The 54,631-nt window shown below is 66.2% G+C and carries 58 protein-coding genes and 1 pseudogene (1 of these 59 cut by a window edge); 35 read left to right on the top strand and 24 right to left on the bottom strand.

What is annotated here, in order from left to right:
* Window positions 1-99: 99 nt before the first annotated feature.
* A complete protein-coding gene (locus ACFE64_RS02470) occupies window positions 100-825 on the top strand; it encodes a haloacid dehalogenase type II (protein WP_375390869.1) in 726 nt (241 codons plus the stop codon).
* Here the strand turns inward: ACFE64_RS02470 and ACFE64_RS02475 are convergent.
* A complete protein-coding gene (locus tag ACFE64_RS02475; RefSeq protein WP_375390870.1) occupies window positions 820-1,674 on the bottom strand; it encodes an MBL fold metallo-hydrolase in 855 nt (284 codons plus the stop codon). The two genes, ACFE64_RS02470 and ACFE64_RS02475, sit on opposite strands and share 6 nt — an antisense overlap.
* Before the next feature lie 195 nt (window positions 1,675-1,869).
* On the opposite strand from ACFE64_RS02475, the gene ACFE64_RS02480 reads away from it, so the two are divergent.
* From ACFE64_RS02480 to ACFE64_RS02495, 4 genes are all read left to right on the top strand, one after another.
* On the top strand, window positions 1,870-2,331 hold the full coding sequence (locus ACFE64_RS02480; RefSeq protein WP_375390871.1) for a DUF1003 domain-containing protein: 462 nt from the start codon (window positions 1,870-1,872) through the stop codon (window positions 2,329-2,331).
* Window positions 2,332-2,716: 385 nt separating this feature from the next.
* Window positions 2,717-4,651, top strand: coding sequence for a ribonucleoside-diphosphate reductase subunit alpha (locus ACFE64_RS02485; RefSeq protein WP_375390872.1), 1,935 nt, complete (start codon window positions 2,717-2,719; stop codon window positions 4,649-4,651).
* A 39-nt stretch (window positions 4,652-4,690) separates the two neighbouring features.
* A complete protein-coding gene (locus ACFE64_RS02490; RefSeq protein ID WP_375390873.1) occupies window positions 4,691-5,062 on the top strand; it encodes a hypothetical protein in 372 nt (123 codons plus the stop codon).
* On the top strand, window positions 5,059-5,265 hold the full coding sequence (locus ACFE64_RS02495; RefSeq protein WP_375390874.1) for a hypothetical protein: 207 nt from the start codon (window positions 5,059-5,061) through the stop codon (window positions 5,263-5,265). Before ACFE64_RS02490 ends, ACFE64_RS02495 begins: the two co-directional genes overlap by 4 nt.
* 35 nt (window positions 5,266-5,300) lie before the next feature.
* On the opposite strand, the gene ACFE64_RS02500 is transcribed toward ACFE64_RS02495, so the two are convergent.
* The gene (locus tag ACFE64_RS02500; RefSeq protein WP_375390875.1) at window positions 5,301-5,549 is read right to left on the bottom strand and encodes a DUF2171 domain-containing protein; all 249 of its coding nucleotides are present in this window, start codon (window positions 5,547-5,549) and stop codon (window positions 5,301-5,303) included.
* 56 nt (window positions 5,550-5,605) lie between these two features.
* Here ACFE64_RS02500 and ACFE64_RS02505 point away from each other — a divergent pair, with 56 nt between their 5' ends.
* Genes ACFE64_RS02505 through ACFE64_RS02515 form a run of 3 tightly spaced genes read left to right on the top strand, consistent with a single transcriptional unit; the run spans window position 5,606 to window position 7,271 of the window.
* The gene (locus ACFE64_RS02505) at window positions 5,606-5,806 is read left to right on the top strand and encodes a hypothetical protein (protein ID WP_375390876.1); all 201 of its coding nucleotides are present in this window, start codon (window positions 5,606-5,608) and stop codon (window positions 5,804-5,806) included.
* A complete protein-coding gene (locus ACFE64_RS02510) occupies window positions 5,803-6,204 on the top strand; it encodes a hypothetical protein (RefSeq protein ID WP_375390877.1) in 402 nt (133 codons plus the stop codon). The genes ACFE64_RS02505 and ACFE64_RS02510 overlap by 4 nt, the downstream gene beginning before the upstream one ends.
* An 11-nt stretch (window positions 6,205-6,215) precedes the next feature.
* Window positions 6,216-7,271, top strand: a complete 1,056-nt coding sequence (locus tag ACFE64_RS02515) for a ribonucleotide-diphosphate reductase subunit beta (protein WP_375390878.1) — start codon at window positions 6,216-6,218, stop codon at window positions 7,269-7,271.
* Between the two features lie 80 nt (window positions 7,272-7,351).
* On the opposite strand, the gene ACFE64_RS02520 is transcribed toward ACFE64_RS02515, so the two are convergent.
* Window positions 7,352-7,669 carry a 2Fe-2S iron-sulfur cluster-binding protein gene (locus ACFE64_RS02520; protein ID WP_375390879.1) on the bottom strand — a complete coding sequence of 106 codons (318 nt, stop codon included), beginning with the start codon at window positions 7,667-7,669 and terminating at the stop codon, window positions 7,352-7,354.
* A 54-nt stretch (window positions 7,670-7,723) separates the two neighbouring features.
* Here ACFE64_RS02520 and ACFE64_RS02525 point away from each other — a divergent pair, with 54 nt between their 5' ends.
* Window positions 7,724-8,347 carry a DNA-3-methyladenine glycosylase family protein gene (locus ACFE64_RS02525; protein ID WP_375390880.1) on the top strand — a complete coding sequence of 208 codons (624 nt, stop codon included), beginning with the start codon at window positions 7,724-7,726 and terminating at the stop codon, window positions 8,345-8,347.
* A 1,136-nt stretch (window positions 8,348-9,483) separates the two neighbouring features.
* On the opposite strand, the gene ACFE64_RS02530 is transcribed toward ACFE64_RS02525, so the two are convergent.
* Window positions 9,484-9,765, bottom strand: coding sequence for a hypothetical protein (locus tag ACFE64_RS02530; RefSeq protein ID WP_375390881.1), 282 nt, complete (start codon window positions 9,763-9,765; stop codon window positions 9,484-9,486).
* 157 nt (window positions 9,766-9,922) lie between these two features.
* Here ACFE64_RS02530 and ACFE64_RS02535 point away from each other — a divergent pair, with 157 nt between their 5' ends.
* On the top strand, window positions 9,923-10,309 hold the full coding sequence (locus tag ACFE64_RS02535; protein WP_375390882.1) for a hypothetical protein: 387 nt from the start codon (window positions 9,923-9,925) through the stop codon (window positions 10,307-10,309).
* 21 nt (window positions 10,310-10,330) lie between these two features.
* Here ACFE64_RS02535 and ACFE64_RS02540 read toward each other — a convergent pair whose 3' ends face one another.
* The 6 genes from ACFE64_RS02540 to ACFE64_RS02565 all read right to left on the bottom strand — a co-directional run bounded on the left by ACFE64_RS02540 (window position 10,331) and on the right by ACFE64_RS02565 (window position 15,589).
* A complete protein-coding gene (locus ACFE64_RS02540; RefSeq protein ID WP_375390883.1) occupies window positions 10,331-10,603 on the bottom strand; it encodes an integrin alpha in 273 nt (90 codons plus the stop codon).
* Window positions 10,560-10,763 (bottom strand): integrin alpha, encoded by a 204-nt coding sequence (locus ACFE64_RS02545; RefSeq protein ID WP_375390940.1) that lies wholly within the window; start codon window positions 10,761-10,763, stop codon window positions 10,560-10,562. The genes ACFE64_RS02540 and ACFE64_RS02545 overlap by 44 nt, the downstream gene beginning before the upstream one ends.
* A 48-nt stretch (window positions 10,764-10,811) precedes the next feature.
* Complete coding sequence (locus ACFE64_RS02550; RefSeq protein WP_375390884.1) at window positions 10,812-11,078, bottom strand: integrin alpha; 267 nt, start codon at window positions 11,076-11,078, stop codon at window positions 10,812-10,814.
* A gap of 403 nt (window positions 11,079-11,481) precedes the next feature.
* Window positions 11,482-12,654 carry a tetratricopeptide repeat protein gene (locus tag ACFE64_RS02555; protein ID WP_375390885.1) on the bottom strand — a complete coding sequence of 391 codons (1,173 nt, stop codon included), beginning with the start codon at window positions 12,652-12,654 and terminating at the stop codon, window positions 11,482-11,484.
* A 77-nt stretch (window positions 12,655-12,731) separates the two neighbouring features.
* A complete protein-coding gene (locus ACFE64_RS02560) occupies window positions 12,732-14,858 on the bottom strand; it encodes a GumC family protein (RefSeq protein WP_375390886.1) in 2,127 nt (708 codons plus the stop codon).
* Between the two features lie 110 nt (window positions 14,859-14,968).
* Window positions 14,969-15,589: a polysaccharide biosynthesis/export family protein gene (locus ACFE64_RS02565; protein WP_375390941.1), complete on the bottom strand. Its 621-nt coding sequence runs from the start codon at window positions 15,587-15,589 to the stop codon at window positions 14,969-14,971.
* 407 nt (window positions 15,590-15,996) lie between these two features.
* On the opposite strand from ACFE64_RS02565, the gene ACFE64_RS02570 reads away from it, so the two are divergent.
* A complete protein-coding gene (locus ACFE64_RS02570; protein WP_375390887.1) occupies window positions 15,997-16,851 on the top strand; it encodes a class I SAM-dependent methyltransferase in 855 nt (284 codons plus the stop codon).
* A 22-nt stretch (window positions 16,852-16,873) separates the two neighbouring features.
* Here the strand turns inward: ACFE64_RS02570 and ACFE64_RS02575 are convergent, their stop codons facing one another.
* Window positions 16,874-18,172, bottom strand: a complete 1,299-nt coding sequence (locus ACFE64_RS02575; protein WP_375390888.1) for an O-antigen ligase family protein — start codon at window positions 18,170-18,172, stop codon at window positions 16,874-16,876.
* 232 nt (window positions 18,173-18,404) lie between these two features.
* Between ACFE64_RS02575 and ACFE64_RS02580 the strand changes: the two genes are divergently transcribed.
* From ACFE64_RS02580 to ACFE64_RS02625, 10 genes are read left to right on the top strand one after another with little or no spacing between them, the layout of a single operon-like run.
* The gene (locus ACFE64_RS02580) at window positions 18,405-19,460 is read left to right on the top strand and encodes a Gfo/Idh/MocA family protein (protein ID WP_375390889.1); all 1,056 of its coding nucleotides are present in this window, start codon (window positions 18,405-18,407) and stop codon (window positions 19,458-19,460) included.
* 15 nt (window positions 19,461-19,475) lie between these two features.
* Complete coding sequence (locus ACFE64_RS02585; protein ID WP_375390890.1) at window positions 19,476-19,943, top strand: acyltransferase; 468 nt, start codon at window positions 19,476-19,478, stop codon at window positions 19,941-19,943.
* 18 nt (window positions 19,944-19,961) lie between these two features.
* Window positions 19,962-21,074, top strand: a complete 1,113-nt coding sequence (locus tag ACFE64_RS02590) for a DegT/DnrJ/EryC1/StrS family aminotransferase (protein WP_375390891.1) — start codon at window positions 19,962-19,964, stop codon at window positions 21,072-21,074.
* On the top strand, window positions 21,071-21,982 hold the full coding sequence (locus tag ACFE64_RS02595; protein ID WP_375390892.1) for a hypothetical protein: 912 nt from the start codon (window positions 21,071-21,073) through the stop codon (window positions 21,980-21,982). The genes ACFE64_RS02590 and ACFE64_RS02595 overlap by 4 nt, the downstream gene beginning before the upstream one ends.
* Window positions 21,979-23,274 carry an oligosaccharide flippase family protein gene (locus tag ACFE64_RS02600; RefSeq protein ID WP_375390893.1) on the top strand — a complete coding sequence of 432 codons (1,296 nt, stop codon included), beginning with the start codon at window positions 21,979-21,981 and terminating at the stop codon, window positions 23,272-23,274. The genes ACFE64_RS02595 and ACFE64_RS02600 overlap by 4 nt, the downstream gene beginning before the upstream one ends.
* On the top strand, window positions 23,271-24,029 hold the full coding sequence (locus ACFE64_RS02605; protein ID WP_375390894.1) for an FkbM family methyltransferase: 759 nt from the start codon (window positions 23,271-23,273) through the stop codon (window positions 24,027-24,029). Before ACFE64_RS02600 ends, ACFE64_RS02605 begins: the two co-directional genes overlap by 4 nt.
* Window positions 24,026-24,637 carry an imidazole glycerol phosphate synthase subunit HisH gene (gene hisH / locus ACFE64_RS02610; RefSeq protein WP_375390895.1) on the top strand — a complete coding sequence of 204 codons (612 nt, stop codon included), beginning with the start codon at window positions 24,026-24,028 and terminating at the stop codon, window positions 24,635-24,637. Before ACFE64_RS02605 ends, hisH begins: the two co-directional genes overlap by 4 nt.
* The gene (locus tag ACFE64_RS02615; RefSeq protein ID WP_375390896.1) at window positions 24,634-25,353 is read left to right on the top strand and encodes a HisA/HisF-related TIM barrel protein; all 720 of its coding nucleotides are present in this window, start codon (window positions 24,634-24,636) and stop codon (window positions 25,351-25,353) included. The genes hisH and ACFE64_RS02615 overlap by 4 nt, the downstream gene beginning before the upstream one ends.
* Window positions 25,354-25,366: 13 nt before the next feature.
* The gene (locus ACFE64_RS02620) at window positions 25,367-26,497 is read left to right on the top strand and encodes an N-acetyl sugar amidotransferase (protein WP_375390942.1); all 1,131 of its coding nucleotides are present in this window, start codon (window positions 25,367-25,369) and stop codon (window positions 26,495-26,497) included.
* Window positions 26,494-27,867: a hypothetical protein gene (locus ACFE64_RS02625; protein ID WP_375390897.1), complete on the top strand. Its 1,374-nt coding sequence runs from the start codon at window positions 26,494-26,496 to the stop codon at window positions 27,865-27,867. Before ACFE64_RS02620 ends, ACFE64_RS02625 begins: the two co-directional genes overlap by 4 nt.
* A 39-nt stretch (window positions 27,868-27,906) precedes the next feature.
* On the opposite strand, the gene ACFE64_RS02630 is transcribed toward ACFE64_RS02625, so the two are convergent.
* Complete coding sequence (locus tag ACFE64_RS02630; RefSeq protein WP_375390898.1) at window positions 27,907-28,590, bottom strand: FkbM family methyltransferase; 684 nt, start codon at window positions 28,588-28,590, stop codon at window positions 27,907-27,909.
* Between the two features lie 109 nt (window positions 28,591-28,699).
* Here ACFE64_RS02630 and ACFE64_RS02635 point away from each other — a divergent pair, with 109 nt between their 5' ends.
* From ACFE64_RS02635 to ACFE64_RS02650, 4 genes are all read left to right on the top strand, one after another.
* On the top strand, window positions 28,700-29,779 hold the full coding sequence (locus tag ACFE64_RS02635; RefSeq protein WP_375390899.1) for a glycosyltransferase: 1,080 nt from the start codon (window positions 28,700-28,702) through the stop codon (window positions 29,777-29,779).
* Between the two features lie 19 nt (window positions 29,780-29,798).
* On the top strand, window positions 29,799-31,019 hold the full coding sequence (locus ACFE64_RS02640) for a glycosyltransferase (protein ID WP_375390943.1): 1,221 nt from the start codon (window positions 29,799-29,801) through the stop codon (window positions 31,017-31,019).
* Window positions 31,020-31,076: 57 nt separating this feature from the next.
* Window positions 31,077-31,841 carry a class I SAM-dependent methyltransferase gene (locus tag ACFE64_RS02645; protein ID WP_375390900.1) on the top strand — a complete coding sequence of 255 codons (765 nt, stop codon included), beginning with the start codon at window positions 31,077-31,079 and terminating at the stop codon, window positions 31,839-31,841.
* A 96-nt stretch (window positions 31,842-31,937) separates the two neighbouring features.
* Window positions 31,938-32,144, top strand: coding sequence for a hypothetical protein (locus tag ACFE64_RS02650; protein ID WP_375390901.1), 207 nt, complete (start codon window positions 31,938-31,940; stop codon window positions 32,142-32,144).
* Here ACFE64_RS02650 and ACFE64_RS02655 read toward each other — a convergent pair.
* The 3 genes from ACFE64_RS02655 to ACFE64_RS02665 are packed head-to-tail and all read right to left on the bottom strand — an operon-like array spanning window position 32,141 to window position 36,141.
* The gene (locus ACFE64_RS02655; protein ID WP_375390902.1) at window positions 32,141-33,958 is read right to left on the bottom strand and encodes a hypothetical protein; all 1,818 of its coding nucleotides are present in this window, start codon (window positions 33,956-33,958) and stop codon (window positions 32,141-32,143) included. The genes ACFE64_RS02650 and ACFE64_RS02655 overlap by 4 nt on opposite strands.
* 52 nt (window positions 33,959-34,010) lie before the next feature.
* Window positions 34,011-35,378 carry a glycosyltransferase family 4 protein gene (locus ACFE64_RS02660; protein ID WP_375390903.1) on the bottom strand — a complete coding sequence of 456 codons (1,368 nt, stop codon included), beginning with the start codon at window positions 35,376-35,378 and terminating at the stop codon, window positions 34,011-34,013.
* The gene (locus tag ACFE64_RS02665) at window positions 35,266-36,141 is read right to left on the bottom strand and encodes an NAD-dependent epimerase/dehydratase family protein (RefSeq protein ID WP_375390904.1); all 876 of its coding nucleotides are present in this window, start codon (window positions 36,139-36,141) and stop codon (window positions 35,266-35,268) included. Before ACFE64_RS02665 ends, ACFE64_RS02660 begins: the two co-directional genes overlap by 113 nt.
* A 114-nt stretch (window positions 36,142-36,255) precedes the next feature.
* Here ACFE64_RS02665 and ACFE64_RS02670 point away from each other — a divergent pair, with 114 nt between their 5' ends.
* From ACFE64_RS02670 to ACFE64_RS02685, 4 genes are all read left to right on the top strand, one after another.
* Window positions 36,256-36,804 (top strand): sugar transferase, encoded by a 549-nt coding sequence (locus tag ACFE64_RS02670; RefSeq protein ID WP_375390905.1) that lies wholly within the window; start codon window positions 36,256-36,258, stop codon window positions 36,802-36,804.
* 122 nt (window positions 36,805-36,926) lie between these two features.
* Window positions 36,927-38,849, top strand: a complete 1,923-nt coding sequence (locus ACFE64_RS02675; protein ID WP_375390906.1) for a polysaccharide biosynthesis protein — start codon at window positions 36,927-36,929, stop codon at window positions 38,847-38,849.
* Between the two features lie 27 nt (window positions 38,850-38,876).
* Window positions 38,877-39,938: a GDP-mannose 4,6-dehydratase gene (gene gmd, locus ACFE64_RS02680; RefSeq protein ID WP_375390907.1), complete on the top strand. Its 1,062-nt coding sequence runs from the start codon at window positions 38,877-38,879 to the stop codon at window positions 39,936-39,938.
* Window positions 39,938-40,888, top strand: coding sequence for a GDP-L-fucose synthase family protein (locus ACFE64_RS02685; RefSeq protein ID WP_375390908.1), 951 nt, complete (start codon window positions 39,938-39,940; stop codon window positions 40,886-40,888). The genes gmd and ACFE64_RS02685 overlap by 1 nt, the downstream gene beginning before the upstream one ends.
* Here the strand turns inward: ACFE64_RS02685 and ACFE64_RS02690 are convergent.
* Window positions 40,858-41,010 (bottom strand): ribbon-helix-helix domain-containing protein, encoded by a 153-nt coding sequence (locus ACFE64_RS02690; RefSeq protein ID WP_375390909.1) that lies wholly within the window; start codon window positions 41,008-41,010, stop codon window positions 40,858-40,860. The genes ACFE64_RS02685 and ACFE64_RS02690 overlap by 31 nt on opposite strands.
* 129 nt (window positions 41,011-41,139) lie before the next feature.
* On the opposite strand from ACFE64_RS02690, the pseudogene ACFE64_RS02695 reads away from it, so the two are divergent.
* A pseudogene (locus ACFE64_RS02695) lies at window positions 41,140-41,358 on the top strand (DNA-3-methyladenine glycosylase 2 family protein); the annotation flags it as partial.
* A 157-nt stretch (window positions 41,359-41,515) separates the two neighbouring features.
* Window positions 41,516-42,826, top strand: a complete 1,311-nt coding sequence (locus ACFE64_RS02700) for an Nramp family divalent metal transporter (protein ID WP_375390910.1) — start codon at window positions 41,516-41,518, stop codon at window positions 42,824-42,826.
* On the opposite strand, the gene ACFE64_RS02705 is transcribed toward ACFE64_RS02700, so the two are convergent.
* Window positions 42,809-44,374: an acyl-CoA synthetase gene (locus ACFE64_RS02705; RefSeq protein ID WP_375390911.1), complete on the bottom strand. Its 1,566-nt coding sequence runs from the start codon at window positions 44,372-44,374 to the stop codon at window positions 42,809-42,811. The two genes, ACFE64_RS02700 and ACFE64_RS02705, sit on opposite strands and share 18 nt — an antisense overlap.
* A gap of 52 nt (window positions 44,375-44,426) precedes the next feature.
* Here ACFE64_RS02705 and ACFE64_RS02710 point away from each other — a divergent pair, with 52 nt between their 5' ends.
* From ACFE64_RS02710 to ACFE64_RS02720, 3 genes are read left to right on the top strand one after another with little or no spacing between them, the layout of a single operon-like run.
* A complete protein-coding gene (locus tag ACFE64_RS02710) occupies window positions 44,427-45,005 on the top strand; it encodes a TetR/AcrR family transcriptional regulator (protein WP_375390912.1) in 579 nt (192 codons plus the stop codon).
* Complete coding sequence (locus ACFE64_RS02715; protein WP_375390913.1) at window positions 45,002-45,982, top strand: NADPH:quinone oxidoreductase family protein; 981 nt, start codon at window positions 45,002-45,004, stop codon at window positions 45,980-45,982. Before ACFE64_RS02710 ends, ACFE64_RS02715 begins: the two co-directional genes overlap by 4 nt.
* 15 nt (window positions 45,983-45,997) lie before the next feature.
* Window positions 45,998-47,632 carry a choline dehydrogenase gene (locus ACFE64_RS02720; protein WP_375390914.1) on the top strand — a complete coding sequence of 545 codons (1,635 nt, stop codon included), beginning with the start codon at window positions 45,998-46,000 and terminating at the stop codon, window positions 47,630-47,632.
* Window positions 47,633-47,641: 9 nt separating this feature from the next.
* Here ACFE64_RS02720 and cyoD read toward each other — a convergent pair whose 3' ends face one another.
* From cyoD to cyoA, 4 genes are read right to left on the bottom strand one after another with little or no spacing between them, the layout of a single operon-like run.
* On the bottom strand, window positions 47,642-48,043 hold the full coding sequence (gene cyoD, locus ACFE64_RS02725) for a cytochrome o ubiquinol oxidase subunit IV (RefSeq protein ID WP_375390915.1): 402 nt from the start codon (window positions 48,041-48,043) through the stop codon (window positions 47,642-47,644).
* Window positions 48,040-48,675: a cytochrome (ubi)quinol oxidase subunit III gene (locus ACFE64_RS02730; protein WP_375390916.1), complete on the bottom strand. Its 636-nt coding sequence runs from the start codon at window positions 48,673-48,675 to the stop codon at window positions 48,040-48,042. Before ACFE64_RS02730 ends, cyoD begins: the two co-directional genes overlap by 4 nt.
* Entirely contained in the window at window positions 48,672-50,669 is a 1,998-nt protein-coding gene (gene cyoB / locus ACFE64_RS02735) for a cytochrome o ubiquinol oxidase subunit I (RefSeq protein WP_375390917.1), read from the bottom strand. The genes ACFE64_RS02730 and cyoB overlap by 4 nt, the downstream gene beginning before the upstream one ends.
* Entirely contained in the window at window positions 50,670-51,527 is an 858-nt protein-coding gene (cyoA, locus tag ACFE64_RS02740; protein ID WP_375390918.1) for a ubiquinol oxidase subunit II, read from the bottom strand. It lies immediately after the preceding gene.
* A gap of 153 nt (window positions 51,528-51,680) precedes the next feature.
* On the opposite strand from cyoA, the gene ACFE64_RS02745 reads away from it, so the two are divergent.
* On the top strand, window positions 51,681-52,526 hold the full coding sequence (locus ACFE64_RS02745; protein WP_375390919.1) for an HpcH/HpaI aldolase/citrate lyase family protein: 846 nt from the start codon (window positions 51,681-51,683) through the stop codon (window positions 52,524-52,526).
* 319 nt (window positions 52,527-52,845) lie between these two features.
* On the opposite strand, the gene ACFE64_RS02750 is transcribed toward ACFE64_RS02745, so the two are convergent.
* The 3 genes in view from ACFE64_RS02750 to ACFE64_RS02760 are tightly spaced (at most 13 nt apart) and all read right to left on the bottom strand, a layout consistent with a single transcriptional unit that may run on beyond the window.
* A complete protein-coding gene (locus tag ACFE64_RS02750; RefSeq protein ID WP_375390920.1) occupies window positions 52,846-53,325 on the bottom strand; it encodes a DUF4142 domain-containing protein in 480 nt (159 codons plus the stop codon).
* Window positions 53,326-53,338: 13 nt separating this feature from the next.
* Entirely contained in the window at window positions 53,339-54,118 is a 780-nt protein-coding gene (locus ACFE64_RS02755) for an SDR family NAD(P)-dependent oxidoreductase (protein WP_375390921.1), read from the bottom strand.
* Between the two features lie 13 nt (window positions 54,119-54,131).
* Window positions 54,132-54,631, bottom strand: partial view of a zinc-dependent alcohol dehydrogenase gene (locus ACFE64_RS02760; RefSeq protein ID WP_375390922.1) — the 3' portion only. Its footprint extends 688 nt past the window's final position; only the last 500 of its 1,188 coding nucleotides appear in the window; its start codon lies off the right edge, out of view — the gene reads right to left on this strand; its stop codon occupies window positions 54,132-54,134.

The following is a 54,631-nucleotide window of genomic DNA, read 5'->3' on the forward strand; positions in this document are numbered from 1 at the left end:
CCTGGAACGGCTCAACCAGTCCGGGCATCGCGCCATTCGCCGCATCGCCAGCTGAGGCGGCGCTTGCCCGCACCACCGCCCGCCGCCTAGATCACCGCCATGCTGCCCAAGGCCTTCGCCTTCGACGTGTTCGGCACCGTGGTCGACTGGCGCGGCGGCATCGCGCGCGAGTCGGCGCCGTTCCTGGCCGCGATCGGGCGCGCGGAGATCGACGGCCATGCCTTTGCCGACGCCTGGCGCGCGCGCTACCAGCCGGCAATGGCGGCGGTGCGCGAGGGCCGGCGGGACTGGGTGATCCTCGACCTGCTCCACCGCGAGATGCTGGAGGAGACGCTACGCCGATCCGGCATCGACCCGGCCCGGCTCGGCGAGACGGCGCTCGCCGAGTGGACGCGCGCCTGGCACCGCCTCGCTCCCTGGCCCGACGCCGTCGCCGGGCTGGCGCGGCTGCGGGCGCGGTTCCCGGTCGTCACTCTTTCCAACGGCAATGTCGCCTTGCAGGTGAACCTGGCCCGCCATGCCGGCCTGACCTGGGACGCGATCTGCGGCGCCGAGCTCGCGCGCGCCTACAAGCCCGATCCCCAGGCCTATCTGGCCACCGCCGCCGCGCTCGGCCTGGCCCCGGGTCAGCTCTGCCTCGTCGCCGCCCATCACAGCGATCTCGCTGCCGCCCGCGCCTGCGGGCTGCTGACCGCCTATGTCGACCGCCCGCAGGAATATGGCGGCCGCCCCGCCCCCGACGCGCATCTGGCGCAGGACTGGGACTGGCGGGCGGACGATTTCACGGGCCTGGCCGATCGGCTCGGCTGCCGAGCCGATCTATAGCGGCGTTCCCGCCTGACACCGTTCGAGTTCGACCGGATCGTGGGTGCAGGTGACCGTCACCGCATCCCGCCGCTCCACCGACAGCGCGCGGAGTCGCTCCTGGTTCGTCAGGCGGCTGCGCGCGTCGACCTCCATCAGCCGCTGGTAGGCGCGCAAGCCCGGCGTGCAGCGCCGCCGTGCGTGCCGCATCTCGCCGCGATAGAAATAGGCGTCGCCGGCGTGGAGTAGCCACCGCCCGCCGTCCTGCCGGATCGCGACCCCCGCATGGCCCCAGCTGTGGCCGGGCAGCGGCACCATCAGCAGCTCCGGCGGCAGCCCGTCGAGATCCCGCACCGCTTCGAACCCGAACCAGGGCTCGCCGCGGGCGGAATAGGTTCGCCAGGAGCGCACATCGTTCAGTTGGGCGGGCCGCCAGCGGTTGCGTGCGACGACACCGGCGCGCGGCCCCGTCGCGTCGTCATATTCGCGGCGCATCACATGCACCTGCGCACCGGGAAAATCTTCCAGCCCGCCGGCATGATCGAAATCGAGATGGGTGGCGATGATGTGCCGCACGTCCTCGCGCCGAAAACCCAGCGCCTCCACCTGCCGCGCCGCCGTCTCATGCTCGCGGAGCCGGACATTGAGCATGAGGCGCCACGGCCGCGTGATGCGCGGCTGCGGATGCCGGTGGGGGTGCGCCACGTCGCGCAGGCCATAGCCGGTGTCGACCAGCACCAGCCCGTGCGCGTCCGTCTCGATCAGCAGGCAGTGGCACACGATCCGACCGAGCGGCCCCAGGCTGCGACCGTCGAACAGCGCGCCGCCCAGCGGGCAATCGGTGCCGCAATTGAGATGATGGATGCGCATGGACCGTTCCCCGTGCCCGATCGGGCGGGATCGCGGTCGACCCCGCCATGGCGACGAGCATGCCCGTTCTAGACGAGCGGTCGGATTCGCGCTCCAACCCAGGTAAACGCCACGGACCGATGCGGCCGGCCAGAGCGTTCGTCCGCCATGAGCAGCGATACCACCCGGCCCACCGACCGCCATGTCGAGCAGACGGTGGAGCAGCTCGCGCAGCTTTACGAGGACCATCATCGCGGCACGTCGCGCGCTCAGCGCGCCGCCAACCGGCTCACCCTCGCGCTCGCGCGGCCCGCCGCGCTGATCGGCATCGTCGGCGCGCTGATCGGCTGGACGGCCGGTAACGTCGTCGCTCCGCGCATCGGCGCGGCGGCGCTGGAGGAGTTCCCGTTCCCGGACCTGGGCTTCCTCGTGACGGTCGCGGCGTTGCTGGTCGCCTTGCTGATCCTCACCACGCAGCGCCATGAAGACGAACTTGCGGAAAAACGGGCCCGGCTGACCCTCCAGATCGCCGCCTTGAGCGAGAAGAAGATCGCCAAGCTGATCGAGCTGGTCGAGGAGCAGCGGCGGGATAATCCGCTCCTGCCGGAACGCATCGATCACGTCGCGGCGGAAATGGCGAAGCCGGTCGACGCCAGCAACGAATTGGCGCCACGTTGAGTACGTCGCTCGGCTAGAACGATGGTCATCGACGCCGGAAAATAATTTTCGGACTTTATCTGTTCTCTTGCGCTTCGTGGAGACGGCGGAAGTCCACGCGTCGCGTCCCGTCCATGCCCACGAGACGATCGTGCACACCACGAACCGTTGATCTCGCCGCCACACCGTCCCCTTGCGTCCGTCGGCCGCTTGGCACAATCTGTTGCGGTGGAATTGGGGGTCAGGCCCAAAGGCTGGTAGGACGTCACCGCCGGCGATGGGTGACAGGGGAGCTTTGCGCATGTTCCACAGGCGCTAGGGCCCTGTTTTGTTCTTCGCCGGGAGGTGTAGGATGGGTGTTCGCCCCCCGAGTCGAACAGGTGTGGAACGCGTGGGAGCGGATGCGATGGATTTCAGGGATGCAGGCGTGATGGCGACCGACACGATGGAAGCCTCCCCGGCGGGTGCCGCGCAGGCCGAAGCCACCCATGCCAGCGCGACGCGGGCACCCGCCGCCGGCGACGCCGGCGCGCGGCCCTTCCCCGTCGAGGTCGATCACGGGCGCGACGCGCTGCTCACCGAGTTCGGCAAGGAGACGCTGAAGGACCGCTACCTGCTGCCCGGCGAGGGCATCCAGGACCTGTTCGTCCGCGTCGCCTCCGCCTACGCCGACGACGCCGCGCACGCGCAGCGGCTCTACGACTATGTGTCGCGGCTGTGGTTCATGCCGGCGACGCCCGTGCTCTCCAACGGCGGTACCGGCCGCGGCCTGCCGATCAGCTGCTTCCTGAATCAGGTGCCCGACAGCCTGAACGGCATCGTCGACACCTGGAACGAGAATGTCTGGCTGGCGTCGCGCGGCGGCGGCATCGGCACCTATTGGGGCGCGGTGCGCGGCATCGGCGAGCCGGTCGGGCTGAACGGCAAGACCAGCGGGATCATCCCTTTCGTGCGGGTGATGGACAGCCTGACGCTCGCGATCAGCCAGGGCTCGCTGCGCCGCGGCTCGGCCGCCTGCTATCTCGACATCTCGCACCCGGAGATCGAGGAGTTCCTGGAGATCCGCAAACCTTCGGGCGACTTCAACCGCAAGGCGCTCAACCTCCATCACGGCGTGCTGATCCCCGACGCGTTCATGGCGGCGGTGCGCGAGGGCGCGGAATGGGTGCTGCGGTCGCCCAAGGACGGCTCGGCGCGCGCCACCGTCGATGCCCGCGCGCTGTTCCAGAAGCTGGTCGAGACCCGGCTCGCGACCGGCGAGCCCTACATCATCTTCGCCGATCACGTGAACAAGGCGATGCCCCGGCACCATCGCGAGCTGGGGCTGAAGGTCTCGACCTCCAACCTGTGCAGCGAGATCACGCTGCCGACGGGCAAGGACCATCTGGGCGCGGACCGCACCGCGGTGTGCTGCCTGTCCTCGCTCAACCTAGAGACATGGGACGCGTGGAAGGACGACGCGCGGTTCATCGAGGACGTGATGCGCTTCCTCGACAACGTGCTGTCCGATTTCATCGCGCGCGCCGAGCCGGGGATGGAGCGCGCCGCCTATTCCGCCGCGCGCGAGCGCTCGGTCGGGCTGGGCGTGATGGGCTTCCACTCCTTCCTCCAGGCGCGCGGCCTGCCGTTCGAGGGCGCGCTGGCGAAGAGCTGGAACCTGCGCATCTTCAAGCACATCAAGGCGCAGGCGGACGCGGCGTCGATGGCGCTGGCGGCCGAGCGTGGCCCCTGCCCCGACGCGCATGATCGCGGCGTGATGGAACGCTTCAGCTGCAAGATGGCGATCGCGCCGACCGCGTCGATCTCGATCATCTGCGGCGGCACCAGCGCGTGCATCGAGCCGATCCCGGCCAACATCTACACCCACAAGACACTGTCGGGCAGCTTCTCGGTCAAGAACCCGTATCTGGAAAAGCTGCTGGCCGCGAAGAGCAAGAACGCCGACGCGGTGTGGAACTCGATCCTGGAGCGCGGCGGCTCCGTCCAGCACCTCGACTTCCTCAGCGCGGACGAGAAGGACTGCTACAAGACCAGCTTCGAGATCGACCAGCGCTGGCTGCTGGAGCTCGCCGCCGATCGCACGCCGTTCATCGATCAGTCCGCGTCGCTCAACCTGTTCATCCCGGCGGATGTTGAGAAGTGGGATCTGCTGATGCTGCACTTCCGCGCCTGGGAGCTGGGCATCAAGTCGCTCTACTATCTGCGCTCCAAGTCCGTGCAGCGCGCCGGCTTCGCCGGCCAGGAAGGCTCGGGCGGCGTGGAGGCCGACAACACGCTCCGGGCGCCGCGCTTCGAGATTGGCGAGACGACGGACTATGACGAATGCCTTGCCTGCCAGTAGGACATGAACATATACATGTCTATGTTATGGAGGTGAGCCATGAAATCGGAGCGCATGGTGCTGCTGGTCACGCCGGAGGAAAAAGCGCGGATCGCTGCGGGCGCCGAGAAACTTGGCGTGAGCGCGAGCGAGTATGTGCGTCAATTGGTGAACGCCTTTGAGCCGGGTGATCTGGCCGCACTGGCCGAGCTGGAGGCGTTCTGGCCCGAAGTCACCGCCGCAATGGATGGCATGCACGCCTCCCTCGATCGTGCGGTCGCCACGCTCGAAGCCGGCGAGGCGCGCCGGGCGCACCTCACCAGTGACGAGTACCGGGAGCAGGTCCGGCGCGAGCTGCTCGAGTCCGGCATCGATTGGGAAGCCGCGCGCAGGCGCTTTCTCGGACGCGCAGTGGATCAGGAGGCAGCGTGAGCTGGGCCGAGCGCATGATGCAGCGCGGCCGCGACATGCTGCTGCTGTCGGACAAGGTCGGAAGGCTGGACCATAGCGTCCAGCGGCTTGATGCGCTTGCCGACGATCACGAGGCGAGGATCGTTCGTCTGGAGACGACCGTACAGCTACTCGGCGGCATCACGCTGCCGCCGATCGCCACGCCGCGCCTGCCGCGCCAATGAGGCGGGAAGCGATTGATGCCCTTCCCGCCCGCTCGTCACTCCGTCTCTTCGAAGGTGGTCGCGTTGGCGCCGGTGGCGGACAGGCGGACCTTGTCGTCCTCCACCTCGGCGACGAGGCCGAGCGAGATATAATGATGCTTCGCGCCCTCGCCGTCCGGTCCCTGCGGGCTGTCCTGCCTGGTCAGCTTGATGCGGTCGCCGTCGACCTTGTCGACGGTGCCGACATGGACGCCGTCGGCGCCGATGACTTCCATATGCTCCTCGATCTGCGATGCGTCTGCCATGGCCATTCTCCTGTGATGGTTTCGGTGGCGCAACGCGCGGCGCCCGAGTTGGTCGCATGAGCTGGCAGGTCCTCATCATGTACGCCGTCGCCGCGGTCCTCTCGCTGGCGGGCGCGTGGCTGCTGCTGCTGCTCACCCGGCCGCAGGGGCCGGCCGCGGTCTATGTCTATCGCATGGCCGGGATCATGGCGCTCGCCGCGGGGGTGGTACTCGCCTTTTCGGCGACCGCGATGTGGCGCTGGAGCACGACGCCGTGAACGTCGCCTTCAAGCCCGCCGCCACCCCCGACGCGACCGATCCCGCGCCGCCGCCCGCCGGGGCGGACCGGTTCGCGATGCTCGACGGCTGGCGCGCGGCGAGCATCCTGCTGGTGCTCGCCGGGCTCGGCCCGGCGGCGTGGGTGCTCCAGCGCCTGTTCACCAACCGCGTCGCCGCCTATATCGCCACCGTCTCCTACGCGCTCTACATCCTCCACGGCGCGCTGGTGGATACGTGGCTGGGCAGCGGCGGCAAGCTCGTCAAATACGCCAAGCGCCCGCTGCTGCTCGCGCTCACCTTCGGCCTCGCGCACCTCTCGACCTTCCGTTTCGAGCAGCCCTGCGTCCAGCTCGCCACGCGCTGGACGCGCGGCCTCACCGTCAAGACGCCCGCCTGAAAGGACATCCCATGTCGCTCCTCAAAGCCTCCAAGCAGTACAAGCCGTTCGAATATCCCTGGGCGTTCGAGTTCTGGAAGCGCCAGCAGCAGCTCCACTGGCTTCCCGAGGAGGTGCCGCTGGGCGAGGATTGCCGCGACTGGGCGCAGAAGCTCAGCGATCACGAGCGCAACCTGCTGACGCAGATCTTCCGCTTCTTCACCCAGGCCGATGTCGAGGTGCAGGACTGCTATCACGAGAAATACGGCCGCGTGTTCAAGCCGACCGAGATCAAGATGATGCTGACCGCGTTCAGCAACATGGAGACGGTCCACATCGCCGCCTACAGCCACCTGCTCGACACGATCGGCATGCCCGAGAGCGAATATGGCGCCTTCCTCGAATATGCCGAGCTGAAGGACAAGCACGACTACATGCAGAAGTTCACCGTCGATAACGACGAGGATATCGCGCGCACGCTCGCCATGTTCGGCGGCTTCACCGAGGGCGTGCAGCTGTTCGCCAGCTTCGCGATGCTGATGAACTTCCCGCGCTTCAACAAGATGAAGGGCATGGGCCAGATCGTCACCTGGTCGGTGCGCGACGAGAGCCTGCATTGCGAAGGCATCATCAAGATGTTCCACACCTTCGTCGCCGAGCGCCAGTGCCTGACCAAGGCGGTGAAGGACGACATCGCCGATGTCTGCCAGACGACGATCCGGCTGGAGGACAATTTCATCGACTTGGCCTTCGAGATGGGGCCGGTGAACGGCATGACGCCCAAGGAGATCAAGAAGTATATCCGCTTCATCGCCGACTGGCGGCTGAACCAACTCGGGCTGAAGCCGATCTACATGATCGACGAGCATCCCCTCCCCTGGCTCGCGCCGATGCTGAACGGCGTGGAGCACGCCAACTTCTTCGAGACCCGCGCGACGGAATATTCGAAGGCCGCGACCAAGGGCCAGTGGACCGAGGTGTGGGACTCGTTCGACAAGCGCCAGAAGGCCAAGGCCGGGCCGGCGGCGAACGAGGATGCGGGGGATGGCGAGGACATGTTCTCGCGTGCGGGCGTGGCGGCGGAGTAGTGCGGCCGGCCGCTCATGCGTAAGCACGAGCAGGCCTCGCAGATGAGATTTTGAGCAAGAATTCCTGGGTTATGCTCGCGTCAATCCTCCGCGGCGATCGTCACGCGCAACCCGTCCAGCTCCGGGCCGAACAGGATCTGGCAGGACAGGCGGGAAAACTCGTCCCGGTCGCTGGTGGAATCGAGCAGGTCGTCCTCGTCCGGGCTCATCGGCTTCAGCCTGGCCATGAACGCCGGGTCGACATGCACGTGACAGGTGGCACATGAGCAATTGCCGCCGCACAGCGCCAGGATCTCGTCGATGCCGCCGTCGCGGATGGCCTCCATCACCGACAGGCCGATCTCGCCATCGAGCGCGCGTTCTTCCCCCTCGCGGGTGACGACGATAAGCTGGGGCATGATGAACTCCGCTGAAAACCGCTCCGCTCATGCCGTGCGCGGCGGGCGCGTTCAATGGGGCTGAGCGCGGCGGCGCTGCGTGCGTCGCTCGATGCGCTGGCGGCGCGTGAGCCCGCGTTCGCGGCGGCGCTCGCGCGCGTCGGCCATCCCGGACCCCGCATCCGGGAGCGCGGCTACCCGACGCTGCTGCGCACCATCGTCGGCCAGCAGGTTAGCGTCGCCTCGGCGGACGCGGTGTGGCGCAATCTGCAGGCGATCCTGGGCGACGCCACCGACCCGCACGCGGTCGCCGCCGCCACGGACGAGCAGCTGCGCGCGGCGGGCCTGTCGCGCCAGAAGGCGGGCTATGCGCGCAGCCTCGCCGACGAGGTGACGAGCGGTCGGCTGCCGCTCGCGGCGCTTCCCGCCGACGACGAGGAAGCGATCGCGGCGCTGGTCCGGGTCAAGGGCATCGGCCGCTGGTCGGCGGAGATCTACCTGCTGTTCGCGGAGGGGCGGCCGGACATCTGGCCCGCGGGCGACCTGGCCGTGCAGATCGAGGTCGGCCGCATCCTCGGCCATCCCGAGCGCCCGAGCGAGAAGCGGACGCGCGCGCTGGCCGAAGCCTGGCGCCCGCATCGCGGCGCCGCGGCGATCTTCGCCTGGCACCACTATAACTCCGACATGGCGGTGATCTGATCCCTCTCCCTCCAGGGGAGAGGGCGGCCGAGCCGAAGGCGAGGTCGGGAGAGCGCGCGGTGCGCAGCAGCCGTCGCACTCGCCCCGGGCCGGCACCGCGAAGAAATGGTCCTCGAAGGTCCACGCCTCGATGCTGTCGCGCAGCACCGGCTGGCCGGTGCGATGCGCGGCACCCGACCGCGCCGACCGCGGGCGTGCGCCGGGAGCGCCCGACCGCATCCCCGGGCGCGTCGCCGTCCGCACGCGGCCCAGCGCCATCACCGTCGCTTCCCCCAGGGTAAACGCCGTCATCTTTCCCTTCTTAGGGGCCGGGACCGAGATGACGACGCTCACCGGACTGGCCCTGCGTCCACGTCCCCTCCCGACCGCTGGACCGAAGTTCCCGCCGGTCTCGACCAGTTCCACGTCATCGTCCGGGATCGTGTCCGTACCGGCGATCTGCCGGAGCGCGACCCGGAATTGGCGAGCGGGTTATGGTAGCCGATCTGGCGGCGGAAGGCGGCCAGGTCGACCTCGAGCCGCCCGTCCTCCGAGATGACGCGCGCGACCTCGCTGTCGAGCTGGAACAGGTCCGCTGCGAGGCTTTGGGGCGCGCGTTGGCAGCGGTATTGCGACCCTTCTCGGGGCGGACGGGAGTGGTCGATCGGGCCATCGGCACTTCCTACTCGAAAGCACGAAGTGTGCGGGTGTCGAAGTGTACCGGCAGCGCAGGGGCCGGGCACAACGTCTGCGAGTATGAACGCGCGAACGCGCCCGCACGCCGCGGACCGGGCCTGTCGATGTGTCTACAGGCATACGTCGACGCTCATATGCTCGAACCGTTCGCAAAATGCGATTGCTGCCGTCATTGCCGTAGATGAGATTGGCGTAGGCATTGCCGGTGAGGCACAGCGTTGCCGTGCCCAGAATGTCATAGGCTTCCAGCCGCTCGACGCTCAAGCCATCGGAAGGCATAATCGACCAGGGTACGAACGGTGTCGTTGCCCCCTGCGATTTCCTCAATGCGATCGGTCGTTCGACGAACGATGTACGTGTCGTTGCCTTCCAGTCCACGCATATCATCCCCGCCGCCCAAGCCGTCGATGACATGGCGCCCGCGTTGCCGATGATGATGATGTTTGGAATCTTGTTGCCGGTCAGGTTGATGCCCGTGGTTGTGGTAGGATGATCGTGTCCGCCGCATGCCCCGTCAGGTTCTGCGCAACGAACCCGTCCGGGTCGTAGCTTGGCAGGACCTCCACCATGGCCCCTGCGGTCAGGACGTAGTCGCCGATAGCATAGACGGTGTCGTAACCGCCGCCTTGGGTCTCGATTACGGCGTCGCCCGTGAACACGAGGTAGGCGTCATCGCCGCCCCGGCCTTGCAGAACGTCGTTGCCGCCGTGGGTTATCAGGGTGTTGACGCCGGCATTCCCCACGCACAAAATTATCGAACTCGTTGCCGTAGAGGCGGAGCGGAGTTGATCTCGCCAGATCAGCGGCCTCCAAGGCCTCGATCTCGGATCCGCCCTCCAGCGTATAATCCATGCTCGTCCGAACCGTGTCGGCGCCTGCGCCGATCGCCTCGACCGCGACATGGTTCTGGCTGGTGACCAAGTAGAGATCGTCGCCACCCAGACCGAGAAGGTGGACCGGATTCAGGCCGGCAACCAGCGTATCGTTGCCGTTCGTGCCATAGACTGGATCTTCCCCGCCCGCCGGGACGATGGAAGCCGCGATATTAATGGCAACGGGCGCGACCGCGGACGTATCCTGTCCGCCTGCGACGATACCGCCGTCATCGCGGACACGAAAAGTGAAGTTGGCCTGATCGGCGGCGCCGAGGCGGGACTCGGCCAGAAAGACACGGAGATTCCAGCCTCGTCGCTCGTCGCCACGCCCTGCAGCTTGAAGCCGTTGGTGCCGTCGAGATCGGCCAAGTCAAGCGACGCGCCGGCGCTCGTGGTGCCGAACACGACGTAAGCGGCACCGGATGCCGAACCGCTACCGTGCTGTCCCGGCGCGCCGATTAGGATGTCGCCGAGCCCATTGCCGTTGAGCCGAAACCGGGGCCTGCTGCGCCAATCTGGGCGCGCCAACAAGGAGGTCTGCAAAGCCGTCGCCATTGATGTCTCCCGCCGAACCGACGCCGTAGCCGGTGAGTCGGATGCCGCGGCCCCGGTGATCTCGAAATCGTCCGCAGGCTGAGATCGGCCAGCATGATCTTGCCGGATTAGTCCGACCCGCGTCCGGAAATGACATAGGCTGCGCCAGCATCGCTGCCGGCCGGATCGTTCTGCGGCGATCCCACGATCAGGTCGGCTCGCCCGTTGCCATTCACGTCGCCAGCGGACGCGACCCAGAAGCTCGCGAGATCGTTCGCCGTCTCCCCGACGATCTTGACGCCAACGTCGCTCGGCAGTTCGTCGAGGTCTATAACGCTCGGGAACGGAGCCGCTTGACCTAGATGATGTAGGTGGCGCCACTAATCGTGACCGCCCTCGTCGCTCTTGAAGGCACCGATGAGCAGGTCTTCGATACCGTCGCCGTTGACGTCGCCCGCACCGGACACGCTACATCTGGCGAGATCGGCGGCAAACTCGCCCTGAACGACGAACCCGTCCGTGCGAGAGAGGTTCGCCAAGTCAATGAACGGCGTCATCCCGTTCTGCTTGCCGTAGATCACGTAGGCCCCACCGGCCGACATGCCGCCACCTTCATAGCCGTCAGCGCAGACGATCAGATCGGACAACATCGCCGTTGACGTCGGCCCATTAGCGCCGTCCCGATTTCCCGGTCGTCCGCGCCTGTTCGTCGGCGATTGCGAACGGCGCAATCGTATTGGGCTGGGGGTCATAGTCGCGGTCGATACGGTTGCGGAGGCGCGAACGAACTCGGTTGCCGATTCGGTTGTCAATCCGCCTCATCGGTCCGGTATCAGGAAGCGCGTGCGTTTGACGCTGCCCGACTTGGCCAACCGAAGAGATCGCGCTACCCGGCTCTCGACGGCAGTCGCTCCATCACAGCGCCCAGCACGAGCGGTCCGATATCGAGCGGTGCCGATGCTTGGCGCTGGCCGAGCGGTGTCAACGACGGCCCCTGCTGTGCCACCGCACCCGTCGCGACCAACGACAACAGAATGGCTATCGCCCGTATCACGATGTAGGGCGAAATGGCAGTATACGGACCCGGTCGATCTGCCCACTGACCCCCGTCATCGCATCCGACGAGCGGGCCACCAGCGACAATGTCTGAACGGGGCAGTCGGCAGGGACAAATATCTGACCGGCGAAGACGCCGTTCGCCGTTCGCGACGGCGGCACTACGATGCGGCCGAGTTCGCGTCCATCGCGACATTCGAGCGACCAATAGGGCAGCGCTGCTGCTTCGGGCTGATCGATCCCCGTCGCATGTCCTTCCAGTCGATACGTACCCGGCAGCAGCATCTGCGTCTGGCGCAGCAGCGGACCTCCGATGCCCGGCGGTGCCGCGAAATCGACAACCCCGCGGCCCTCCCCGCGCTGGGTCGACACCGTAATGCCGGGAGTGTCGACCAGCTGCCAATCGAACGTCGATGCAGTCGAATCGCCGGCAATACCCGGGCCGGCGAAGCTTGGGTCGCGCAGCGTGTAACGGTCGACACCGGAGCGTATGGTCGCATAATAGGACCACGCCTCATCAAAGAGATTGGCACCGACCAGCCGGTCGACCAAGGCGACGCTCGCGGTCCCGGGTACCGACACGCGCGCCCGGCGCAGATCGGCGAAGAGGCGCGCTGTAGCCTTCGGTTCGGAACCCTCGCCTGCGGCATAGCTGATGAAATGTGGCGCCCAGGCGGGCTGGCGCACCAGCGTGGCGACCAGCGCAGCGCGGACAGACGGATTGACGATCGCCCCCGCGAGTATCGGGAACAGCAGCGCCGGCGCATTGCGCGACGTGCGCAACGCGATGTCATAATGTCGGAGCGCCCGAGGAACATCACCTCGGCTTACCGCGTCCTCGATATCCGATATCTGCGTCTGGAGGTCGCGCCGCGACAGCCGCTCGGAATAGGCGAACAGGCGTCGCGCGCCCGTGGCGTCACCACGATTCAGCGCACCAAGTCCCAGGGTCGACACTGCCGCCACTGCGGTCGGGTCCTGTCGCAGCGCCTGCCGCGCGAGCCGCTCGGCGCGGGTCCAGTCCGCGCTCGTCGCGTCTGCTCCCAACAGCGCCTGCGCATATGATCCCGTGACCCGGCCGTCGCCAGGAGCGAGGGCGTAGGCGCGCGCACTGTTTTCACGCATCGCATAGCCCGCATCATGCGCGACGCCGATGTAACCCAGCAATGCAGCGACAATCGCCAGCCCCCCTCGGACACACCATTCGGCTGCGGATCGCCGCATCGAAGGTATGAAGCGCGGCATCAGGCGCGCGACGCTCTCTGATTGTCGCGGCCGTAGCCGTAGCCATAATCATAGCCGTAGCCGTAATGCGCTTTTCTGGCCTCGAACTTGGTCAGCACGCCCCCGAACACGCGCGCATTCGCGCTGGCGAGGCGATCGAGCGCGGTCTTGACCATGCTCGATCGGATGCCGTGCGATTCCACTGCATAGATGACGCCCTCGACCCGCGACGCGATCAGCGGCGCGTCGGCCAGGCCCATTACTGGCGGTGAGTCGATCACGACATGGTCGTAGCCCTCAAGGAGGCGATCGATCAGCATCGCCAGCCGGTTGCCGGTCAGCAATTCGGCGGCATTGGGCGGGATCGGTCCCGCCGACATCGCCGTAAAGCCCAGGTCACTCATCGCGAAGGTCAGCGACGCGATATCCTCCTCGCCCGCCAGGAAATTGCTCAGCCCCCGGTCGTGATCGACCCCGCCCAGATGGTGGACCGAAGGCGAGCGCATGTCGCCGTCGACCAGGATGACCCGGCGCTGGGCACGCGCCAGCGTCGTCGCCAGCGCCAGTGCGGTGGTCGACTTGCCCTCGGACGGGCGAGTCGAGGTAACCATGAAGGTTCGCGGCACGCCGTGTTCGGTGGTGAAGGCAAGGTTGGTCTGCACAGCCAGATAGGCGTCGAACAGGTCGGACTTGCGATCGAGCAACGCGTCCTTGGGAGTGCCGCTGGCGAGCTTGGGCACCGAGCCGAGAAGCGGCAGGCCGAGGCGCCGCTCAATCTCACCCGGGTCCGCAATCGCCTCGTCGATCTGTTCGAGCGCGAAGGCAAGCAGTGCGCCCAGCCCGAACCCGACCAGAATGGACAGCGCGAGGTTGAGAAACAGCCGCGGGCTCGACGGTCTCTGCGGCACGTCGGCGGTGTCGACGATCGATATGTTATTGATTCCGACCCCGCCAGCGACCCCGATTTCCTTGAAGCGCTGGAGCAGACCGTCGTAAAGTACGCGGTTGGTATCCACTTCCTGCTGGTAGATGTTGTACTGGATGCTGCGGCGGCGCAGATCGAGGTAGTTCACCTTGAGCTGGTCGACCTTGGCCAGGAGCGCCCGCTCGCGATCCTTTGCCTCGCGATAGTCGGCGAGCAGCGAACCCGAGACGCGGCTTTCCTCGCGCGCAATACTGCGATCGAGCTGGTCGAGCTGCGACTTGACCTCCCTGGCGCCGGGGTATTCCGGTTCGAACTGGGTCATCAGCCGCTGGTAATCGGCTGCGAGCTCGGCGCGGCGCTGGCGCAGGCTGTTGATCGCCTGGTTGCGCAGCGCTTCGGTCGAGGCGCCGGCACGCCCGGCCTGCTGGTAACGTGCCTCCATCTGAATACGGTCCGCGGTCGCCTGCGACAGCGCGGCATTGAGCGCCGCGAGGTCGTCGGCAACGATCGAACGCTCCGACGTCGACTTGCCGTCGCTCGACTGCGACGGCAGGTTGATGATCCGTTCGGCCGAGGCATAGCCGACCAATTGGCGCTGGGACTGGTCCAGCCGCTCCTTGAGCTGCCCCAGCTGCTGCTGGAGCAGGTTGCGGCCGTAGGATGTCGCCTGAACCTTGCGCTCCAGATTGGTCTGGATGAAGTTGTCGCCCCAGGCGTTGGCGACGCGCGCGGAAAGTTCCGGGTCCGGACTGGTGAACTCGATGTCGACCAGCCGCGACAGCCGCGTCGGTGCGACGGCGAGATGCTCGCGAAGCACTTCGCCCGCGACGCGCTGGCGTTCCGCCCGTCCGGATAGCGGATAGCGGCCGTTGACGAGCTTGAACGCGGGATTATCGCCCTTGACACCGAACAGCGTGAAGAACTTCGGATCGTCGACCAGCCGCAACTGCTGCGCAACCCGCTCCGACAGCGAGCGTGATTTTAGCAGGCCGTATTGGGTCTGGTAAAACTCCTGGTCGGAGACGCTTGCTTCGCGCTCGACCCCTTGCAGATCGGTTACCTTGTTGGACTCGCGAGAAATCTCGATCGTTGCGACCGCCGAATATTTCGGGATCGTCAGCAGCGTCGCAACCAAGCCGAGCAGCGCACAGGCGATGGTGACGCCGAGGATGACGTAGCGCCAGCGCAGGGCGATACGCAGATACTGGCGGAGCAGCGGCATGCCCTCCGCTTCAGGCACACGCGGACCGACCTGCAGGACCCCGGGACGCCCCGGGGCCCGCAGGTCTCCTCGCAAATCCGGCGCGATCACATTCATGGCAATATCGAACCTTACTGCAGGACCGCGATCAGCGGGCCTGCCAGGAGGGGCGCGAGCGAGACGAAGTCGCGGAACAGGCGCCGCTGCGGCGAATCGCCGACGACAACCACGTCGTTGGCGTAGATAAGGGGATCGTCATAGGCGCCGCGTCGGATCGCCTCGATATTGTAGAGCCCTGCCATCTTGCGACCCTCGACGGTACGAAGGATGACGACATCGTCCTGACGCGCGAATTCCGCCAGCCCCTTGGCCGAGGCGATCACGCGCAGCAGCGTCATCTGGTTGGTGACCGGGTACAGGCCGGGCTCGACGACTTGCCCGTCTACCGTAACCACCTGGCTGACCGAACTCTTGATGTTGACCGTCACTTCCGGGCTGCGAACGTAGCGAGCGCGCAGCGCCGCCTTGACAGCACTTGCCAGTTCTTCCGCCGTCTTTCCGCGCGCCTCGATCGTGCCCGCAAGCGGCATCGAGATGCGGCCGCTGGCATCGACCTGCATCTCGCGGCTCAGGTCGGGTACGTTGAAGACATCGACCTGGATCGTGTCAAGCGGGCCGATCAGCGACGGCCGATCGGCGGCGGTTAGATCGTTGCGATCGGGCGCGGGCAGCACATGGCTGTCCTGCACCACGGTCAAGCGATCAGTGGATACAAGCGCCTGTCGACCCGCGCATCCCGTTAGGAATACCGCGGCCAACAAGGCGAGACAAAGGTGACGCATGCGATCGAAGGGTCCGCGATGGATGGGAAAATCGCGCTCGCTATAGATGCTGGCCCTGCGGGGGTAAAGCTGGCGACGCTCCGGAGAGGGATCAAGATAGCCGTCGGTGAGGATTGCTGACGACACCGCCATGTGCATTAAGCGCCCATCTGCTGGAGAATGTCCGCCATATGGTGACATGCGGATTTGCGGGCGGATAACTGGTTCGCCAGCCATTCGTCGCCGATCGTCGTAATCGCTCTCTTGGTCGTGACTGCCGCGAGGACACGTGGATCGCGGCAACGCAATCAATAACGGATTAGAATGAATTGGAGAATATGATGTGGTCGGATGCTTTGAGGCGCATCGTCCGTTCGGCCAAGCGCCATTCGGCCTACAGGGTTCTGGCGCTGCCGCGCCGTGCCGTGATCGGCGGGCGTTTTGCGCTCGCCACCACGCCGCAATATCTGAAATGGCTGGCACAATCCAAGGAGGAAACGAATTTCACTTACTCGCTGAGCGAAATGAACCTCCAGTATCTGGCGCATACATTGGCAGTGGTCGCCCGTACGACACCCGAACTGGTGCGGCTTTATATCGATGAACTGCTGGACGATCGTGAGTTGGCCGATTTCATTATAAGCAAGACCCGCGAAAGTGCTTACCGGAACGTGTCGGACGCCCGTGCCGGCTACGCAAAGCGGCTCGGGTGGTACGCACTCGTGAGACTGCTGAAGCCCAGGGTCGTCGTTGAAACGGGCGTCGATAAGGGCCTTGGGTCGATCACGCTGTGTCGGGGCCTCATGCGGAACGCGACCGAAGGTCATCCCGGCAGATATATCGGCACCGATATCAATCCAGAGGCCGGGTGGCTGTTACAAGGCGCATACGCCGCCTTTGGCGAAGTGCGCGTGGGCGATTCCATCGCGACGCTCGAGGCCATGACCGAAACCGTCGACCTCTTTATCAACGATAGCGATCACAGCGAAGACTACGAGGCCAGGGAATATGAGGTGATATCCCCTCGCCTCAGCCCGGAAGGCATCATCCTGGGCGATAATGCACACGTGACGTCCAAACTCGCCGAGTTTTCAACGCGGCAAGAGCGATCGTTTCTGTTTTTCAAGGAGGAACCCCTGGATCATTGGTATCCGGGAGCGGGCATAGGATTCTCCTTTCCGCGGCAATACTAGGCTTCGCGCTTTCCCGGCCCCGTCATCGCGGGGCCGACGCACCATCATCGCTCAGCCACACCGCCGCGATCACCACCATCGCCATCATCGCCGGGGTGCGGACCGGATAGTCGACCAGGCTGGCAAGCAGATTGAGCAGCAGTATCGCGGATCCCGCCTGCGCAAGCGTCCCTCGCGGCCCGGCTCGCCATGCCCGCACACTCGCCCAGCCCCACCAGCCGACTGCGCATGCCAGCAGGCACGCGCCCGCCAAGCCCGCATCAAGCACGACCTCGATCACATCGTTGTGAGCATGGTTGAAAAAGGTGAGCTTGAGCAGTTCGAACGGCTCGTGCATCCGGAACAGGGGATCAAAACCCCCTAATCCCGATCCGAACGGAAAATAGGTATGGATCATAGCCAGCACTGTCGGCAAGCCGCGCACGCGCATTTCCTGCCCCTGATCGACCTCCAGTATGCGATCGATCGACACCGCCCGGTCGGCCGCGACGCTCGCCAGCACAACGATCGCGACCAGCGCCAGAAGACCAAAGACGAGCACGGGAAAGGTCCAGCGCGGGTAGTGACGCAGTTCGCGCCGGAGGCCGCGGCTAACCAGGGGCAGCCCGGTAGCAAGCGCGATCGCACCAAGCACAAGCCCGGCGCGTGATCCTGTTACCAGCAGCATCAGGGCGAACACCAGGGTCAGTCCAAGCGCCAGGGGCGCCCTCCAGCCCGGCAGACGTCCACCGAAAAAGGCCCATAGCGGTGCTAGAATGCAGCCCAGCGCCAGGAACAGGGCAAAATGATTCCGGTTGGCGAAGGTGCCGCTCACCTCACCCGGCGTGTCGTTGACGAACGGGTTGTGGAGCCCGCCAGTCGCGAACTGCAGCAATCCGACGAAGAAGGAGGCGGCGACGAGCCCGAGAAGCAGACCCGGCAGCAAGGCACGTTCCGACTGCTTCAGTCCGGCGGCGAATAACAGGGTCACGAACGGCACGACCAGCGAGGAGGCGGCGTTGAACGTTGCTCCGGGAACGATCGACCAAGGCCGCCAAGGTTGCGGCTGGCCGCTCGCCGCTGCGGCCTCGGCGAGCACGCCGCGACCCGGCATCGCCTGCCACAGACCGGGCGGCAACGGCACCATCTGGATGAGCGCGAGCAGCAGCGCTGCCGTCAACAGGATCAACACAGGGCGGACGCCCTGCAATGACGGGCGCTCCCCGAACAGGATGCCGATGACCAGCAGCGTCCAGGCCACAGCGCGCACCACGATCTGTCCGATCGCATCTGCCCGCGAAGCGCCGCCCGCGATCCACAGCGTGCCCAGCAGGATGCCCAAGAGGATGAATGCAAGGCTCGGAACAGATTTGGGCCTGAACCGCAACGGGGCATCGGACGACGATCGAAGGGGCGGATGCATGCCGCGCGCCTACGGTCCGAACGCGATTAGGACAATGGTCGGGCCAATCGGCGCCCATGGCGCTCGCGTTGCAAGACCTTGGGAAAGCCTCTATCGGCTCCGTCCTGTCTGGCAGACAGACGCCCAGCAGAGGTCCGAAAAACAAGATGCCATGGTAAAGTTCGGCGTCGTCGGCTGTGGCCGGATTGCGAAACGGCACCTCGACCTCCTGGGCGGCAACCAGATCAACGGCGCGGCGCTCGTCGCGATCTGCGACAACAACTCCGCGCGGCTCGATGCTGCGCGCGAGCGTCACAATGTCGCCACATACGACGATCTCGATGTGATGCTGGCAGACGCCGCGGTCGAGGCGGTCGTGGTCCTGACGCCAAGTGGAATGCACGCAGAGCATGCTATCGCCGCGGCGAAGGCGGGCAAGCACGTCATCGTCGAAAAGCCGATGGCGCTGCGCCTGGAGGACGCCGACGCGATGATCGCCGCCTGTGACCGGGCCCGCGTGAAGCTGTTCGTGGTCAAGCAGAACCGCCTGAACGTGCCGGTCGTCAAGGCGCGCGAGGCCCTGGAGGCGGGACGCTTCGGCAAGCTCGTGCTCGGCACGGTGCGCGTGCGCTGGCGCCGCGACCAGAGCTATTACGACCAGGACCCCTGGCGTGGCACCTGGGCGCAGGACGGCGGCGTGCTCGCCAACCAGGCGAGCCACCATGTCGATCTGCTCGAGTATTTCATGGGCGACGTGGTGTCAGTCCACGCGCGCGCAACGCGCGCGCTGGTCGACATCGAGGCGGAGGACACCGCAGTGGCAACTCTGCAGTTCGCCAATGGTGCGCTCGGCATCGTCGAGGCGACCAATGCCGCCCGGCCCCGCGACCTGGAAGGCTCGCTGTCGATCCTGGGCGAGGGCGGGACAGTCGTGATCGGCGGCTTCGCGGTCAACAAGATGGTAACGTGGGACTTCGTCGAGGCCTTGCCGGGTGACGAGGCGGTGCTGGAGCGCTTCTCGGTCAATCCCCCCAACGTCTATGGCTATGGCCATCAAGCCTATTACGAGCATGTCGTCGACTGTCTCAACAATGACACCGCCGCCCTCGTCGACGGATTGGAGGGACGACGCAGCCTCGAACTCATCACTGCCCTCTACGAATCGATTGAGACCGGGCGCGACGTACCGTTGCGCTTTCGCTCGCGCCATTCGCGCCTTGGTGGTTGAGAGGCGACTGACGCCGTGAACACAATCAAGCGGCATGACGCGAGCGTGCGCGACGTGACGGTCGGCGTCGGCGTCACCGTCATCGAACCGGCCAATATTTACGATTGCACGCTCGGCGATGGCGTGTTCGTCGGCCCGTTCTGCGAAGTGCAGAAGGGCGTGCGCGTCGGCTCGCGAACCCGCGTGCAAAGTCACAGTTTCCTCTGCGAGCTGGTGACGATCGGCGAGGATTGCTTCGTTGGCCACGGCGTGATGTTCGTCAACGATCGCTTTGCAAGCGGCGGACCGGCCCGCGGCGATTCTACCAAGTGGGAAGCGACGACGGTCGGCAACCGTGTCTCGATCGGCTCCAACACCACGATCATGCCGGTTGCCATCTGCGACGACGTCGTTATCGGCGCAGGCTCAGTCGTTACGAAGCCGATCGTCGAGCCTGGCGTCTATGCCGGCAACCCGGCGCGACTGCTGCGCCATCATCGCTGACCTTTCCACAGAGGCATCATGTCTATCCCGTTCGTCGATCTCCACGCCCAGTATCTATCGCTTAAGGTCGAGATCGACGCCGCGATCGCACGCACGATCCGGGACGGCAGCTTCGTACGCGGCCACGACGTTGAGGCGTTCGAGACCGAATATGCCGCATGCATGCAGGCCAAGCATTGCGTCTCGGCCGCCAACGGCACCGACACGCTCTACATCGCGATGCACGCGCTCGGCGTGCGCCCGGGCGACGAGGTGATCGTGCCTGCCCAGACCTGGATCTCTACCAGCGAGACCGTCGGCCAGCACGGCGCGAAGGCGGTATTCGTCGATATCGACCCTGTCACCCACACGATCGACCCTGCGCAGATCGGGGCAGCGATAACCGAGCGCACGGTCGGCATCATCCCGGTCCATCTCTATGGTCAGGCTGCCGACATGGACCCGATCCTGGAGATAGCACGCGCGCGCGGCCTGTGGGTGCTGGAGGATTGCGCCCAGGCGCATCTCGCGACCTACAAGGGGCGGCAGGTCGGCACGTTCGGAGATATCGCTTCCTGGTCCTTCTATCCGGGCAAAAACCTCGGCGCGATGGGTGACGCCGGCGCCGCGACGACGAACGAGGACGATCTTGCCTACAGGATGGCGCGCTTTGCCCGCCACGGCGGCATCACCAAGGGCGAGCACGAGATCGAGGGGATCAACAGCCGCCTCGATGGGCTCCAGGCCGCGATCCTCCGCGTCAAGCTGCCGCATCTTGCCGATTGGACGACACGGCGTCGCGCCGCCGCCAAGCGCTATGACGAATTGCTTGCCGGCATCCCAAGCGTGGTCTTGCCAACCGAAGCGGCTGGGCGCGAACACGTCTATCACCTCTACGTCATTGAGACTGGTGACCGCGACGGCCTCGCCCAAGCGCTCAAGGCGCGCGGCGTGCCGACCGTCGTCAACTACAGGCGCGCGCTGCCGTTCCTGCCGGCCTATGCGCATCTCGGCCACGGCCCGGAAGACTTTCCGGTCGCGCACCGCCTGCAAGGCCGCATCCTGTCGCTACCGATCTTCGCCGAGCTGACGCAAGCCCAGCAGGATCGGGTGACATCCGCAGTACGAGAGGTCACGTCGGTCCCGGCATGAGCGAGCCGCGCCTCTATGCGATCCCGGTCCTCGGGCGATATGGACTGACGCACGGGCTACTCGCCTGGGCGCGCTGTCGCTTGTGGTGCGAGCAGAACGGCGCGACGATGCTGGCGCCCTTTTGGCTGAAGCTTCGTATCGGCCCCTATCTGCGCCGAGAGCGCGACAAACGGAACTATTTCCTGCTGTTTCACAGCGGTCGCGCGGTTTCGGGGCTGCGTCGCCTGGGCGCGCTCGCGCGAGCCAGGAAGGTCGTGGCCGGAGCCGAGTGGCCCGCCGTTCCAGCATTGACTGATGCTCCGGTGGTAGTCGAGTTCCACAACGCTCTTCTCGACAACGAGAAGAAGTCCTTCGCGCAGATACTTGGCCAAGGATCGTTCCTGCGGCGCGAGCTGATCGCGATCACCCGGCAGCGCTTCCATCCCGTCCCGCCATCGGAGCCGTTCATCGCCATCCACGTGCGCCTAGGCGACTTCAGGCTTCCGCCGGCCAACGGCACGGTAGCGCCGAATGCGAACAACACGCGACTGCCCCTCGACTGGTATGGCGACCGGCTCGATGCATTGCGCCGCGGCCTCGGCGGATCGGTGTGCGCCATCGTCTTTTCTGACGGGTCGGACGCCGATCTCGCACCGTTGCTGACACGCGACGGCGTCGTGCGCGCTCCCCGGCAACACTCCGTGACCGATCTTTTGCACATGGGCCTCAGTGCGGCGCTGATCGCGTCCGGATCGGGTTTCAGCCTTTGGGGTGCCTTCCTGGGTTCGGCCCCACGGCTGGCACATCCCGGCCAGGCCATCGTCCCGATCGACGCCAATCGCACGCGCGACATCGAATCCGCGTTCGGCGCCGAGATCGATGCGGCCTTCCTTGCCCATGTCCGCGCGCGGCTGGACAGGTGCGCATGATCCGCAGCGTCGCCATCGTCATGCGCGGTACGGTCCTGGCCCAAGGGGTGGGTCTTCTGATCCTGCCCGTGCTGACGCGTCACTTCTCGCCCGCATCATTTGGTCAGTTCCAGGTCTTCCAGTCTTTGCTCGGTCTCGGCCTAGTGGCCGCGACGATGCGCTATGAGATTGCCATCCTGCGCGCGGAGACGTCGCATGAACTGGGTGCGTTGCTGATGCTGTGCGCCAGCATCAACGTGCTGCTGGCGTTCGTGATGCTCGTCGGCCAGTTCGTCTACGAACGACTAACCGGGGCCGACTTTTTGGCAACCTTCGGCTTTCCCTTCTTCCTGATCGTCGCGGCCTTCGTTTTTGGTGGTCTCATTCAATATCTCGGCTATTTTCTGGTTCGCGAGAAATTGTTTGGGCAAGGCTCCAACAGCAAGGTCGTGCAGGCGCTTGCCAACGGCGGCACGGCGCTGACCCTCGCACTCACCCGTCCTGTCGTAACCGGGATCGTTCTGGCCGACATCGCCGGCCGCATCGGGGGGGCGCTCGCCATGATCGCGCTGTCGTATCATCGGATGCGAGAGACGGTCTCGCGACCTTCCCGGGCAGATATTTTCCGCACGCTTACGAAATATCGCGAATATCCGCTAATTGCGGTTCCTGGCGGACTCGTGAACATGGCGGGCGCCATGCTCACGCCGATCATGATCTACAAGACGTTCGATGCCGCAACGTCGGGGCAGTTCGGCCTTCTTGAACGATCGGCGACGCTGCCAATCGGATTGATCGCAGCATCTGTTTCGCAGGTCTACATGGCGCAGCTGGCGGGCGACCTGCGTGCGGGGGGGCATGCCGCCGTTCACCGCTTCAATCGTCTTGTCGGTCTACTGGCGATGCTTGCGATACCGCCGGCGATCATCATCGCCCTCTTCGCGCCTTGGCTTTTCGCCTTCGCCTTCGGACCCGGCTGGGATCAGGCTGCCGGGTTTGCTCGACTCATGATGCCGGCCTATAGCCTGTCTCTCGTCTCCGGCGCGGTCAACATGACGCTGATCGTCGTCGGTTGGCAGAAGATGCAGTTGGCCTGGGAAATCGCGCGGCTGGTGACCATGACCGGGCTGTGGGTCGGCGGCGCGCAGCTCGGTTGGAGCGTCGGCACGATGGTCGCGGGCCATTCGGCGATCCTGACGTTCTTTGCGGCGGTAACGGTCGGACTGTCGGCTTGGGCCGTCCGCATTTCGGAGGGACGCGTCGTTGCGCTCGCCACGTCGGCCGAAGAAGCAGCGATGGGAAGCGTGGCATGAAGGGTGGCTGGAAGATCGCGGTGCAGGGCCTCGTGCGCCGCGCCGGATATCAGATCCGCAAGCTCGAACCGGACACCAGTCTCGTCGATCCTTACCAGGAGCAGCGAAGGCTGGCACCAGAAGCGACGATGATCTTCGAGGTCGGTGCAGCGGATGGCCGCGATTGCGACATATATCGGGGCATGTTTCCGGGTGCCACCGTCCACGCGTTCGAGCCCCTTCCCGAAAATTTCAAGAAGCTGGCAGTACGCGCGGCGGCCGACCCGTCGATCAAGGCTCATCAACTGGCACTGTCCGATTCGGCCGGAACCGCGACCTTTCATATCGGCGCCTGGGCGGATTCCAGTTCTCTGCTGCCGGCCAAGGATACGGGATCTACCTTCGACGCCTATCAGGCCACGGTGGGAACGATCGAGGTGAAGACGGATATGCTGGATGCGCTCGCCGCAGCCCACGGCGTGCAGACCATCGATATTCTCAAGATGGATGCGCAAGGTGCCGAGCTCGCCATCCTCCACGGTGCCGCGGGCCTGCTCGCATCGGGGGGGATCCGGCTGATTTACACCGAAGCCCAGTTCCGGCCGCTTTATCAGGGCGCCGGCACCTTCGCCGAGATCGCAAGCTACCTGGCCGGATACGGCTTTGTGCTGCACAACCTCTTCGACATCCACCACAACCAGCACGGTGAAGCATGCTGGTGTGACGCGCTGTTCGTGCGGAGTGGCGAGCGGGACGGTGGGGCGGCGCGCGCGTGATCACCATCGTCGATTACGGCGTCGGCAACATCGCCTCGCTTGCCAACATGATCGAGCATGTCGGAGCGGAGGCGCGACTGTCAGGAGACCCGGAGACGATCGCGAGAGCACCGCGCCTGCTACTGCCCGGCGTCGGGTCGTTCGCGCATGCCATGGACGTCTTGCGGTCGCGCGAGCTCGACACAGCGATAGGTGCTGCGGTCGCAAACGGTGCGACGCTGCTCGGCGTTTGCCTGGGAATGCAGTTGCTCGCGCGACATGGCGAAGAGGGTAACGCCCGGGGGCTGGGCTTCATCAATGCCGACGTGCGGCGGATAATACCGTCGCGCAGTGGCGTGAAGGTACCCAACATGGGCTGGCGTGAGGTCGCCCCCACCCGCGATACCTGGCTGGTGCGCAACGACCGCGAGATCGAACGCTTCTATTTCGCGCACAGCTATCACATGGTCTGTGATGATCCTGCCGATGTTGCGGCGACGATCGACCATGACGGTGCAAAGACAGTCGCGGTGGCGCACGGCAGGATCCACGGCGTCCAGTTTCACCCGGAAAAGAGCCATCGCTTTGGCATGCGACTCCTCGCCGATTTTTCGAGGGCTGCGACATGATCCCGCCGCGGCTGATCCCCGTCCTGTTAATCGATCGCGACCGACGCGTCGTGAAGACGGTCGGCTTCGGTGAGCGGACCTATATCGGCGACCCGTTCAACATCGTCCGCCTGTTCAACGAGAAACAGGTCGATGAGATATGCGTGCTTGATATCGATGCGACGCCCGATCGGCGCGAGCCCGACATCGGCTTCGCAGCCTCGCTCGCTGCGGAATGCTTCATGCCGCTGAGCTACGGCGGCGGCATCGCCACTATCGATCACGCACGCCGACTGATCGCCGGCGGTATCGAGAAGCTGGTGCTGCACACGCATGTCGCTGAAGGACTGATCGCAGATGTCGCTCACGAGTTCGGAGCGCAGGCGGTGGTCGGCTGCCTCGACTATCGCATGATCGCGGGAATGCGCACGGTGAAGGGCACGGACGAGCCGCTCGAACGTGCCGCCGTACGGCTGGCCGCGGCGGGCATAGGCGAACTTATCCTCCAGTCGATCGACCGCGACGGGGCGCGCGCGGGCATGGACCTGGACGGGATCGCGGCAATAGCTCCCCGCCTGTCGGTTCCGGTGATCGCGCTGGGCGGCGCGGGCGATGTCGCGCATCTCGACGACGCCATCGCAGCAGGGGCCGATGCAGCGGCATCGGGCAGCGCCTTCTCGTTCATCGGTCGATTGCGCGCGGTATTGGTGACCTATCCCGACCACGACGCCCGGTAGACGACGGTTGCCGATGATCCTCCAGGGTAACGATAGAACTTGCGCGATCTGCGTGATGACCGAAGACGCGACCGGGGTCGTTATCGGCACCGATGGTCAGTGCAATTGCTGCAAGGACGCCTTTGCGCGACTGCCGAGCGAATGGTGGCCCAACGCCGAGGGTGAACGCAAGATGACGGCCCTGGTCGCGCAATTGCGTGAGGAGGGCAAGGGCAAGCCTTACGATGCGCTCGTCGGGCTCAGCGGAGGCGTGGACAGCGCCTATCTGGCGCATGTCATGGCGGCACGGCACGATCTGCGGCTGCTCGCGGTCCATGTCGATGCGGGCTGGAACAGTGAACCCGCGGTGCACAACATTGAGAAGCTTGTGCGCGGACTCGATCTCGATCTCATTACCCGCGTCGTCGAATGGGACGAGGTACGCGACGTCCAGCAGGCTTTCCTGCGCGCCAGCGTGCTCAACCAGGACTTTCCCCAGGACCATGCGTTCTTCGCGACGCTGCTGCGTATTGCGCGCGAACATGATGTGAAATCCTTCCTGTCCGGGGTGAATTTCTCATCGGAAAACCTGCAAATCCCGCACGACGGTCCGAGCTCGACCGATGGCAAGCATGTGCGCGCCGTCCATGCCGCGTTGGGCAAGCGGCCGTTGCGATCGTATCCGGTCATGACGATGACCGAATATCTCTGGACGACAAGGGTCCGCGGGTTGCCCAAGCGTCACCGTCCGCTCGACTTCATGAATTACGACAAGGAAGTCGCGCGTCGAGAGCTACAAGAACATTATGGCTGGCGCGATTACGGCCCCAAGCACAGCGAGTCCCGCTTCACCAAATTCTACCAGGAAGTCTATCTTCCGCGTAAACTCCGCTTCGACAAGCGGCGGATGTTCCTGTCGTCTCTGATCGTTGCCGGGCAAATGACGCGCGACGCGGCGCTGGCTGAACTGGCGGCACCCGTGACGACGCCGATGCAGGCCGAACGCGATACCCGCTTCGTCGCCAAGAAGCTGGGCATGAGCGAAAACGAGCTCCGGACGCTCATCGACGCGCCGATCGTATCTCACGACGTCTACGGCAGCGACAAGAGGCTTACGGACCAGGTGCTGAACATCCGCTCCGCCTTGCGTCGGGTGTTGCGATGACGCCGGTACGATCCGCTGGTCAAGCCGCGCAGGGCTTCGGGGCCTTCGGTAGCCGACTCCTCATCGGCCTGGTGGGAGGAACCTACGCGGCCTTTCTGTTGCTCACCTACCGGGAACTCTCCAAGGTGTGGGGTTACCTCGGCTTCTGGTACCAGCCGCCTGATACGTGGGTCAGCGTGACCACGATTTGCGCATCGGCCCTCCTCGGGATGCTGCTGCCGCTGCGCAGCTGGACAGTCGTCGGCTTCGCGAAATGGGTATTGTATTTCATTCTCTTCATCCCGGCGCTGACCATCCCACCCCAGCAAGGCGTGCTGCCGTACAACGACCTGCTGCTGCTCGAAGTCCTGATCTGGGCGTCGGCCGCCGTGCTCATCGTGCTGCTGCGCGACGGGACGCCGTTCCACGAGATCCGCATCGCGCCCCGATTCTTGATGCAGGTCGTGATCGCCGCTTGGCTCCTGGGTAACATTGCGATCTTCGCGGTCTTCGGCGGTTCGATGAGTTTAGCGGGTCTCGACGAAGTGTACGAACAGCGCGCTACGGCCGCGACCGCGTCGAGCGCCGCGATCAGCTATGTGATGGGAACGATGAGCGGTGCGATCAATCCGTTTCTGCTCGTCGTCGGCCTGTCGCGCCGGCGGCCGTATTACGTCGCGATGGCACTGGCGGGCCAGCTCGTCATCTATTCCACATTGGCTGGCAAGGTAGTGCTGGGATCGACGTTGCTAATGATCGGCTCTCTTCTGGTGTTCAGACATGGGAAGGTCGCCTTCGCGCGGATCTATGCAACTGTCCTGGCCTTCGCCGTCATGGGTCCCTTCATCACGACACCTAGAGTTGCAGGCGGTTTAATCAACGCCGTTTCGGATCTCGTCTATTTCCGGATATTGGTCCTGCCAGGCGTTCTGGTGGGCGCGTACAGCAGTTATTTCCTGGACTACCCGGTCACCTATCTGTCACACTCGTTGATCGGACGCCCCTTCTCCACCTATCCCTACGGCGAGTTGTCCGTCGGCCAGGTGATCGGCCGTTATGTCACTCCGGGCGTCACCGTTGACGCCAAAAACTACAACGCCAACTTTATCGCCGCCGACGGTATCGCCGGGTTCAGCACCTGGGGCGTGCCGGTCATCTTCCTGCTGGCTGCAGGTTGGCTGTGGCTAATGTCGAAGCTGGTCGGACAGGAAAACCGCCCGATCGTCTGCGCGATGCTGATGCCGTTCGTCGTCTCTCTGGCGGACGCATCGCTGTTCACCGCCATCCTGACGGGCGGCGGGGCGGCGGCGGCGATATTGCTCTACCTGTTCAGATCGGCCGAGTACGCCGCCGCGACCGACCACGACATCATGCCGAGCCCTACGCCCTGAGGCGGCCGACGACGCGTTGGGCGACCGCCAACGCAGGGATCAATACGACAGGACGAAGCCGTACTCGCGGCCCGTTTCCGAGACGAAAAACAGCCGGTAACCGATGGCGTGCAGTTGCTCGACCGCTCGCTGCGTGTCCGCGTCTCTCGCGCTGTACATGCCGTGATGGAACTCGATCAGCAGCTGGCTCGGCCGCAGCGCCGAGTCCACCAGAGATTCGATGACTTCATATTCGAATCCCTCGATGTCCATCTTCAGGATGTCCGGAACGCTTCCGCCGACGTCACGCAGGATCGACGCTAGCGAGCGGACCTCCGCCACGATCGGTGCGCCCTGCTGCCGGTCGGACGGCGCGTTGGAGAACGACACGTGCCGTTCGTCGGCCGGCGGAAAGAATTCGACCTGCCCATCACGCGCGGCGATGCCCACGGGATGAAAGTGAAAGTCCGAGGGCAGTGGCTGCTGGTCGAGCCATTTGCGCGATCGCGGCGTCGGATCGAAGGCATGTACGATCGCACCGAAGCGCGCTATGGCCTGCAGGTCAAAACTGATGTCTTCCCCCACGCCGAAGGAATAGATAACGGGCCGTTGAGGCAGCCCAGCGACGGCGACCGGCCAGCCGCCATAATCGCTTCCAAGCTCTACCCATTCGACCTTCACGACCGGCGAATGCAGTTGCTTGTGCCTGAGGCGGCGCATCGCGCGCCTAAGCGAAGAAATCATGAAACAGTCCCTCGATGCCAAGATCGCCTGTATCAAAAACAGGTCGCCTGGCAAGAGCGGCGTTGCTCGTAACTGGCCATGATTACCGTGATGATCACAAGGTTTTCGGATGACCCGGATATTTCAGAACTTCGATATTTACGATAAGTATCTTGGTATTCTTACGTCGCGAACCGATCGTAGTTACAAAGAGATCATTGATGAACTAGTCGATGACCGATTCGTTGCTTTGCATATGCTGCTTCCGACGTTACAACGCGATGAAAGTGCGATGTGTGCGATCGGGCATGATGCCGTATCCCAACGAAGCTGGGCACGTGGCAAGGGCATCGGTCGCAGGATGAGCCAGGCTGACATCCTGCGCGCGCAGATCGAAGAGCATCGGACCGAGATCTTTTACAACCATGATCCGCTGCGCTTCGGCAGCGCCTTCGTGAAGTCGCTGCCGGGCTGCGTGCGTCGCACGGTCGCATGGCGAGCGGCGCCGAGCCCCGGCGCCGATTTCAAGGCCTATGGCCTGGTCGTCTGCAATTTTCATTCCATCCTGGAGGATTACCGGGCGCGGGGATGGCGCGCCGCTTGGTTCGCACCTGCATTCGATCCGGAAATGGATCGCTACAACCGAACGGACGATCGTCCGACGGACATCCTCTTCGCAGGATCATACAGCCAATATCACAAGAGGCGTGGGCTGCTGCTGGAGCTGCTGGCGTCGCTCTCCGGTCGCTGGAACGTCGTCCTGCATCTGCATCTTTCGCGCCTGACCACCTTGGCGGGAACTCCCGCGGGATGGCTGGGCCCGCTCCACAAATATCGCCTGCCCCGCGCGATCCAGCAGATTCGCAGACCCCCCGTGTTCGGACGCGACCTGTACCGGGCGCTGGGATCGGCCAAGATCGTGATCAATGGCGCGATCGACATGGCCGGCCAGGATCGAGGCAATATGCGATGCTGGGAAGCGCTGGGATGCGGGGCGCTGATGCTGAGCGACAGCGGCGTCTACCCCGATGGCATGCGACCCGGCGAGGATCTCGCGACCTATTCGTCGCTCGAGGAGGTGGCCACGACCGCGGACCGATTGCTGCGTGACGGTACGACCCGACGCGCAATCGCCGAAAGCGGCAACGCGATGATCCGCACTCGCTACAGCAAGCACCAGCAATGGAACGACTTCCTCGACCTCTTTTGACGATCAAGGGTTATCGTTGGTGCGTATCCTGCATTTCTCGAAATACGCGGACAAGGGCGGCGCGGCGCTTGCTGCCTTGAGCAGCGTCCGTTCGCAACGTGCGATGGGCGCAGATGCGTTGCTGCATGTCGGGCGGCATCCCACGACCGATCCCTACGTCTCCGGGCCGCGCGGCCGGATCGCGGATGCCCGCGCCTATCGCGATTTCGCTCTGGAGCGGATGCCGTTCCGGTTGCTGCGAACCGATCCGTTCGATACGCGTTCGCTGGGCATGAGCGGCATCGCCTGCTCCGCCATTGCGCGACGCGCCAAGGCGGACATAGTTGTTCTCCACAACATTGATGGCCTGCTTGATCTGACCGACCTGCCGCGGTTTCCCTGTCCCGTCGTCTGGCGCACGCACGACATGTGGGCGATGTGCGGGACCGAACATTACGTGGCGGACACCACGCCTTATCGACCGGGCGGCGATCGATCGCGTCTCGATCCGCTGTCGCGCTGGACGTTCCGGCGCAAGGCTCGCCTCTATTCGAAGGTCCCGTCGTTGACCGTATGCGCGCCGTCGCGGTGGCTTGGCGACGAGATGGCAACCAGCGAATTGCTGGGTGATCGCCCGTCCGTCACTATTCCCAACGGGATCGATACCGGCCTCTTCCGCCCCCACGATCGCCTAGCCGCTCGTGCGGCGCTGGCGCTGCCCGCCGATGCTCCACTCATCCTGTTCGGCTCCGCCGGCGGGCTCATGGACGCGCGCAAGGGCTTCGACCTGCTTGGGCAGGCGCTGCACCATGCGCAGGACCGGCTTGTCAGCATGGGCGCAAGGCTGGTCACGTTCGGAGGAGGACGCGTCCCCGATTTCGGGATCGCCACCGTCGATATGGGCAGGATTGTAGATCGACAGCGGTCGAGCCTGCTGTATGCCGCCGCGGACATCGTCATGGTGCCCTCGCGACTGGAGAATCTTTCGCTGACCGTGCTGGAGGCGCTGGCTTGCGGCACCCCCGTGGTCGCCTTCCGCATCGGAGGGATGCCCGACATGATCGACCATGGTCACAATGGCTGGCTGGTCGACCCTTTCAGCATCGAGGGCTTGGGTGACACCGTGCTGACGGGTCTGGACGCCAGCCGGTCGGGGGAAGACATGCGACGATCGTGCCGGGAGGTCGCCGTATCGCGCTTCGATCGACAGATTGAAGCCGCCCGGTTCCTGGAACTTTGCAGCCGCGTCGCGCACCAATAAGGGTGTCGGCACGATCGACTGTTCTGGTCCCCCCGTCTGATGCAAGGATTGCGCACGATGACTGCCCTGGGATTGCAGAAGCTGTCCGTCCCGCCCTTCAATGCGCATTACGAGGGCAATTACGACGACGCCATGTTGGTTTGGCGCGGCCTGGGCGCACAGGACAAGGTCCGCAACATGCAGACGCTGCTGGGTGACAATGGGGTCGATCGCATCGATACCGTTCTGGAGGCGGGATGCGGCACGGGCGCGGTGCTTCTGGAGGTCCAGCGTCGCGGCATTGGCCGAACCCACCACGGCGTCGATGTGGCGGATCCGGGCGAGCATCCCCATCCCGGCGTCGCGGAGGCTGAGTCTCTCACCCTGTCACGCTATGGCGGAGTTCGCCTGCCCTTCGACGACGACAGCTTCGATCTCGTCTTCGCCAGCCACGTCCTCGAGCACGTTCCCGACGAGCGCGGCTTTCTCGGCGAGGTACGGCGCGTGGCCCGACGATGGGTCTATATCGAGGTTCCCTGCGAGCTTCATCTGCGGACGTCGATCGGCAAGCTCCAGTCGACGTTGGAGATCGGCCATATCAACGCCTACACTCCCGAATCGTTCGCGCTGACCCTCTCGTCGGCGGGCTTGAACCCCAAGGCGATGCACATCTTCGATCACAGCTTGGCGCTCCACGCGTTCGGCTCCAGCCGGACAAAGGCTCGGCTCAAGGCCGGGTTCAGGGGTGGCCTGCTGCGCCTCAGCCCGACGCTGGCAAGCCGATTGTTCACCTACCACGTAGGTGCCCTGATCGACCTGAGCGAGTGCCGATCCGATACATAACCGAGAGGGGCCGGGCGGCACCGTCTTTCAATACGATCAGCTGCTCACTGCGGCGGCAACGCCTTCAACGGCGTCAGTTGGTCGATCAGCGTCGAGATGGCGCGCTATGTCGCCTTTCCCATCCTGCTGGTCGTCACCCGGCGGTCCATGCCGCTGTGCATCGCCGTGTCCATGGCCAGTATCGCCGCGATCACCCTCTCGGCCGGGGCATCTGAGGCCGACGCGTATCCGAAACCTACGGAGCGGCCCCGTTTACGACCATGGCTGCATGCGCATCGTGATGCTGGTGGGCACGGTGCCTAGAGCCGTCGCCGCTGTTCCAGCCAAGCCGCACCGCCGGCATTGCGCCAGCCATCGACGACATAGGAGCCCGTGGCTGTCGCGCGTTCGACCGGATCGAGGTTCTGGACGAACTCGCCCCTGGTTCCCGGTCGCGTCGGTGGCTTACGCCCGAAATCCCCCAGGCTGATCGTCTCGCAATTGACCGAACGGCAGCCCTCGATGGTGCCGGATGACAGCCGTAGGTCGAACGCCACGCCATCGCGCCCGCCATCGCGTCCGGTGCACCGCTTCACCGCAAGCTCCGCGCAATCGTATAATTGAAAGGCGACACCGCCGGGCGCAGAGCAAAACGCCTGAACATCCTCCATGAAGAAGCGGCCGGCGATCGCCCGAGCGCGAACGGGCCCGCTGATTGTGCAGGCGCGCATTCCGCAATTCTCCGACGCCGATCCGCTGTCGACATACCAGTCGACCGCCAGCGCATTGCCTGCCTTGGTCGTGGCGATGGCGCAGCGTTCGAATACGACCTCGTCGATCCGGTAGCGGGGGGTGCATTGGACGACGACGGCACAGCCGTCCGATTGCAGGTCGCAATCGGACACCGTTACCCCCGACGTGATCGGATGGTTGGGCGTGTAGGAGACGAACAGCGACCTGAAGCTGGACTGCCTGGTCCGCACGCCCTTGATGACATGGTTCATGCGACGTTCGACACCACTGGGTGCGCAGACATGCATGTCGATGTGATTGTCGTACAGCGTGCCGCCGAGAACCCTAGCTCCGATCGTGCCGTTGAACACGATGGCGCCCTTGGGCAGCGTTGTGAACAGGGGATCCGTCTGGCCGAAGACGACGGGTTCGTTGATGGTGACGTCGATGCCGCCGGCGATATACAATCCGCACGAGCGTCCATGCTCGATCCGGGGGCGGTTGAACGTCACATCGTGACAGTTTTCGAAAGTATCGTACAGTTCGATAGCATAGGCGGCAGCATCGTCGCGCGCACCGTCCCGACCGGCGTCTATGACGACCGGCCGGTTCACGACAGCCCTGCGGACGCGATGGCCGATCGACAGGCCTCCCTTGATATATCTGGCATCGACGTAGAGGTCGTCGATTGCGACATCCTCAACATAGCCTGAGAAGCCAGCCACGCGCAGGACATGGGCGTGCACTGTCACCAAGGACGGTGCCAGCGAGTTGCCCGGACGGCTGCGGGCGTTGATACGGTTCAAGCGGATACGCCGCATCATTCGGGCATCGCGCGTCAATGCAGTCTTCAGGTCGTCAAACGTCGTACCGCCCTGATCATTCTCGATCTGTATCCAATAAGGTGCCGCGAAATTCGTCAGTCCTACATTTTCGAGTGCGATATTCTCCATGTCTTGGTTCGCAGAAGGCAGCAGGAATGCCATCACGGCGGTTCCACTGGCTTCACCCAGCGACAGTCCGTTCCCTTCCAGGGCAAGATCGCGGATCGTCACGTCCGACGTATTGACGATAGTGAGTAGGTTGCATGCGGTGTTCCCGGTGACCCTGAGGCGCGTCGCATCCCGTCCCATTCCGCGCAGAGTGATGCCGGGGGGAAGCATGATCCCGTTCCTTCCCAGCGCCGCACTCGACAAATCGTAGATGTCGCTGCCGAGTTGGAGGATGCCACCGCCTGCCCGGCGCAGATCTGCGAGAGCCGCGGCAAGCGCCGTCACGGTATCCAGCGTTGGCCGTGATCGCCGATACGCGTCGAAATCGGTAGCCGGAGGATCCTCCAGCAACACCGCGCCCTCGTCCGATATGGACCCGGACGAGGACACACCCGCCAGGACAATGCTGGCCATCCCCTGAAGAAACTCGGCGCGGGTCAGACTCGATCTCCTGTCTTGAAGATGGTCAGCCTATAAGCGTGCGGAACCGATCGATCACCGACGCCAGCGTGTAGCGCATCACCACCGCGGCGCGACCGTTCGCGCCGCGCCGCCTGGCCTCTGCCATCCCCTGCTTGTTAGCAAGATTCTCGACCAGCGCGGCCAGCGCAGCGACGTCGCCGGGCGCCAGCACCCAACCGGCCTGCTCTTCGCGCACGACGAGCGCGAGTTCGGAATCCGGATCCGCGATCGCGATGATCGGCGTGCCGGCAGACAGGACGTTGTACATTCGGCTGGGCACCGACAGCCCCTTCATATCGCCGACAAAGGCGATGATCGTCGCCGTCGCGCTCGCCAGCATGGGGCCCAGCATCTCGCGCGGCTGGCGCGGCAGCAGGCGGACGTTGAGAAGCTCTCCCGACGCGATTGCTTCGGCGACTGCACCGGTCTTGCCGCCATAGCCCACAAAGACGAACATGATATCGGGTCGGCCGCGCAGTCGCCTAGCCGCGGCAAGGATGGTCTCGACATCGTGCGTTCGACCGATGTTGCCTGAGAACTGGATGACGCACGGCGCGTCGATACCATTGGACGTCAGGAACGGATTTCTCTCGCGCGACAGCGGCACGATCTCGTCGACGTCGCCCCAATTGGCGATGATCGTGATCCGCTCCCCCTCCTCCTCCGATGTTGCGCCCAGCTTGGCGCGTACCACCTCCGCCATGTCGCGCCCGAGCACGACGATCGAGCCGTAGAGCCGGAATGTCGCAGCGAAAAGACGGGCGAGCAGACGATATGCGATGCCGTCGGCGCGCAGGAACCCCGTCGCTGAGAGCACTTCGGGATAGACATCGTGGACGAGCAGATGCGCATCGATCCGCTTCCAGCGTGCGATGAGACCGACGAGCGGCGGAAGCGTCGGCGGGTTGGTGACGACGAGCAACCGGTCGCCGCGACGGAAGCGCGTCAGCGCGAACCAGGCGATCGAGAGAGACAGGGTCAGCACGTTGAGCGCGCGCAGGGCCAGCCGATCCTTGCTAAAATGGGTGGCAGGCACGCGGTGGATGAGGACCCCGCCCCGCTCCTCGCGCGAAGGCGCCCGCAGCCCTTGCTCGCTATAGGTCGGTTGGCCGCTGACGACCTCGACCGGCATGGACCGCGCCAGTCCCTCGGCGATGCGGGTCAAGAAGTAGCCGGTCGAGGTCTGCTCCGGGTAATAGAGCTCGGACACGACCCACAGACGGGCTGGCCGGGGGCACGCTGGCGGCATGGAAATCCTGTCAGTGAAGGTCGGCCAAGGCGATGTCACGATAGAGCCGCGATGCGAGGCCGTAGCGGATCGCGAGGTTGTCGTCGTCGGCGAGACGGCTGTCGGCGAACAGTCGCCCGCCAATCGCGGGGGCGGCCCGCTCGATGAAGCGGGCGAGCGGGCGCGGAATGGACAGGCGATGGAGCGTCCCCTTCCCTGCTCGTGCCCACGCTTGTGCGGCATCGGCGTAGGTGAAAGGGCGTGGATCGGCCGCGAAGACGACACCGGTCCGCGGCTCGGCCGTCAGCCGTGCCACGACCTGCGCGGACAGATCCACCCCGATCATCGCCCGGACCACGTCTCCGGATGGCACCGGAAGCACCCGTATCTGCGCCCACAGTCGCATCAGCTGACCGAGCTTGCCCAGCGAGGCCCGTCCGTAAATGAGCGGCAGGCGCAGGATCGTCACGGATAGACGATCGTCGGCAAGCGCCAGCAGAGCCGTGTCCGCCGCGAGCTTGGAGCGACCATAGTCGCTCGTCGGCGCGACCGGCGTGTTCCGATCGATCACGTGCGCGCCACCATAGACCGAGAAGGACGAGACGTGGACCAGATGGCGCACGCCGGCCGCACTGGCCGCGACGGCGAGCCGGCGGGGCATGTCGACGTTGACCGCATCGAGATGCGCCGCGCCGCCGGTGCTGGCGCCTGTGCAATTGATCAGGCACTCTACCCCGTCCAGCGTCGCGGCGGGGATGTCGCCGTAATCCGCGACGATCAATTGGCGCGGTCGCCCCGCGGGACGCCGGACGACGTAGGTTGCGGCATCGCCGAGGAGCGGCGCCAGCGCGGCCGCGATGCGGCTGCCGCCCCCGACCACCAGGATACGAGCATCCTTCCCCAACATGGCGGCGGGCTATAACCGCGCCTCGGGACCGTGACAGCCTTTCCCGCGCGGGACCGAGCGAATATGGGGGCCGGGCTGAAGCGACAGTCGGAAAAGCGAGACGTGAAGCGGGCGATGGACCTGATCCTGGCGGCAGTAGCGGCCGTCCCGCTGCTGCTGCTCGCGCTGGCGGTGGCACTCGCGGTGCGGCTGACCTCGACGGGTCCGGCGCTCTACTGGTCCGACCGGGTAGGACGTGGCGGGCGGATCTTCCGCATGCCGAAGTTCCGGACGATGAAGGTCGGCACTCCCCCGGTCGCGACCCACCTGATGCCCGATCCGCACAGCGCGCTGACGCCGATCGGCGGCTTTCTGCGGCGCACCAGCCTCGACGAGATCCCGCAACTCTGGAGCGTCGTCGTCGGCGACATGAGCTTCGTCGGCCCCCGCCCCGCCCTGTTCAATCAGGACGACCTGATCGCATTGCGCCGCGCGGCGGGCATCGACGTGCTCCGGCCAGGGATTACCGGATGGGCACAAATCAACGGGCGCGACGAACTGCCCATCCCGGTCAAGGTGGCGTTCGACCGCGAGTACCTGGAACGGCGGTCACCACTGTTCGACCTGCTCATCATTCTCAAGACGGCAGCGAAGCTGCTTGGCGACAAGACGGTGACGCACTAATGGGCCTTCACGCATGTGGTCCCGAGAAGGGCGACACATCGCATTAGGACTGTCGTGAAGTGGTAGCGGTTTCAGTCTCCGAACGCGTACTAGCGCTGCCACGCCCGATCAAGCGCGCTATCGTGCTGGCTGCCGACGCGCTCCTGTGCGCGGCGAGCGTTCATCTCGCTTATTATCTCCGAACCAACTCGTGGCCGGACGTCCTCGGGCCGGCGCTGTACCCGACGGTCACATCGATCCTGCTAGCGCTGCCCTTCTTCGTCGTCTTCGGCCTCTACCGGGCGATCTTCCGCTACGCCGGATCGGCCGCCTTCGTCACCATCGTCAAGGCGGTGGCGGTGTATGCTTTGCCCTTCGCCTTCATCTACGCCTATGTCGGCATCGGCGGCGTGCCGCGCACCATCGGGCTCATCCAGCCGATCCTGCTCCTCCTGCTCGTCGGTGGCAGCCGCGCGCTCGCCGGCGGCTGGCTTGGCCAGACCTATCGTAACGCCGTGGCCGATGCGGATAAGCCGCGCGTCCTGATCTACGGCGCCGGCTCGTCCGGCCGACAGGTCGCCTCCGCCCTTCAAATCAGCGGCCAGGTTCGCGTGATCGGCTTCCTCGATGACGACAGGACCCTGTGGAACGCGACGATCAATGGTCTGCGCGTCCACGCGCCGGACGATCTCGATCGACTGGTGGCACGCCACGCCGTGACCGACGTGCTACTCGCTATCAACAAGGCGACACGCGCGCGCCGCAACGAGATCATTCACCAGCTGACGCGTTCGGGGTTGCACATCCGCGCCATGCCCGGCGTGGACCAGCTCGCGCGCGGCACCGTCTCGTTCAGCGACCTCAAGGACCTCGATATCGAGGATCTGCTCGGCCGTGCGCCGATTCCCCCGGACGACGAACTCCTGCGACGCGACATCACCGGCAAGGTCGTGCTCGTGACCGGTGCCGGCGGCTCGATCGGCAGCGAAATCTGCCGCCAGATCGCTCGGCTCGCTCCCGACATGATGCTGCTGGTGGATTCCAGCGAGTATAATCTGTACGCCATCCACCAGGAACTGCTGCGCGCGATGGGCGCAGGCGGCGCGACCGTGCGCTCGGTCGTGCCGCTGCTCGCCACGGTACGAGACCGGCGCCGCATCGACGAGATCGTCGGCACCTGGCGTCCCCACACCATCTATCACGCGGCCGCATACAAGCACGTGCCTCTGGTCGAGCATAACGTGCTGGAGGGGATCGCCAACAATGTAATCGGTACGTTGAACGTCGCGATCGCCGCGCGGGCCTACGACGTCGGCAGCTTCGTCCTGATCAGCACAGACAAGGCAGTCCGGCCGACCAACGTCATGGGCGCGACCAAGCGGCTCGCCGAAATCATTCTCCAGGCGCTCAACGCCGATGGGCTGCCCGGCAGGTTCTCGATGGTGCGCTTCGGCAACGTGCTGGGTTCGAGCGGGTCGGTGGTGCCGCTGTTCCGCAGTCAGATCGCAGCCGGCGGACCGATAACCATTACGCATCCCGAGATCACCCGCTATTTCATGACCATCCCGGAGGCTGCTCAGCTTGTCATCCAGGCGGGCGCTATGGCGACCGGTGGCGACGTCTTCGTGCTCGACATGGGCGAGCCAGTGAGAATTATCGATTTCGCCCGCACGATGATCGAGCTGTCGGGTCTGCGATTGCGCGAGGAGGGTACAGGCGACGGCGACATCGCCATTGAGTATGTCGGCCTGCGCCCTGGCGAGAAGCTCTATGAGGAGCTCTTGATCGGCAACAATCCAAGCCCGTCCGCTCATCCTCGCATCTTGCGCGCGCATGAGCCGTTTATCGCCTGGAGCAGACTACGCCTCGCGCTCGACCGGCTGCAGGCGATGATCGTCGCCGGCGATTCCGAGGCCGGGCGGGCGGCGCTCCAGGAGTTGGTCGTGGAGTTCGAGCCGAGCAGCGAGGCCGTCGACTTCGTGGCTCTGAAGCGCGAGGAGATGGCGCAAGCGGCTGGACCTTTCGACAACGCACCGGCAAGGGCCCTCGCCACTGATGCACGCTAAATCCTTTCGTCGTTGTTCGGGAACAGCATGACCAAGACCGCACTCATCACCGGCGTCACCGGGCAGGACGGCGCGTATCTCGCGCAGCTCCTGCTCGACAAGGGCTATATCGTCCACGGTCTCAAGCGTCGCTCGTCCTCGTTCAACACCGGGCGGATCGAGGACATCTACCAGGATCCGCACGCGCCGGACCCGACCTTTCACCTCCATTACGGCGACATGACCGACAGCACCGCGCTGATCCGGCTGGTGCAGGAGACGCAGCCTGACGAGATCTACAATCTCGCCGCGCAGAGTCACGTCGCGGTCAGCTTCGAGACGCCCGAATATACCGCCAACGCCGACGGGATCGGCACGCTCCGCCTGCTGGAGGCGATCCGCATCATGGGACGCGAGAAGACGACACGCTTCTACCAGGCGTCGACCTCCGAGCTCTACGGGCTGGTGCAGGAAGTGCCACAGCGCGAGACCACACCCTTCTACCCGCGCAGCCCCTATGCCGCGGCCAAGCTCTATGCCTATTGGATCACGGTCAACTACCGCGAGGCGTATGGCATGTTCGCGACCAACGGCATCCTGTTCAACCACGAGAGCCCGCTGCGCGGCGAGACCTTCGTCACGCGCAAGATCACCCGCGCGGTCGCCGCGATCAAGCTCGGGCGGCAGGACAAGCTGTTCCTTGGCAACCTCGACGCCAAGCGCGACTGGGGCCACGCGCGCGAATACGTCCGCGGCATGTGGATGATCCTGCAGGCCGACGAGCCGGAGGATTTCGTGCTCGCGACCGGCGAGACCACGCCGGTGCGCACCTTCGTCCAATGGGCGTTCGAGGACGTCGGCATCGCGATCGAGTGGAAGGGCGAGGGCGTCGACGAAAAGGGCTATTGCGCCGAGACGGGCAAGTGCCTGGTCGAGGTCGACCCGCGCTATTTCCGCCCGACCGAGGTCGAACTGCTGATCGGCGATCCGACCAAGGCGCAGGAGAAGCTGGGATGGCGGCACGAGACCTCCCCGCGCGATCTGGCGCGCGAGATGGTCCAGGCCGATCTCCAGGTTATGCGGGACGCGCCGATCGGCAAGGGCGCCTGATGTATTCGCTCGCCGGCAAGCGCGTCTTCGTCGCCGGCCACAATGGGATGGTCGGCTCGGCGATCGTGCGACGCCTCGCAGACGAGGATTGCGAGATCCTGACGCTCGACCGGCGCGAGGTCGATCTGCGCGACCAGGCAGGCGTGCGCGACTGGATACGCGACCGTCGGCCGGCCGCGGTGTTCATGGCGGCGGCAAAGGTAGGCGGCATCCTCGCCAACGACAGCTATCCGGCCGACTTCCTGCTCGACAACCTGCTGATCGAGACCGCGGTGACCGCCGCCGCGCACGCAGCGGACGTCGAGAAGATGCTGTTCCTTGGTTCGAGCTGCATCTACCCCAAGCTGGCGCCGCAGCCGATCCCCGAGGAGGCACTGCTCACCGGTCCGCTCGAGCCGACCAACGAATGGTATGCGATCGCCAAGATCGCCGGCATCAAGCTCGCCCAAGCGTTCCGCCGCCAGCACGGCCGCGATTACATCTCCGCGATGCCGACCAATCTCTACGGGCCCGGCGACAATTTCGACCTTCACTCGAGCCACGTCATGCCGGCCCTGATACGCAAGGTGCACGATGCGAAGGAAACCGGCGGCGACGTCGTAGTCTGGGGCACAGGCACACCGCGCCGCGAATTCCTCTATGTCGACGATTGCGCGGACGCCTGCGTCCACCTGATGAAGCATTATTCGGGCGAGCAACACGTCAATGTCGGCTCGGGCGAGGACATCACCATCCTGGACCTCACCCGCACCGTGATGCGGGCACTAAGCTACGATGGACCCATCGTGCACGATGAGAGCAAGCCCGACGGCACACCGCGCAAGCTTATGGACGGCAGCAAGCTGCGTGCACTCGGCTGGATGCCTGGGGTGGCGCTCGAGGAGGGGATCGCGCGAAGCTACGCGGCCTTTCTGCAGGGTCAGTATCGCGAGGCAAGGCTGACTGCCTGACTCCGCTGATCGCCGATCGGACTCTCGCCGTGCTTCCTGAGCACGTCGTTGAACGCCTCGATCAACAGCGCCTGCAGGCTCCTGCCCTGGCGCCGCGCCAGCATGTGCAGGCTCAGAGACATCTCGGGGCTGAAGAAACCCGCGATCTGCTTCCTTCCCTCGCAGCTCGTCGGACGATCGGAAATGGGGGCGTCCCCTCCCCTTGTGCGGCTGGCGTCGACATGGGCGCCGGCGCCGGGGTGACCCCGCACTGGTCGGCGGAGATCTACCTCCTGTTCGCGGAGGGGCGGCCGGACATCTGGCCCGCCGGCGACCTGGCCGTGCAGATCGAGGTCGGCCGCATCCTCGGCCATCCCGAGCGCCCGAGCGAGGAGCGGACGCGCGCGCTGGCCGAAGCCTGGCGCCCGCACCGCGGCGCCGCGGCGATCTTCGCCTGGCACCACTACAACTCCGACATGGCGGTGATCTGACCCTCTCCCTCCAGGAGAGAGGGCGGCCGAGCCGAAGGCGAGGTCGGGAGAGGGGCTGTGACGCGGCGCCTTCCCTCTCCCGCCGTCCTCCCGCGTTCGCGGGAGTCGGCACCCTCTCCCCTGAAGGGAGAGGGAAGGGGTTGCTCGCCTCGGCTGGATGCCTGACAGGCCGGTCGTGCCCCCCGCCACCACGCCCACCCCTTCGCTCGCCGACAGCTTCCGCAGCGTCGCGGTGCCGGCGGACGCGCGCGGCTGGCGGGCGCTGCGGGCCTATCTCGGCCCCGGCTTCCTGGTCGCGGTCGGTTACATGGACCCGGGCAACTGGGCGACCGACATCGCCGGCGGCTCCGCCTTCGGCTATGCGCTGCTCTCGGTCGTCCTGCTCTCCAATCTGATGGCGATCGTGCTGCAGGCACTGTCGGTCCGGCTCGGCATCGCCAGCGGACGCGATCTCGCCCAGGCCTGCCGCGACCATTACCCGCGCCCCGTGGCGATCGGGCTGTGGCTGCTCGCCGAGACCGCCATCATCGCCTGCGACCTGGCGGAGGTGCTCGGCACCGCGATCGCGTTGAAGCTGCTGTTCGGGCTGCCGCTGGTGTGGGGCGTGGCGCTGACGGCGCTCGACGTGTTCCTGATCCTGGCGCTGCAGCGCTTCGGGTTCCGCAAGCTGGAGCTGTTCGTCGTCGCGCTGCTGGTGCTGATCGCGGGCTGCTTCGCGTTCGAGCTCTACCATGCCCGGCCCGATGCCGGCGCGGTGCTCGCCGGGCTCGTCCCGACGTCCGCGATCGTGACCGACCCGGCGATGCTCTATCTCGCGATCGGCATCCTCGGCGCGACGGTGATGCCGCACAACCTGTATCTCCACTCCTCGATCGTCCAGACTCGCGCGTTCGTCGACAAGGCGCAGGCGGTGCGCAACGCGACGATCGATTCCAGCGTCGCGCTCGGCCTCGCCTTCTTCATCAACGCCGCGATCCTGGTGGTCGCCGCCGCCGCGTTCCACACCGCCGGGCGGCACGACGTGGCGGAGATCGGCGACGCCTATCGCCTGCTCTCGCCCATGCTCGGCGTCGGCGCGGCGAGCGTCGTGTTCGCGGTGGCGCTGCTCGCCTCGGGGCAGAACTCGACGGTGACGGGCACGCTGGCCGGGCAGATCGTGATGGAGGGATTCCTCCACCTGCGCCTGCCGGTCTGGGCGCGGCGGCTGGTGACGCGGCTGCTCGCGATCGTGCCGGCGGCGCTGGTGGTCGCCGCCGCGGGGGACGCGGGCGCGACGCGGCTGCTGGTGCTGAGCCAGATCGTGCTGAGCCTGCAGCTGCCGTTCGCGGTGGTGCCGCTGGTGCGGTTCACGGCAAATCGGGTGCTGATGGGCGGCTTCGCCAGCCCCGCCTGGCTGCGCGCACTCGCCTGGACGATCGCGGCGACGATCATCGGGCTGAACCTGACGCTGCTATGGCGCCTGCTCTAAGCTCCTCCCCGTCCCGGGGTGGAGCTGCCCGCTCCAATATTCGTCCCTGAGCTGCCGCTTGTAGAGCTTGCCGGTGTCGTGGCGCGGCAGCTCGGCGCGGAAGTCGATCCGGCGGGGGCACTTCACATGGCTGAGCTGCGCGCGGGCGAAGGCGGTCAGCGCCGCAGCCAGCGCCGGCCCGGCCAGCGCCATGTCGCGCGGCTGCACCACCGCGACCACCGTCTCGCCCATCTCCTCGTCGGGCGCGCCGATCACCGCCACGTCGGCGACGTCGGGATGCGTCACCAGCACGTTCTCGATCTCGGCCGGGTAGATGTTCACGCCGCCGGAGATGATCATGAAGCTCTTGCGGTCGGTGAGGTAGAGATAGCCCTCCTCGTCCAGCCAGCCGATGTCGCCCAGCGTCGTCCAGCCGTGCCGGTTCGCCGCCGCCGCGGTCTTCGCCGGATCATTGTGGTAGCTGTAGGCCGGGCCACCGGCGAAATAGATCGTCCCCTCCGTCCGCGGCGGCAGCTCGTCCCCGTCCTCGCTGCAGATCCTGGTCTGCGCGGTGAGGTTGCGGCCGACCGAGCCCTGGTGCCGGAGCCACTCGGCGGACGAGATCGCGCAGAAACCGTTGCCTTCAGTGCCGGCATAATATTCGCCGATGATCGGCCCCCACCAGTCGATCATCGCCTGCTTGACCGGGATCGGGCACGGCGCCGCGGCGTGCCACACCGCCTTCAGCGACGACAGGTCGTAGCGGTGGCGGACCGCCTCGGGCAGCTTGAGCATGCGGATGAAGTGCGTCGGCACCCACTGCGCGTGCGTCACCCGATGGCGCTCGATCGCGGCGAGCGCCGCCTCCGGATCGAACCGCTCCATCACCACCACCGTACCGCCGAGCTGCTGCACCGCCATCGACCAGCGCAGCGGCGCGGCATGGTAGAGCGGCGCGGGCGACAGATAGATCATGTCGGGCGTGAACCCGTACAGCGCCTGGCCCAGCGTGATGAGCGTCGACGGCGTCTCGCTCCAGGGTTCCGCCGGCAGCGGGTGACGCACGCCCTTGGGCACGCCGGTGGTGCCGGACGAATAGAGCATGATCCCGCCCGGCTGCGGATCGGCGATCGGCGTCGCGGGCTGCGCGTCGCGGGCGGCCTCGTAGCGCTGATAGCCGTCGATGGTGCCGTCGCACATGTACAGCGCGAGATCGGGCAGCAGCGGCCGCAGCTGTTCGGCGCAGGCGGCGACGCCATGGCCGGCGATGAGCACGCGGCAGGCGCCGTCGCGCACGATATATTCGGCCTCCGCCGCCGTCAGCTTCGACGAAATGCAGGTGCAGTAGACGCCGGTACGCTCGGCGGCCCACATCACCTCCAGATAACGCGGCGAATTGTCCATCAGCACCGCGATGCCGTCGCCGCGCCGCAGCCCCAGCGCGCGCAGCAGCTGCGCGCCCTGGTCGGCGCGCGCGTCCAGCTCGGCATAGCTGACCGCCTCGCCGGAGCCCGCCATGATGCAGGCGGGCTTGTCGGGCATCGTGCGGGCGTGCCGGCTGGGGTGCATCCTCTTCTCCTGGCCGGCTTTACGCGGGTCCATACCCACCGTAACATTCGTTATGGCCCCAAAGCTGTCAAGCGCGCCGTCAAGTTTCGCCCGCACGCCCGACCGCACTCCGCGCGACTGGCTCGAAGCGGGCCAGGCGTTGTTGCGGGAGGGCGGGCTGCGCGCGCTCAAGCTGCGGCCGCTGGCCGACGCGCTCGGCGTCTCGACCGGCAGCTTCTATCATCATTTCGCGGATTTCGACGCCTATCAGGGCCGCCTCGCGGCCTATTTCGCCGAGGCGCAGGTGACCGAGCTGATCGACGCGATCGGCCGGGCGGAGGCGGACCCGATCGGGCGCATCCGCCTGCTCGCGCAGCTGGTGCGCCGGCGCGGGCTGTCGCGGCTCGCCATCGCCATGCGCGCCTGGGCGGAGAGCGACCGGCGCGCGCGCGCCGCCGTCGAGCGGCATGACGGGCTGATGCTCGGCTTCCTGACCGACTGCCTCGCAGCGGCGGGGCACCCCCGTCACGATGCGGGGGTGCGCGCCTATGCGCTGATGACGCTGGGGCTGAGCCGGGTGCACGCCCCGCATCTGTCGATGCCGCAGCTGATGGAAGAGCTGATCGGCATCCTGGCGGAGCCGCCGCGGTGAAGGCGCTGGTCGTCCACGCGCTGTCCGACGACCTGTCCGGCGTCGGACTGGCGGACGTGCCCGATCCGACGCCGCGCGCCGGCGAGCTGCTGGTCCGCGTCCGCGCCGCCTCGCTCAACTTCCCCGACCTGCTGATGACGCGCGGCGGCTATCAGCTGAAGCCGCCGTTGCCCTTCACGCCGGGCATGGAGATGGCGGGCGAGGTGGTCGCGGCCGATCCGGCCAGCGGCTACGCCCCGGGCGAGCGCGTGGTGGCGGGCACGCGGCTGGGGAGCTTCGCCGAGCTGGTCGCGATCGATGCGGGCGCGGCGCGGCGCGTGCCCGAGGGAATGGACTTCGCGCACGCCGCGTCGGTCGGAGCGGCATACCTCACGGCCTATGTCGCGCTGGTCCGGCTCGGGCGAATGCGGCCGGGCGACTGGGTGCTGGTCCATGGCGCCACCGGCGGCGTCGGGCTGGCGGCCGTCGATCTCGCACAGGCGCTCGGCGCGCGGGTGATCGCCACCTCGCGCTCGCCGGCCAAGCTGGCGCGGGTCGCGGCCGAATATGCGGTCGAGGCGACGCTGCCCGCTGCCGGCTTCCGCGAGGCGGTCAACGAACTCACCGGCGCCGAGGGAAATGGCGGCGCGGACCTGGTCTTCGATCCCGTCGGCGGCGACGTGTTCGACGAGTCGACCCGCGCGATCGCGTTCGGCGGCCGGCTGCTCGTGGTCGGCTTCACCTCCGGCCGCATCGCCACCGTGCCGACCAACCTCCCGCTCATCAAGGGCTTCGCCGTCATCGGCGTGCGCGCGGGCGAGTTCGGCCGCCGCTTCCCCGCGCTCGGCCGCGAGAATGTCGACGCGGTCTGGGCGCTGGCCGCCGCCGGCCGCATCCGGCCGCGCGTCGACCGCCGCCTGCCGCTCGACCGCTGGCGCGAGGCGTTCGCGGCGATGCAGGCGAGCGAACAGGTCGGCAAGATCGTCTTGGAATCGTAGAAGGAACGCAGGCGCGTGGAAAACTGGGATTATATCATCATCGGTGGCGGTTCGGCCGGCTGCACGCTCGCCGCACGGCTGAGCGAAGACCCGGGCACCCGCGTGCTGCTGCTGGAGGCCGGCGGCAGGAACGACGCGATGCTGGTCCGCATGCCCGCGGGCGTCGGCGAGTTGATCAAGGCCAAGGGACCGCACAATTGGGGCTTCTGGACCGAGCCCGAGCCGCACCTGGACGATCGCCGGCTGTGGTGGCCGCGCGGGCGCGGGCTGGGCGGCAGCTCCGCCATCAACGGCATGATCTACATGCGCGGCCATCCGCTCGATTACGACGAATGGCGGCAGATGGGGCTGGCGGGCTGGGGCTGGGACGACGTGCTGCCGTATTTCCGCCGGCTGGAGCGACACCACCGCGCCAATGAGACCGGAGGGGGCGAGCATCACGGCGCCGAAGGGCCGCTCCACGTCTCGCCGGGCGAGAGCCGCAGCCCGTTCAACGCCGCGCTAATCGAGGCGGGGCGGCAGGCGGGCTATCCGGTGACGGAGGACTTCAACGGCGCCGAGTTCGAGGGCTTCGGCCCTTATGATCTCACCATTTCCGACGGCCGCCGCTGGACCGCGTCGGACGCCTATCTCAAGCCGGTGATGGGCCGGGCGAACCTCCGCGTCGTCACCGACGCGCGCACCACGCGCATCCGCATCGAGAACGGCCGCGCGACGGGCGTCGATTATGTCGTCGGCAAGCGCCGGACGCCGCGGTTCGCCGCCGCCGCCGGCGAAGTGCTGCTGGCCGCGGGCGCGGTGCAGAGCCCGCAGATCCTGCAGCTGTCCGGCGTCGGCGACCCGGAGCGGCTGCGCGCGGCGGGCGTCGCCGTCACCCACGCGCTCCCAGGCGTCGGCGAGAATCTGCAGGATCATCTCGACGTGACCATGAACTGGCGCAGTCAGGGGCTGGAAAGCGTCTATTCGGTGGTGAAGGGCCTGCGCCAGCTCGCGGTCGGTCTGCGCTACGCGCTGCGCGGCACCGGGCCGGGGCGGCAGAACTTCCTGGAGGCGGGCGCCTTCATCCCCTCGCGCCCCGGCCTGTCGCGCCCCGACATCCAGATCCACGGCGTGCTCGCGATCATGCGCGAGCACGGCAAGGTGAAGGCGACCGAGGACGGCTTCTCGCTGCATCTGTGCCAGCTCCGTCCCGAGAGTCGCGGCCGCATCGGCCTGCACGGGACGGATCCGTTCGCCGATCCGAAGATCGAGGCCAATTACCTCGCCACGCCCGAGGACCGGCGCGTGCTGCGCGAGGCGGTCATGATCGGCCGCCGCGTCGTCGGCCAGGACGCGCTGACGCCCTATCGCGGCGACGAGCTCGCGCCCGGCGACGCGGTGGCGACCGACGCCCAGATCGACGCCTGGGTGCGCGCGACGGCGGAGACGATCTACCATCCCGTCGGCACCTGCCGCATGGGCGCGGCGGACGACGCGCGCGCGGTGGTCGACGGACAGCTGCGGGTGCGCGGCCTCGCCGGGCTGCGTGTGATCGACGCCTCGGTGATGCCGACGCTGGTCAGCTCCAACACCAACGCCCCGACGATCATGATCGCGGAAAAGGCGGCGGACCTGATCCGGCGAAACGCGCGCCAGCGGGTGGCGGCGTAGCGCCGCGCGTCAGCGCTGCATTCGCGCCAGCATCTCGGCGCGCATCAGATTGTGGTCGACATGCGCCATGATCCACAGGCTGCCGACCAGCACCAGCCCGACGATCAGCGTCCCGAAGGCCAGCGCCAGGACGTTGTTGGTGTTGTCCGGTCCGGTCGTCAGGTGGAGGAAGAAGACCAGGTGCACGCCCATCTGCCCCACCGCCAGCGCGATCAGCGCGACGGGGATGGCCGGCCCCCACACCGCGCCCCAGCCGCCCGCCACCGCGAACGACGCGAGCGTCAGTCCTGCCGCCGCGACGAGCCCGATGAGGTAGATCTGCACCGCCTGGCCGGTGGTGGGCTGATGCGCCTCACCCGGCGCCCGCTGCCCCTCGCCGCCCGACGCGGGCCGGCCGTGGTGGTCGTTCATGCGCCTGCTCCCAGCAGATAGACGGTGGTGAACAGCGCCACCCAGATGATGTCGAGCGCGTGCCAGAACAGCATGAAGCAAGCCACGCGGCGGACGATGTCCTCGCGGAAGCCCTTCGCCCAGACCTGCGCCATCATCGTCGTCAGCCAGACGAGGCCGAGCGTGACGTGCAGTCCGTGGCAGCCGACCAGCGCGAAGAAGGACGACAGGAAGGCGCTTCGATCCGGCCCGTTGCCGTCGCCGATGAGGTCGACGAACTCCGAGACTTCCAGCGCCAGGAACACCGCCCCGAGCGCGGCGGTGACCCCCATCGCCACCTGGAACCACCGGGCGTTGCGCGCGAGCATCGCGACCCCGGCCATGCCGCAGGCAAAGGAGGAGAGGAGCAGCGCCGCCGTCTCCCACGCGACCAGCGGCAGATCGAACAGCATCCGTCCCGACGGTCCCCCCGCCGTCTCCTTCACCAGCACCGCATAGGCCGCGAAGAAACCGGAAAAGAGGATGAAGTCGGACAGGATGAAGATCCAGAAGCCGTAGGCGACCACGATCTCCTTGGACGCGGGGCCGCGCTCGCTGATCGGCGCTTCGCCGTGACCGAGCGCGTGCGGGTCGTGGGCGGCGGCGCCGCTCATGCCGGGTCCAGTCCGAGCAGGCGTGCCTTGCCCTGGCGGCGCTCCTCGTCGAGCCGCCTCGCCTCGTCGGCCGAGACCTCGAACTCCGCCTCGTCGCGCCAGGCGAACACGACGAAGGTCGCCCAGGCGCCCAGGAAGCCGGCGATCACCGCCCACCAGATATGCCACACCAGCGCGAAGCCGAGCACGGTCGTGAAGAAGGCGGTGACGAAGCCGGTGGGCGAATTGCGCGGCAGGTGGAACGGCTCGTAATCGGGCTGATCGCTCAGCCGCCGCTGATCGCGGGCGCGCGCCTTCATGCCCCAATAGGCCTCCTCGTTCTCGACCTGCGGCAGCACCGCGAAGTTGAACGGCGGCGGCGGCGAACTGGTCGACCATTCCAGTGTGCGGCCGTCCCACGGATCGCCGGTCTCGTCCACCAGCTGCGCGCGGTTCCGGATCGAGACCCAGAGCTGGATCAGCAGGCAGGCGATCCCGCCCGCGATCACCAGCGCGCCGACGCCGGCGACCCACAGCCAGGGCTGCCAGGCGGGCACGTCGTAATGCTGCAGCCGCCGGGTCATGCCCATCAGCCCGAGAATATAGAGCGGCATGAACGCCAGGTAGAAGCCGATCGTCCACAGCCAGAACGCCGCCACGCCCCAGCCCTGGTGCAGCCGGAAGCCGAAGGCCTTGGGAAACCAGTATTGATAGCCCGCGAACGCGCCGAACAGCACGGCGGGGATGACGATGTTGTGGAAGTGGGCGACCAGGAACACCGAATTGTGCAGCTGGAAGTCGGCCGGCGGCACCGCCAACAGGACCCCGGTCATCCCGCCGATCACGAACGAGCAGATGAAGCCGATCGCGAACAGCATCGGCACGGAGAAGCGGATGCGCCCGCCATACATGGTGAACAGCCAGTTGAAGACCTTCACCCCCGTCGGCACCGCGATGATCATGGTCATGATCCCGAAGAAGCCGTTGACGTCGGCGCCGGCGCCCATCGTGAAGAAGTGATGCAGCCAGACCATGAAGGACAGCACGCAGATCGCCATCGTGGCGACCACCATCGAGCGATAGCCGAACAGCGGCTTGGACGAGAAGGTGGACACCACCTCCGAGAAGATGCCGAACGCGGGCAGGACGAGGATGTAGACCTCCGGATGCCCCCAGGCCCAGACGAGGTTGACGAACATCATCTGGTTGCCGCCCACCTCGTTGGTGAAGAAGTGGAAGCCGGCGTAGCGATCGAGCGTCAGCATCCCGAGCACGGCGGTGAGCAGCGGAAAGGCGGCGACGATCAGGAGATTGGTCGCCAGCGACGTCCAGCAGAACATCGGCATGCGGGTGAGGCTCATTCCGGGCGCGCGCATCTTCAGGATCGTCGTGACCAGGTTGACCCCGGTCAGCAGCGTGCCGACGCCCGAAATCTGCAGCGACCACAGATAATAGTCGACGCCGACGCCCGGCGAGAAGCGCAGCTCCGACAGCGGCGGATAGGCGATCCAGCCGGTCTTCGCGAACTCGCCGACCACCAGGCTGACGTTGAGCAGCAGCGCGCCCGACGCGGTCAGCCAGAAGCTGACATTGTTGAGCGTGGGGAAGGCGACATCGCGGATGCCGAGCTGGAGCGGCACGGCGAAGTTCATCAGCCCGACCATGAACGGCATCGCCACGAAGAAGATCATGATGACGCCGTGCGCGGAGAACACCTGGTCGTAATGGTCGGGCGGCAGGAAGCCGCCGCTGTTGAGCGCCGTCGCCTGCTGCGCGCGCATCAGGATCGCGTCGGAAAAGCCGCGGACGAGCATCACCAGCGCGAACAGGCAATACATCACGCCGATCCGCTTGTGGTCGACCGAGGTGATCCATTCGCGCCACAGATAGGGCCAGTGCCCGGCGCGCCACACCCAGACGAGCACGGCGGCGATCAGCGTCCCGAACACCCCCGCCGCGACGAGCGGAATGGGCTCGCTGAACGGAATCGCATCCCAACCGAGCTTGCCCAGCATCTACTCCACCCGTCCCGAATGCTTGAGCGTCTGGTGCGTGCCCGTGCCCGACTGGCGAACCACCGCGTCGTAGAGGCCGGGAGCCACCGCACCGAAGGTCGCCGGGCGCATCGTCGCCTCCTGGGCCGCCAGGCGCGAATAGAGCGCGCCGTCGAGCCGGGCGGGCGCCTGACGCGAGCCGGCGACCCACCGCGCAAAGGCGGCCGGCGGCACCGCGTCGACCGCGAAGGTCATGTCGGCGAAGCCGGCGCCGCTGTAATGCGCCGACAGCCCGCGATAGCGGCCGATCCGATCCGCCTGGAGATTGAGGCCCGCGTCCATCCCGCTCATCGCATAGATCTGGCTGCCCAGCCGCGGCACGAAGAAGCTGTTCATCACCGTCGCCGACGTGATGCGCAGCGCGACCGGCCGGCCGGCCGGGATGACGAGATGATTGATCGTCGCCACGCCCTGATCGGGGTAGATGAACAGCCATTTCCAATCGAGCGCCACCACCTGCACCCGCACCGGCGGCTGGCGGGAGGGCAGCGGACGACCGGGATCGAGCTGGTGGCTGCCGACCCAGCCGATCCCGGCGAGGAAGATCACCGCGAGCAGCGGGATCGACCAGACCAGCAGCTCCAGCTCGCCCGAATAGCTCCAGTCCGGCCGATAGCGCGCGCGCGTGTTGCCGGCGCGGAACCACCAGGCGAAGACGATCGTGAGCACGATGACCGGCACGATGATCGCCAGCATGATCGCGAGCGCGTTGAGCAGGATGGTACGGTCACCCGCCGCGACGGGACCGGCCGGATTGAGCACGCCCGGCTCGCATCCGGCGAGGAGAAGCGGCAGCAGCAGGGTGAAGGCGCGGCGCACCGGATGTGCCTAGACCTTGTCGGGTGCTGCCGCCACCACACAAGTCATCGTTCCGGGCTTCTTGTGCACCGGCGCGGATGCGGCTCGACGCCTCGCCCGCGCCGGCCGCATGCCCGGTCTGCGCCGCGGGTGACGGCGTGCTAATGACGCTTGATGAAACCGCTCCGTTCCGTCCTGTTCATGCCCGCGTCAAACGCCCGTGCGGTCGAGAAGGCGCGCACGCTGGCGTGCGACGCCGTCGTCCTGGACCTGGAGGACGCGGTCGCGCCGGCGGCCAAGGACGATGCGCGGGGGCGCGCGGTGGCGGCGGTGCAGGAAGGCGGCTTCGGCCAGCGGATGGTGGCGGTGCGCGTCAACGGGCTCGACACGGCATGGGCCGCGGCCGACTTTGCGTCGTTGGCGGGGACACCGGTGGACGCAGTGGTGCTGCCCAAGGTGGTTGCGGCGACCGACCTCGAGCGGGCGCGGGCGGCGATCGGCGACGGGCCGGCGCTGTGGGCAATGATCGAAACGGCGGCGGGCGTGCTGGGGCTGCCGGCGATCGTCGCGGCGGCGGGCGCGACGCGGCTCGGCGCGCTGATCGCGGGCACCAACGACCTCGCGCGTGACCTGCGTTGCCGACCCGACGATGAGCGGACGCCGCTGATCCCCGCCCTGGCGCAGATCGTGGTGGCCGCGCGTGCCGGCGGGTTGATGGCGCTCGACGGCGTGCTCAACGCATTGGACGATGCGGATCGGCTGGATCGGGAATGCCGGCAGGGCGCGATGCTGGGCTTCGACGGCAAGACGCTGATCCATCCCGCGCAGATCGACGCCGCCAACCGGGCGTTCGGGCCGGACCAGGCCGCGATCGCGCGGGCGCGGCGGATCGTGGCCGGCTTCGCGTCGGACGAGGCTGCGGATCAGGGTGCGATCCGGTTGGACGGTGAGATGGTGGAGAGGCTGCACCTCGCCGCGGCGGAGCAGGTGTTGCGAATGACGAGCAAACCCTCTCCCTGAAGGGGAGAGGGTGGCTGAGCCGAAGGCGAAGTCGGGTGAGGGAACGATGTGAAGTTCCAGACCCGCCCGTCAGGCCCTCACCCTGGCCGCCGCGCGGCCTGTCCCTCGCCCCTGCAGGGAGAGGGGTGAAGCCTACATCGATGCCAGTTCGCCGATGTGGTGCTTCACCAAACAAACCCTCTCCCTGAAGGGGAGAGGGTGGCTGAGCCGAAGGCGAAGTCGGGTGAGGGGACGACGCGCAACTCGGGCCTGCACGTCGGGCCCTCTCCCTGCCGCCTACGAGGGCTGCCCCTCTTCCCTGCAGGGAGAGGGGTAAGACTCACATGCTGGCCAGTTCGCCGATGTGGTGCTTCACCACCGGCACGATCTTGGCCGCCGCTGCCTTGAGCGGCGCGACCGACCCGGTATCTGCGTAGCCCTGCTGCAGTTGCAGCGCCATCTGGTGCGACGCCTTCTGCTGGTGGATGTAGAGCGCGTCGCGCGCCGTGCCGGTCTTCGCCTTGAGCGCGGCGATGTTCTTCGTGCCCGTCGCGTCGAGATGCGGCGGACCGGCGATCACCTTGCCCGCCTTGGCCGCCGCCTTCACGTCGGCGGTGGACTTGGTGTGATCCTGGATCATTCCCTCGGCGAAGCTGTGCAGCTTGGCGTTCTTGGTGGTCGCGAGCACCAGCCGGCTGGACTGGATCTCATACTGGTCGCTGGCGCCGGCCTTGGCGACATATTGCGCGCCGGTCATCGCGGCGGCGGAGGCCAGGCCGGGCATCGCCAGCAGGGCGGCGCCGATCAAAAGCTTCTTCATCGTCTTCTCTCCTTCAGGAATTGGCGCTGCCCGGCTCGGCCATGTTGCGATGCTGCTGGGCGAGCACCTCGTTGGGCGTGATGTTGGCCACCGCCGACTGCAGCTTGTTCTTCCAGCCCGAGACGACGTGCTTGTGGCCGGCCATCAGCGCGTCCCAGCCGTCCTTGGCGACATCGGCCGGGTCCGACTTGCTGTCCGACACGCCGACCGACGTGTCCATCATGTCGCCGCGCTTGAAGAACTCGGTTTCGACCGGGCCGGGCATCAGATTGGTGATGGTGACGCCGTCCGCATCCTTCAGCTCGTTCTGGATGGCGGCGACGAAGCTGTCCACGAACGCCTTGGAGCCGTTATACACCGCCTGGAACGAGCCGGGGATGTAGCCAGCGATCGAGCCGGTCACGAGCACCTTGCCGTCGTTGCGCGCGACCATCGCCGGCAGCACCTTCTGGAGCAGATAGGTCGTGCCGGTGATGTTGGTGTCGATCACGTGCCGCCACTCGGCCGGGTCCTGGTCCAGGAAGGCGCGGCCCAGACCGTGCCCGGCATTGGCGCAGAGCAGGTCGACCTGACGGCCGCCGGCCGCACTCAGCAGCCGGTCGACGCCCTCGAACGAGGACAGGTCGACGTCGAGCGTCTCGACGTGACCGCCCTGGGTCAGGCCGGCGGCGGCATCGACGAAGGGCGTGTCGGCGGCGACGAGCAGGTCGTAGCCGTCGGCCTGCGCGAGCTTGGCGAGCTCCAGCCCGATGCCGCTCGACGCGCCGGTGACGATCGCGAACTTGTTGGCCATCGTATATTCTCCTCTAGGCTGCCGCGGCCAGGCCGGGCTTGAGAACGACCTTGGTGTATTCGTTCTGGTGGTCTTTGAACATCTTGTAGCCGTTCGGCGCCTCGTCGAGCGGCAGACGGTGCGAGATCAGGAACTCGGTGTCGATCTTGCCCTCGACGATCGCGTTGAGCAGCGCGGGCATGTAGTGCTGGACATGGGTCTGGCCCGTCTTGAGCGTCAGCCCCTTCTCCATGAACGCGCCGAGCGGGAACTTGTCGACGAAGCCGCCATAGACCGCCGGCATCGAGACGCGCCCGCCTTTCCGGCAGGCAAGGATCGCCTGGCGGATCGAGTGCGGCCGGTCGGTGCCGAGGAAGGTCGACGCCTTGATCTGGTCGATGATGTTGTCGACGAACATGCCGTGCGCCTCCAGCCCGACCGCGTCGATCACCGCATCCGGGCCGATGCCGCCGGTCATCTCCATCAGCGCGTCGTAGGTGGCGGTCTCCTCGAAGTTGATCGTCTCGGCGCCGA

Source organism: uncultured Sphingomonas sp. (assembly GCF_964250165.1).
In the GTDB taxonomy this organism is placed as follows: Bacteria; Pseudomonadota; Alphaproteobacteria; order Sphingomonadales; family Sphingomonadaceae; genus Sphingomonas.

What these genes read in the sequence shown, in the direction of transcription:
- ACFE64_RS02630 (WP_375390898.1), bottom strand. Translation starts at nt 28,590, where the DNA reads ATGATTTCTTCGCTTAGGCGCGCGATGCGCCGCCTCAGGCACAAGCAA.
- ACFE64_RS02650 (WP_375390901.1), top strand. Translation starts at nt 31,938, where the DNA reads ATGGCGCGCTATGTCGCCTTTCCCATCCTGCTGGTCGTCACCCGGCGG.
- ACFE64_RS02685 (WP_375390908.1), top strand. Translation starts at nt 39,938, where the DNA reads ATGTATTCGCTCGCCGGCAAGCGCGTCTTCGTCGCCGGCCACAATGGG.
- ACFE64_RS02700 (WP_375390910.1), top strand. Translation starts at nt 41,516, where the DNA reads ATGCCTGACAGGCCGGTCGTGCCCCCCGCCACCACGCCCACCCCTTCG.
- ACFE64_RS02525 (WP_375390880.1), top strand. Translation starts at nt 7,724, where the DNA reads ATGGGGCTGAGCGCGGCGGCGCTGCGTGCGTCGCTCGATGCGCTGGCG.
- ACFE64_RS02690 (WP_375390909.1), bottom strand. Translation starts at nt 41,010, where the DNA reads ATGTCTCTGAGCCTGCACATGCTGGCGCGGCGCCAGGGCAGGAGCCTG.
- ACFE64_RS02515 (WP_375390878.1), top strand. Translation starts at nt 6,216, where the DNA reads ATGTCGCTCCTCAAAGCCTCCAAGCAGTACAAGCCGTTCGAATATCCC.
- cyoD (WP_375390915.1), bottom strand. Translation starts at nt 48,043, where the DNA reads ATGAACGACCACCACGGCCGGCCCGCGTCGGGCGGCGAGGGGCAGCGG.
- ACFE64_RS02500 (WP_375390875.1), bottom strand. Translation starts at nt 5,549, where the DNA reads ATGGCAGACGCATCGCAGATCGAGGAGCATATGGAAGTCATCGGCGCC.
- ACFE64_RS02470 (WP_375390869.1), top strand. Translation starts at nt 100, where the DNA reads ATGCTGCCCAAGGCCTTCGCCTTCGACGTGTTCGGCACCGTGGTCGAC.
- ACFE64_RS02605 (WP_375390894.1), top strand. Translation starts at nt 23,271, where the DNA reads ATGAAGGGTGGCTGGAAGATCGCGGTGCAGGGCCTCGTGCGCCGCGCC.
- ACFE64_RS02505 (WP_375390876.1), top strand. Translation starts at nt 5,606, where the DNA reads ATGAGCTGGCAGGTCCTCATCATGTACGCCGTCGCCGCGGTCCTCTCG.
- ACFE64_RS02645 (WP_375390900.1), top strand. Translation starts at nt 31,077, where the DNA reads ATGACTGCCCTGGGATTGCAGAAGCTGTCCGTCCCGCCCTTCAATGCG.
- ACFE64_RS02590 (WP_375390891.1), top strand. Translation starts at nt 19,962, where the DNA reads ATGTCTATCCCGTTCGTCGATCTCCACGCCCAGTATCTATCGCTTAAG.
- ACFE64_RS02710 (WP_375390912.1), top strand. Translation starts at nt 44,427, where the DNA reads ATGGCCCCAAAGCTGTCAAGCGCGCCGTCAAGTTTCGCCCGCACGCCC.
- ACFE64_RS02705 (WP_375390911.1), bottom strand. Translation starts at nt 44,374, where the DNA reads ATGCACCCCAGCCGGCACGCCCGCACGATGCCCGACAAGCCCGCCTGC.
- ACFE64_RS02535 (WP_375390882.1), top strand. Translation starts at nt 9,923, where the DNA reads ATGGTTCTGGCTGGTGACCAAGTAGAGATCGTCGCCACCCAGACCGAG.
- cyoB (WP_375390917.1), bottom strand. Translation starts at nt 50,669, where the DNA reads ATGCTGGGCAAGCTCGGTTGGGATGCGATTCCGTTCAGCGAGCCCATT.
- ACFE64_RS02755 (WP_375390921.1), bottom strand. Translation starts at nt 54,118, where the DNA reads ATGGCCAACAAGTTCGCGATCGTCACCGGCGCGTCGAGCGGCATCGGG.
- ACFE64_RS02540 (WP_375390883.1), bottom strand. Translation starts at nt 10,603, where the DNA reads ATGCTGGCGCAGCCTATGTCATTTCCGGACGCGGGTCGGACTAATCCG.
- ACFE64_RS02490 (WP_375390873.1), top strand. Translation starts at nt 4,691, where the DNA reads ATGAAATCGGAGCGCATGGTGCTGCTGGTCACGCCGGAGGAAAAAGCG.
- ACFE64_RS02580 (WP_375390889.1), top strand. Translation starts at nt 18,405, where the DNA reads ATGGTAAAGTTCGGCGTCGTCGGCTGTGGCCGGATTGCGAAACGGCAC.
- ACFE64_RS02665 (WP_375390904.1), bottom strand. Translation starts at nt 36,141, where the DNA reads ATGTTGGGGAAGGATGCTCGTATCCTGGTGGTCGGGGGCGGCAGCCGC.
- ACFE64_RS02560 (WP_375390886.1), bottom strand. Translation starts at nt 14,858, where the DNA reads ATGCCGCTGCTCCGCCAGTATCTGCGTATCGCCCTGCGCTGGCGCTAC.
- ACFE64_RS02475 (WP_375390870.1), bottom strand. Translation starts at nt 1,674, where the DNA reads ATGCGCATCCATCATCTCAATTGCGGCACCGATTGCCCGCTGGGCGGC.
- ACFE64_RS02620 (WP_375390942.1), top strand. Translation starts at nt 25,367, where the DNA reads ATGATCCTCCAGGGTAACGATAGAACTTGCGCGATCTGCGTGATGACC.
- gmd (WP_375390907.1), top strand. Translation starts at nt 38,877, where the DNA reads ATGACCAAGACCGCACTCATCACCGGCGTCACCGGGCAGGACGGCGCG.
- ACFE64_RS02730 (WP_375390916.1), bottom strand. Translation starts at nt 48,675, where the DNA reads ATGAGCGGCGCCGCCGCCCACGACCCGCACGCGCTCGGTCACGGCGAA.
- ACFE64_RS02595 (WP_375390892.1), top strand. Translation starts at nt 21,071, where the DNA reads ATGAGCGAGCCGCGCCTCTATGCGATCCCGGTCCTCGGGCGATATGGA.
- ACFE64_RS02570 (WP_375390887.1), top strand. Translation starts at nt 15,997, where the DNA reads ATGATGTGGTCGGATGCTTTGAGGCGCATCGTCCGTTCGGCCAAGCGC.
- ACFE64_RS02635 (WP_375390899.1), top strand. Translation starts at nt 28,700, where the DNA reads ATGACCCGGATATTTCAGAACTTCGATATTTACGATAAGTATCTTGGT.
- ACFE64_RS02750 (WP_375390920.1), bottom strand. Translation starts at nt 53,325, where the DNA reads ATGAAGAAGCTTTTGATCGGCGCCGCCCTGCTGGCGATGCCCGGCCTG.
- ACFE64_RS02625 (WP_375390897.1), top strand. Translation starts at nt 26,494, where the DNA reads ATGACGCCGGTACGATCCGCTGGTCAAGCCGCGCAGGGCTTCGGGGCC.
- ACFE64_RS02655 (WP_375390902.1), bottom strand. Translation starts at nt 33,958, where the DNA reads ATGGCCAGCATTGTCCTGGCGGGTGTGTCCTCGTCCGGGTCCATATCG.
- ACFE64_RS02745 (WP_375390919.1), top strand. Translation starts at nt 51,681, where the DNA reads ATGAAACCGCTCCGTTCCGTCCTGTTCATGCCCGCGTCAAACGCCCGT.
- ACFE64_RS02600 (WP_375390893.1), top strand. Translation starts at nt 21,979, where the DNA reads ATGATCCGCAGCGTCGCCATCGTCATGCGCGGTACGGTCCTGGCCCAA.
- ACFE64_RS02485 (WP_375390872.1), top strand. Translation starts at nt 2,717, where the DNA reads ATGGATTTCAGGGATGCAGGCGTGATGGCGACCGACACGATGGAAGCC.
- ACFE64_RS02615 (WP_375390896.1), top strand. Translation starts at nt 24,634, where the DNA reads ATGATCCCGCCGCGGCTGATCCCCGTCCTGTTAATCGATCGCGACCGA.
- ACFE64_RS02670 (WP_375390905.1), top strand. Translation starts at nt 36,256, where the DNA reads ATGGACCTGATCCTGGCGGCAGTAGCGGCCGTCCCGCTGCTGCTGCTC.
- ACFE64_RS02520 (WP_375390879.1), bottom strand. Translation starts at nt 7,669, where the DNA reads ATGCCCCAGCTTATCGTCGTCACCCGCGAGGGGGAAGAACGCGCGCTC.